The organism is Streptomyces sp. NPDC006326, assembly GCF_040612915.1.
Classification (GTDB): domain Bacteria; phylum Actinomycetota; class Actinomycetes; order Streptomycetales; family Streptomycetaceae; genus Streptomyces.
On sequence record NZ_JBEXRC010000038.1, the window covers coordinates 1 to 52,573 of the forward strand.

Sequence of the window (52,573 nt, forward strand, 5' to 3'; positions counted from 1 at the left end):
GTTGTGGCGCGCTTGCCGGACGCCACAACCGGCCCCGCAGCTCAGCGCCCTCAGCGCAGCCCCTCCGAGCCGCGCCACCGACCTGAACGCTCTCTGCGCCGACGGCCCGAGGCCAGGTGCCCGTGGCCGCCCAGCCCTCAGCGGCGGAGCCCGGCCTCACCGCCTCGCTCCTACGGCCCGCCCCCGGGCCCCTCAGAGCCGTCGGCGGCGCAGCCGCCCGCCGCAGTTCGCGCTGCGTGTCGACGGCCCGGTCGGCCAGGCGCCCGGTGCGGCCGCGGGCCGTGCGGGCCCCTGCCCTCGGCGGGAGCGCCGCCTCGCTCCTCCAGCTCGCCACCGGCCCCCTCAAAGCCGTTGGCGGCGTAGCCGCGGCCCGCGCCGCAGGCGGACCGAGGGACTATGCGTCGCGCTGCCCGGCATGGCCGCGCCGCACGCTGACGTACACCCGGCCCCCGGGAGCGACTCGCCCCACGCGCCCGGGGCGGCCCGCCCGGGCGCCTGCGGCCGGTCGGAGGCCGGGCCCTCGGGGCCGCCGGGCGCGGCATGGGGCAGGGCAGCGGACGCAGGTCGTCGGGCGATCGGTGAGGGCCGTGCCGACAATGGAGGGGTGAACGTGTCGGCGCCCGCCCTGGAGCGGTTGCGGGAGCAGCTCGGCCGGGGTCTGTTCGCCCGGGTCGCGGGACCCGCCGGGCCGAGCAACCGGGCGCGGATCCACGGGACGCCGGGGCCGCGGTGGTTCGGTCCGGAGCGGCCCGTCCGCCGGGTCCACGGGGACGCCTCGATGTTCATCGGCGGGCTGAGCGCCCTGCTGCTGCAGTCGCTGCACCCGCTGGCCATGGCCGCGGTGGCGGCGCATTCCGGGTACCGGGGCGACCCCTGGGGCCGGCTCCAGCGCACGAGCACCTTCCTGGCCGTGACCACCTTCGGTACCGCCGCGGACGCCGAGGCGGCCGTCGCCCGGGTGCGGGCCGTCCACGAGGGGGTGCGCGGGGTGACCGACGACGGGCAGGCCTACTGGGCGGCGGATCCGCACCTGCTCGGCTGGGTCCACGTGGCCGAGGTCGACTCCTTCCTGCGGGCCCACCAGCTGTACGGGGTCCGGCCGCTGGACGCGGCGGGCTGTGATGCCTACGTCGCCGACACCGCGCGGGTGGCCCGGGCCCTGGGGGTGTGCGACCCGCCGCGCGACCGGGCCGGGCTCGACCGGCGGCTGGCGGCCTACCGGCCGGAGCTGCGCGCGGGCCGTGAGGCGCGGGAGGCGGCGCGGTTCCTGCTGCTGCATCCGCCGCTGCCCCTGGCGGTACGCCCCGCGTACGCGGTGCTGGCGGCGAACGCGCTGGCCGTGCTGCCCCCGTGGGCCCGCGAGCTGCTGGGGACCCCCTGCCCACCCGTCCTGGAGCGGGCCTGCGTACGACCGGCCGGCAAGCTGCTCACCGGCGGTATCCGGTGGGCCATGCGCCAGCCCGTCGCGGCGGCTCAGCCCTCCACTCCCGTGGCGTCGTGAGGGGATCCGACCGGCTTCGACTCGGGGGAGCCGCGTTGGCGCAGGTAGACGGAGAGGATGGCCATCGAGGCCACGGCCAGGAACTCGGACTGCCAGTTCTGCAGGGTCCGCGACCAGAAGTCCGCGGAGGTGACGTACTGGCCCCAGCCGATCGGGTCCTGGAGGTCGCGCAGCTGCTGCTCGTCGTAGGCGGCCGTGCCCGCGATGGACTGGGCCGTCCAGGACAGCACGAACAGTACGGCCATCACGATGCCGAGGGACCGGGAGAACAGGCTGGTGCGCCAGCCCCTGGTCGCAGCCCAGCGCGGCGAGTCGTCCTCGGCGTTCCGGCCGATCTTCTGCTTGCGGTCCGATTCGGTGCCGGCCTGGTCGAGCGGCTTGGACTCGGGCGAACCCCGTTGCAGCAGCCACACGGTGGCGAAGATGAAGAGGAAGAACTGCAGGTACTCCGACTGCCAGTTCTCCGCGACGTCGACCGCGAAGTCCGAGGAGGTCAGGTAGGCGAGGAAGCTCACACGCTGGAGGCCGTCGGTCGCAAGACGGTTGTTGAAGTCGGCGCAGCCCGCGACGGCCTGTCCCGTCAGGGCGAGCAGGAAGGCCAACCCGAAGGCCAGGGTGAGGGAGTTGTCCCGCAGAAACCGGCGCATGTGCACTCCTTCCTCAGGCGCGGGGCTCAGCGCTGCATCAGTCCGATGGCGCTGAAGTAGACCACCCCGCCTACCACGACGAGCAGGCACAGTACGAACAGTGCGCGCATGGCTGACTCATCCGCCCTTCACCGTGCACTCGTAGGGCCGGCCTGGCTGTGGCTCACAGCCCGCGGCGACCACTTTCCAGGCGGCACCGAACTGTGACAGGAACAGCGTGTCGCCGGGCGTGACCACCTGGGCCTGGCGGCCGTAGACGTTCACCCGGTCCGGCCGTCCCGCCTGCGGCAGGTCCATTCCGGCCAGTGCGTCCGGGCACGCCTTCTCTTCCGAGCTCTCCACCTCGGCGCGGGTCTGCGGGGCCAGGGCCGCGCATGCCGCGGAGAAATCCCGGGCCTTCACGGCGGCTTCGAAGGACACGGCCGCCGACCTGGCGTCGGCGCCGCGCTCGTCCGCCGTGCCGCACGCGGTCAGGAGGCCCGCCGTGGAGAGGGCCGCCGCAGCGAGGGCAAGGGCCGGCCGGCGCGGCGCCCGCAGGACGGGGGCCCTGCGGGCTCGGTGCTTCCGGGACATGGTTCGCACGATCCGCGGCTACCCATCGAAGCGCCTCTTACACACTTCACCCTGTATTGATGATGTTTAAACCGAAATGAAGGGGATCATCTCGTTTCTGCGGCACTCGCATGGCCGCCAGGGCGTACGGGTAGCCGCACCTCGGAACATCCGCCGCGGCGGAGGGCGCCTCCCTCCGCCGCGGCCACGGAAGAAGGCGAGTGCCATGGGCTGGGCATCATGGACGACGCGGTCGGTGGTCACCGGCCGTGGAGGGGTGGACACCGTGGAGGCAGGCGTGCTCCGCGGGGAACTGGACATCCACACCAGCTGGTCTGACGGGCTGGCAGCCGTGGCGGTCCGCCCGCATGGAGGCTCCCGCTGGTTCACGGTGGCGGGCAGCCCTGCGCCGTGTGCGACCGGTTACGCCAGTCGTCGCCTGCACGACGCCGTCATCGCGGCGGCACAGGGCGACGGGCCCGCGTCGCTCGCCGGGCGCCGGCCCGGGCAGCGGCGCGAAGCGGCCGTATGAGCGGCGGCACCGGGAGCCGGACCGGCGGAACCGGGATCGGCGGGACCGGGATCCACGTCCTGAGCAGCAGGATCCTGCTGCGCCCGACGGACCCGGAGCGGTCCCGCGCCTTCTACGGCGACACCCTGGGGCTCGCCGTCTACCGGGAGTTCGGCACCGGCCCCGAGCGGGGCACGGTCTACTTCCTCGGCGGCGGGTTCCTGGAGGTGTCGGGCCGCGGCGACGAGCCGCCCGCCCCGGGGCTGCGGCTGTGGCTCCAAGTCGCCGACGTGCAGGCGGCGTACGAGGGCCTGCGGGAGCTGGGGGCACAGGTGCTGCGGCCGCCCCTGCGCGAGCCCTGGGGGCTGGTCGAGATGTGGATCGCCGACCCCGACGGCGTGCGCATCGCGGTGGTGGAGGTGCCGGCGGACCACCCGCTGCGCTACCGCCCGTGAGAGGGGCGCCCGCCGGCAGGCATGCGTGCCCGGATGACGGGTACGGGCCGGTTGTGGACCTCCGGGTCGGACAGCACCATGCGAGCACGCACGAAGGAGGTGTCCCGCCGTGATCACCCAGGCAGACCGCAGGCCGGCGGGCGGGGACCTCGTCCGCGGCGAGGAGGAGCGCGATGGAGCCGAGCAAGCGGACGGGCCCGGCCGAGCCCGAAGGACACGAGCTTGAAGGACACGAACCCGAAGGACACGAACCCGAAGGGCAGGGGTACGACGCGAGCCCCTATCTGCCGCGGCGCGGCGGCCTCGAAGCCCTGCGGCGGGCTGCCGGCGGCTGCCGGGGCTGTCCGCTGTTCCAGAACGCGACGCAGACGGTGTTCGGCGCCGGGCCGGCGCGTGCCCGGCTGGTCCTGGTCGGTGAACAGCCCGGCGACCAGGAGGACCGGCAGGGCGAGCCCTTCGTGGGCCCGGCCGGGCGGCTGCTGCACAAGGCGCTCGCGGAGGCCGGGCTGGGCGAGGAGGACGCCTACGTCACCAATGCGGTCAAGCACTTCAAGTTCACGCTGGACGCGCGCGGCAAGCGCCGGATCCACAAGGCGCCGAGCCTGCGCGAGATGACCGCCTGCCGGCCGTGGCTGGCGGCCGAACTGCGCGTGATCGCTCCGGAAGTGGTGGTCGTACTGGGCGGTACGGCGGGCAAGGCGCTGTTCGGCTCTTCGTTCCGGGTGGGCGAGCGGCGGGGGGTGCTGCTGCCGATGCCCGCGCTGGACGGCGAGGAGCCGGGCACGGGGCACGGGCAGCTGCTGGCGACGGTGCACCCCTCGGCGGTCCTGCGGGCCGACGACCGGGAGGGGGCGTACCGCGGGCTGGTCGCGGACCTGTCCGTGGCCGCGACCGCGCTGGAGTGAGGCGGTCCGACGGCGCCGCCGACGGGCCTGGAGTGAGGCGGTCGGACACCGCGGCCAAGTCCCTGCGCGGTGCGGCGAGCCGGTCACGCCGAGCTGACCAGTACGTCGACCTCCTTTTCCTGGTCACCCGCCACCGTCCCCTTCCCGACGACCGTGAAGGAGTCCGCCAGGAAGTCCAGGACGTGGTCCACCGCCCTCGGGCCGCCCTGCAGCCCGACCCGTACGGTGCCGTCCAGCGGCACCGGCCCGATCGGGCGGGGCGGTTTCGAGGCGTCGACGGTCGCGCTCCACACGGTGGCGCTCCCGGGCGGTCCGGCCTCGGTGGCGACACCCCCCGCCGGGGCGGCCGGATCCAGCGGAAAGGCGCGTTCGAGCATGTCGATGACGGCGCGGCCGGCCTCCTGGGCGCACTCGGTGGCGGTGACCACCACTTCTCCGGCCGGCTGGCCCGTTTCACCCGTCATGGGCTTACCGCCTTTCCTCTCCGGTGCCCCGGCACGACCGCCGGGGTACTCCCGATCAGTCCCCCAGGGCCTTCTTGAGCTGCTGCTTGTTCATCGTGGAACGGCCTTCGATGCCGCGCTTCTTCGCCTCCTCGTACAGCTCGTCGCGGGTGCGTTCCGAGGAGCCGCCGCCGGAGCGCTGGCCTCCGCGCTGGGAGGAGGACTTGCCCTGGGTGGAGCTGCGGCTGGAGGACGAGGCCTCGCCGGAACGTGCCCGCTCCTTGTTGACGGTGCGGCCCGCCATCTCCTTCGCCCGGTCCTCGGACATGCCGCGCTTCTCGCCGGACTCCTTGATGTGCTCGTACTGCCGTTCGCGCTTGCCGCTGGAACCTCGGGGCATCAGGGTCTCCTTGTTCGGGGGGAGGGTGCACCGCCATGCTGCGAGCAACCGCCCGCTTCCGCACGCCGGGTCGGCCACCTGGAGGTGTGCGGGCCTCCCCGCCGGGTCCGCGACCCCGCCCGCCACCCCGCCCGCTGCCCTGCGGAGCGGTCGGCACGCGCTCTTCCGTACGGGTTGGCCGTACGGGTGAAACCCCGTGCCGACCCCGTGCCCCGCCGCGGCGGCCCCCTCCCCGGTGCCACAGTGGACGGGCTCATTCCGGCCGCCATCGGCCGCCATCTCAGAGGGGCTTCACGTGCTCGAACGCAAGCGTCGCAAGAACGGCACCGAGATCACCTTCGTCCTTCCGGCGGACACGCCGCCCGGGCCGGTCAGCGTGGTCGGCGACTTCAACGGGTGGCAGCCGGGCGTCCATGTGCTGACCCCCCGCAAGGACGGCCACCGTGCCGTCACCGTCGAACTCCCCGAGCGCAAGACGCACTCCTTCCGCTATCTGGCCGCGGGTGACTACTGGTTCAACGACGAGCACGCCGACGGTCACGACGGCACGAACAGCCACCTCCACACCTGAGCGAGCCGGCCCTGCCGGTCCTGACGTCGGGTGCGGGTGATCACCCGAATGCGGCAGCCTGAATGCCGGAAGTGCGCGCACGGGGCACGCTGAGAGCGTCTCCTGCCGCACTTCCGGCTTCTGGTGCGGACGGCGCCGCTGCCCCGCTGCGGGGTGCGCCGTACGCACGCCCTCCTCCCGAGGAGATCACCATGGGCACTTCCCCGGCGCCGCGCTGGTCGCACGCCGTCGTCACGGGCGGGGCGGGCTTCGTCGGCTCGCACCTGTGCTCCGCCCTCCTGGCCGCGGGCACCGCGGTCACCTGCGTGGACGACTTCAGCACGGGTCGGCGCGCGAACATAGCCGACTTGACCGGCCGTGAGGGCTTCACCCTGTACGAGGCGGACGTCTCGCGGCCGTTCGGCATCGACCGGCCGCCCGACCTCGTCCTGCACCTGGCCTCCCCGGCGTCCCCGGCCGACTATCTGCGGTTGCCCGTCCACACCTTGGAAACCGGCAGCCTCGGCACCCGCAACGCCCTGGAGCTCGCCCACAGCACGGGAGCCCGCTTCGTCCTCGCGTCGACCTCCGAGGTCTACGGCGATCCGCACGAGCATCCGCAGAACGAGCGGTACTGGGGCAACGTCAACCCGATCGGACCGCGCAGCGTCTACGACGAGGCGAAACGCTTCGGCGAGGCGCTGACCATGGCCCACGCCTCGGCGCTGGGCACCGACGCCGCCATCGTGCGCCTGTTCAACACCTACGGTCCGCGCATGCGGGGCTACGACGGCCGGGCCGTTCCCACCTTCATCCGGCAGGCGCTGACGGGCGCGCCGCTGACCGTCACGGGTGACGGCCTGCAGACCCGCTCGCTGTGCTACGTCGACGACACCGTCGCGGGCATCCTGGCGATGGCCGCCCACGGCATGCGGGGGCCGGTGAACATCGGCAACCCCGACGAGCTGACCATGCTCGAACTGGCCCGCCGGATCATCGCGCTCACCGGATCCGCCTCGGAGATCTCCTTCATCGAGCGGCCCACGGACGATCCGGCCGTGCGCTGCCCGGACATCACCCTGGCCAAGGACAAGCTGCAGTGGGAGCCGCAGGTGGCGGCCGAGGAAGGCCTGCGCCGCACCATCGACTGGTTCCGCGCCCACGGCGACAGCTGACACCGGCGCCCTCCTGCCGAAAGGCCCATGAAGCCATGCGCATTCTCGGGATCAACGCTCTCTTCCACGATCCGGCCGCCGCGCTCGTCATCGACGGCCGCACGGTCGCCGCCGCCGAGGAGGAACGATTCTCCAGGCGCAAGCACGGCAAACGGCCGGTGCCGTTCTCCGCCTGGGAACTTCCGGAGCAGGCCGCCGCCTGGTGCCTGCACCGGGCCGGACTGCGCCCCCAGGACCTCGACCTCGTGGCGTACTCCTACGATCCGGCCCTGGCTCTGCCCGCCGAGGCCATGGGTCTGGACGACCCGTGGGACCACCTGCGCCAGACCTACGCCCGCCAGGCCCCCGGCTTCCTCGCGGCCGCCCTGCCGGGACTCGACCCCGGCCTCGTCCGCTTCGTGCCCCACCACATGGCGCACGCCGCGTCCGCGGCCTTCGCCGCCGAGGACGCCGAGCGCTGTTCCGTGCTGGTCCTCGACGGTCGCGGGGAGCGCGCCTCGCACCTGGCGGCGCGCCGCACCGGCAGTCGGCTGGAGCCGCTGCACACCCAGGAACTGCCGCACTCCCTCGGGCTGGTGTACGAGGAACTCACCGCACACCTCGGCTTCCTGAGGTCCTCCGACGAGTTCAAGGTGATGGCCCTGGCCTCGCACGGCACCCCGCGGATGCTCGCCGAACTGCGCCGCCACGTCCACCCGACCGGAGACGGCGGATTCCGCGCCACCTCCGTCCCCTGGCACGAGTACTGCCCGCCGCGCGGCCCCGAGGAGCCCTGGACGCAGGCCCACGCGGATGTCGCCGCGAGCGCGCAGGCCGTCCTGGAGGAGACGCTGCTCGACCTGGTGCGCTGGCTCCACGGCCGCACCCACGACGACGTGCTCACGCTCGCCGGCGGCGTCGCCCTCAACTGCGTGGCCAATTCCCGCATCGCCCGCGAGGGCCCCTTCTCGCGCGTCTGGGTACAGCCCGCGGCGGGTGACGCCGGCACCGCGCTCGGCGGGGCCCTGCTGCTCGCCTCGGGCGAGGGCGAGGATCCCGAGCCGATGGCCGGGGCGGATCTCGGCCGCGACTGGTCGGACGCCGAGCTCGGCGCCTGGCTGAAAACGGCCGCAGTGCCCTTCGAACGGCCCACGGACATCGCCGCGACCGTCGCCGAGGCGCTGGCCGACAACGCCATCGTCGCCTGGTTCCAAGGACGTTCGGAGTACGGGCCGCGGGCGCTCGGCCACCGCTCCCTGCTGGCGCACCCCGGGCACGCCGGCAACCTGGAGCGGCTGAACGACGTGAAGGGCCGCGAGCAGTTCCGGCCGGTGGCCCCCATGGTGCTCGCCGACCGGGCAGCCGAGATCTTCGAAGGCCCGCTGCCCAGCCCGTACATGCTCTTCGTCCACGACGTCGCGCCCGGCTGGCGCGAGCGCATCCCGGCCGTCGTCCACGTCGACGGGACGGCCCGGATCCAGACCGTCGATCCGGCGCGCGAGCCCCTCGTCGCGCGCATGCTCACCGCTTTCGAGCAGCGCACCGGACTGCCCGTGGTGGTCAACACCAGCCTCAACACGGCCGGCCGGCCCATGGTGGACGACCCGCGCGACGCGCTGGAGTGCTTCGGCTCCTCGCCGGTCGACCTGCTGGCCATCGGGCCGTACGCCATCCGGCGCGGCGGCCTCTTCCGCCCCGGGGAGGGAGGGTGAAGACGCTGATGCAGGACCCGGCGCCCCCGTACGCGGTGGTCGTCCCGACGATCGGGCGTCCGAGCCTGCGCGCCTGCCTGGAGGCCCTGGCCGCCTCCGCCGGCCCGCGGCCGCAGAAGATCGTCCTCGTCCACGACCGCCCGGGGGCCGACGGCACGCCCGGCGCCCTCGACGTCCCCGAGGCGCTGCGCCCGCTCACCACCGTGGTGGCCGGAGCGGCGGCGGGCCCCGCCGCGGCCCGCAACACCGGAGCCCGCGCCGCCGGGCAGGTGCCCTGGATCGTCTTCCTGGACGATGACGTGGTGCCCGGCCCGACCTGGGCCGAGGACCTCGCCCACGATCTGGCCTCCGCCTCCCGCGACACCGCCGCGGTCACCGCCCGCATCGAGGTACCGCTGCCGCCCGGGCGCCGCCCCACCGACTGGGAGCGCAACACCGCAGGACTGGCCACCGCGCAGTGGATCACCGCGGACATGGCCTTCCGGCGGGAGGCGCTGGAAGCCGCCGGCGGTTTCGACGAGCGCTTCCGGCGGGCCTTCCGCGAGGACGCCGACCTGGCGCTGCGCCTGCTGGACGGCGGCTGGACCCTGGCCCCGGGCACCCGCCGCACCACGCACCCGGTCCGGCCCGCCGACCGCTGGGTGTCCGTACGCCTTCAGGCGGGCAACGCCGACGACGTCCTGATGAGCCGCCTGCACGGGCCCGGCTGGTGGTCCAGGGCCGCGGCCCCGCGCGGGCGCCTGCCCCGCCACCTCGCGGTGAGCACCGCGGCCGGAGCGGCCGTGTGCTGCGCGCTGCTCGGCCGGTCCGCAGCCGCGGCGGTGTGTGCGGCCGGCTGGTTCGCCGGCACCGCCGAGTTCGCCGCCGCGCGGATCGCGCCGGGCCCCCGCACCCGGCGCGAGGTCGCCACGATGGCGGCCACCAGCCTGCTGATCCCGCCCGCGGCCACCTGGCACTGGCTGCGCGGCCATGCCCTGCACCGCCGGGCCCGGCCGCTGGGTCCGGCGCGGCCGCCCGCGGCCCGGCCCGCCGCGCCGGGGGAACCCGTACGGGAGCAGGTGGCGCCGTGAGCGGGCGGGCTCCCGGGCAGCGGCTGCCCGGCGTACGGGGCGCGGCCGGCCAGGGGCCCTGGCTGTGGGGCGGACGCGCCACCGTACGGACCCCGCGCGGCGCAGTGGCCGCAAGCACCCTCCCGGACGCCGTCCTCTTCGACCGCGACGGCACCCTCGTCGTGGACGTGCCCTACAACGGCGACCCGGAGCGGGTCCGGCCCATGCCCGGCGCCCGCGCCGCCGTCGCCCGCCTGCGCGGTCTCGGCGTGCCGGTCGGCGTGGTGAGCAACCAGTCGGGTGTGGGGCGCGGGCTGCTGACCCGTCGGCAGGTCCAGGCGGTACGGCGCCGCGTGGACGCCCTGTTCGGCCCGTTCGCCCTGTGGGCGGTGTGCCCGCACGGCCCCGACGCCGGCTGCGGCTGCCGCAAGCCCGCGCCCGGCCTCGTCCTCGCCGCCTGCGAGCGGCTCGGCGCGGCGCCGCGGCGCACCGTGGTGGTCGGCGACATCGGCGCCGACGTACAGGCCGCCCGGGCCGCCGGGGCGCGCTCCGTGCTGGTGCCGACGCCGGTGACCCGGCCCGAGGAGATCGAGGCGGCCGAGGTCTCGGCCCCGGACCTGCCGGAGGCCGTCCGGCTCATCCTGGACCCCGACGGCCTCCCCGGAACCCCCGGCGGCCGTGGGCCCACCGGCGGCGACCCCGGCCCGGGCGGTGCCCCGTGACCGCCCCGCGCAGCCTCGTCGTACGCCTGGACAGTGCGGGTGACGTCCTGCTGTCCGGACCGGCGGTACGGGCCGTGGCGGCCGGGTCCTCCCACACCACCCTGCTGTGCGGGCCGCAGGGCGCCCCCGCGGCGCGGCTGCTGCCCGGGGTGGACCAGGTGCTGGTGTACGAGGCTCCGTGGGTCGGGCTGGCACCGGGCCGGACCTCGCGCGAGGAGTGCGGGCTGCTGGTGGACGCCCTGGCGGCGGGCCGCTTCGAGCGCGCCCTCATCCTCGTCTCCCACCACCAGAGCCCCCTTCCGGCCGCCCTGCTGCTCGCCCTCGCCGGGGTCGAGCAGGTGGCGGCCGACTGCGAGGACTACCCCGGATCCCTGCTCGCGCTGCGGCACCACCGACGGCCCGGCCGGCACGAGGCCGAGGCCGCGCTCGACCTGGCACGGGACTTCGGGTTCCCGCTGCCGGAGGGCGACGACGGGGCGCTGCGCGTGTGCGCGCCCCCCGACACCAGCCGGCTGACCGGCCCCGAGCCGTACGTGGTGCTGCATCCGGGGGCGGCGGTGGCCGCCCGTTCGTGGAGTCCGGCCCGGGCCGCGGACGCCGCGGCGGCCCTGCACGGGGCCGGCCACCGGGTGGTGATCACCGGCAGCGCCGCCGAGAAGGAGCTGACCGCCGCCGTGGCGGGCCGCCACGGGCTCGACCTCGGCGGCGTCACCCGGGACCTGCACGAGCTGGCGGGCGTCCTGGCCGGGGCCGGGGCCGTGGTGGCGGGCAACACCGGTCCCGCGCACCTGTCCGCGGCGGTCGGCACGCCCGTGGTCTGCCTGTTCGCCCCCGTGGTGCCGGCCGAGCGCTGGCGCCCGTACCGCGTACCGCACGTGCTGCTCGGGGACCAGCAGGCCGCCTGCGCCGGAAGCCGGGCCCGGGAGTGCCCGGTCGCCGGACACCCCTGCCTCGACACGGTGGGTGATGCCGAGGTGCTCGCGGCGGTGGCCGCGCTCCTGGAGCGCGCTCCCGCAGGCCCCGCGGCCGGGCGTTCCGCCCGGGCCGCCGGTGTGCGCCCGACCGATCGAGGAGCGATCGCATGAACATCCTGCTCTGGCACGTGCACGGATCCTGGACCACCGCGTTCGTCCAGGGCCCGCACACCTACCTCGTGCCCGTCACCCCCGACCGGGGCCCCGACGGGCTCGGGCGCGCGCAGACCTTCAGCTGGCCGGACTCGGTCCGCGAGGTGAGCCCCGGGGAACTGGCCCGGACCCCGGTGGACCTCGTCGTCCTGCAGCGGCCGCACGAGGAGGAGCTGGCCCGGAGCTGGCTGGGGCGGCGGCCGGGACGGGACGTACCGGCGGTCTACCTGGAGCACAACGCCCCGGACGGCGACGTGCCCGCCACCCGGCACCCGTGCGCCGACCGCGACGACCTGGTGCTGGTGCACGTCACCCACTTCAACCGGCTGTTCTGGGACGGGGGACGCACCCGCACCGAGGTGATCGAGCACGGCATCGTCGACCCCGGCCACCTCTACACCGGCCGGCTCCCCCGGGCCGCCGTCGTCGTCAACGAGCCCGTACGGCGCGGCCGGTACACGGGCACGGACCTGCTGCCCGCACTGGCACAGGCCGCGCCGCTGGACGTGTTCGGCATGCGCACCGAGGGCCTGGCCGCCCACCTGGGGCTGGCCGCCGAGCGCTGCACCTCCCACGAGCTGGCGCAGCGGCAGCTGCACGCGGCGATGGCGCAGCGCCGCCTGTACCTGCACCCCGTGCGCTGGACCTCGCTGGGGCTGTCCCTGCTGGAGGCCATGCACCTGGGCATGCCTGTCGTGGCACTGGCCACCACGGAGGCCGTCGAGGCCGTACCGCCGGGCGCCGGGGTCCTGTCCACCCGTCCCGAGGTCCTGGCCCGGGCCGCCCGGCACTACCTGGAGGACCCGCGGGCCGCGGCCGAGGACGGGGCCCGTGCCCGGCAGGCGGCCCTCGAACGGTACGGCCTCAAACGCTTCCTGGACGACTGGGAGCGCCTGATGACGGAGGTACGGTCATGACTCTGCCCACCACTTCCCGGTCCGGGAACGGCACCCTGTCGGTCGCCCTGGTCTCCGAGCACGCGAGCCCCCTCGCCACCCTGGGAGGAGTCGACGCGGGCGGGCAGAACGTGCACGTGGCCTGCCTGGCCGGGGCGCTGGCCGACCGCGGCCACCAGGTCACCGTCTACACCCGCCGGGACGACCGGAACCTGGCCGTCCGACATCGGCTGCGGCCCGGCGTGGAGGTCCACCACGTCCCGGCCGGACCCCCGCACCCGCTGCCCAAGGACGAACTTCTGCCCCACATGCGGGAATTCGGCCAGCACCTGCTCGGCCTGTGGCGGACCCGCGCCCCCGACCTGGTGCACTCGCACTTCTGGATGTCCGGCCTCGCCTCGCTGCAGGCCGCACGGCACCTGCGGCTGCCGCTGCTGCACACCTACCACGCGCTCGGCACCGTCAAGAGGCGCCACCAGGGCGGCGCCGACACCAGCCCGCCGGACCGGATCGCCTGTGAGCGCGAGGTGGGACTGGGCTGCGACCGCGTCGTGGCCACCTGCCGGGACGAGATCGCCGAGCTCGCCCTGATGGGCATCCCCGCCGACAAGGCCGACCTGGTGCCCTGCGGGGTCGACACCGAGCGGTTCCGGCCCGACGGGCCGGTCGCGGAACGCACCGCCGCGTACCCGTACCGGCTGCTCCAGCTGGGCCGGATCGTCCCGCGCAAGGGGGCCGCCGTGTCCATCGCCGCGCTCGCCCTGCTGCCGGAGGCGGAGCTGCTGGTGGCGGGCGGGCCGCCGCCCGGCCGGCTCGGCGCCGACCCGGAGGTGCGCCGGCTGCGCGCCCTGGCGCAGGACGCCGGGGTCGCCGACCGGGTCCGGTTCCTGGGCGGAGTCCCGTGCGAGGAGGTGCCCGCGCTGATGCGCAGCGCCGACGTGGTGCTCTGCCCGGCCGACTACGAGCCCTTCGGCATCGTGCCGCTGGAGGCGATGGCGTGCGGGCGGCCGGTGGTGGCCAGCGCCGTCGGCGGGCAGCTGGACACGGTCGCCGACGGCGAGACCGGGCGGCTGGTGCCCCCCGGCGACCCGCGGGCGCTGGCCGACGCCGTCGCCGCCCTGCTGGCCGATGCGGCCCTGCGCCGGGCGTACGGGGCGGCCGGACGCCGCCGGGTGCTGAGCCGCTACGGCTGGGACCGGGTGGCGGCGGCGACCGAGTCGGCGTACCGCTCGGCGCTCGGTGCGCGGCTCGCCGTCGCAGGGCCCGGGTGAGGTGCGGCTGCGCCTCCCGTCCCCCGACGGCCGCAGGACCCGGGCCGTCCCCACCGACCCGCCCCACAGGACCGATGCGTGAAGGAGGTGGGGCGCGGCCGCTCCCCGGAGCAGCCGCCCCGACGCCATGAACCGATCACCCCTGCCCGACGCGGATGCCCACCAGCACTGCCGGTCCCTCCAGGACGCACTGGAGCGACTGCGCCACGACGGCCTCGACCGCCTCACCCGCTGGGGCGGCCGGCTCGCCGCCGTCCTGCCCGCCGGAGGCCGGCTCCTCGCGGCCGGCAACGGCGGCAGCGCCGCCCAGGCCCAGCACCTGACCGCGGAATTGGTCGGCCGGTACCGCCGGGAACGGCCCGCCTACTCGGCCATCGCCCTGCACGCGGAGACCTCCAGCGTGACCGCGATCGGCAACGACTACGGATTCGAGCACGTCTTCGCCCGCCAGGTGGCGGCCCACGGCCGGGACGGCGACGTGCTGGTCCTGCTGTCGACGTCCGGCCGCAGCACCAACCTGCTGGCGGCGGCGATGACGGCCCGCTCGGCCGGCATGGAGGTGTGGGCGCTCACCGGGGCGGCCCCGAACCCCCTGGCCGAGGCCGCCGACGAGGCACTGTGCATCGACGCGTCCGCCACCGCCACGGTGCAGGAAGCCCACCTCGTGGCCGTGCACCTGCTGTGCGAGTCCTTCGACACGGCCCTCGGCGGGAACGGCCCGCGCCGGGGCACCCGTACCGCCGCACGCCCCGCCACCCCGGTCAGGAGGACGTCATGACCTCACCCCAGCCGCTCGTCGTCGTCGGCGACGTCCTGCTCGACCACGACATCGCCGGAGTCGCCGGCCGGCTCACCCCCGACGGACCCGCACCGGTCGTCGACGTCACCACCGACCTCTGCCACCCCGGCGGCGCCGGGCTGGCCGCCGTCCTGGCGGCCCGGTCGGGCCGCGAGGTGGTGCTGGTCACCGCGCTCGGCGAGGACGCCGCCAGCCAGAGCGTCCGCGACGGCCTGCGCGGGCGGGTACGGCTCGTGGAGCTCCCCCTGGACGGCACCCTGCCCGTCAAGACCCGGGTGCTGGCCGGCGGCCGCCCGCTGGTGCGGATCGACCGCGGCGGCGGCGAGGTCGGGCCCGCCACCGGGGCCGTGCGGGAGGCGCTCGCCGGCGCACGCGCCGTCCTGGTCGCCGACTACGGCCGGGGCACCGCCGAGGCCGTACGCCCGATGCTCGCCGAGGCGGCGCACCGCGTGCCCCTCGTGTGGGATCCGCACCCGCGGGGCGGAGCTCCCGTGCCGGGGGCCCGGCTGGTCACCCCGAACGCCGCCGAGGCCGCCGCGCTCAGCCCGGACGAGGGCGACTCGCTGGGGGCCCACGCCCGGCGGGGCGCCGAGCTGGCCGAACGCTGGGCCGCGGCCTCGGTCGCCGTCACCCTCGGCGACCGGGGCGTGCTGCTGGCCCGGGCGCGCTCCACCGCGCCGATGCTCGTCCCGGCGCCTTACCGGGCCGCCGGCGATCCGTGCGGCGCCGGTGACTGCTTCGCCGCGCTCGCGGCGGCCGCGCTCGCCGACGGCGCCCTGCCGGAGGAGGCGGTCCAGCAGGCCGTGGCGGGAGCGGCCGCGTTCGTGGCGGCGGGCGGCGCCGGCGACCCCGCGCTGTGGGAGGGCCCGGCCGCCGGCGCCGACCCGCGCGCGGACGACGACGTCTTCGCGCTCGCCGAGGCCGTACGGGCGCGCGGCGGCACGGTCGTGGCCACCGGCGGCTGCTTCGACCTGCTGCACGCGGGGCACGTCGGCCTGCTGGACAGTGCGCGGCGGATCGGGGACTGCCTGATCGTGTGCGTGAACTCGGACGACTCCCTCAGGCGGCTCAAGGGGCCGGGGCGGCCGCTGACGCCGCTGGAGGACCGGATGCGCGTCCTGGCGGCCCTGGGCAGCGTGGACGCCGTGGTCGCCTTCGAGGAGGACACCCCGGCGGTACTGCTGCACTCCCTGCGGCCCGACGTGTGGGTCAAGGGCGGCGACTACTCGGCGGAGGACCTCCCGGAGGCCTCGGTGCTGCGGGCCTGGGGCGGCCAGGCGGTGGTCCTGCCCTACCTCGACGGCCGCTCCACGAGCCGCCTCGCCCGCCGGGCCGCGCACGCCGCGACCGTCGGCAGCGGTGAGAGCGGCTGAGGGCCGGGGCCGGCGGGGACGGGCGATGACACGGGCCGGTGAGCCGGGCCGGGCGGCCTCCGAAGGGCCGCCCCGCGGGCCCAGTGTGCTGGTGCTGCGGGCGCTGGGGCTGGGCGATCTACTCACGGCCGTGCCGGCGCTGCGCGCCCTGCGGCGGGCGCTGCCCCGCCACGAGCTCGTCCTGGCCGCCCCCGACCGGCTGGCCGAGGCGGCCCGCGCCACCGGGCTGGTGGACCGCCTGCTGCCCGCGTCCGCGCCGGGACGCGCCGTCCCGGGCGAGCTGGGCTGGTCCGGGCCGCCGCCCGACATCGGGGTCGACCTGCACGGCAACGGGCCCCCGAGCCGTCTGCTGCTCCAGCGGCTGCGGCCGCGCCGGCTGTTCGGCTTCCGGCATGCCGAGCTGCCGGAGGTCACCGGGCCGCATTGGCGTGCCGACGAGCACGAGCGGGTGCGCTGGTGCCGGCTGCTGCGCTGGTACGGCATCCCCGCCGATCCCGATGCGCTGCGGATCCCGCGGCCCGTGCGGTCCTCGCCGGCGCCGGGGGCGGTCCTGGTGCATCCGGGGGCGGATGCGGCGGCCCGGCGCTGGCCCGCGGCCCGGTTCGCGGCGGTGGCCCGCGCACTGGCCGCGCAGGGCCACCGGGTGCTGGTCACCGCGGGGCGGGGCGAGGGAGCGCTGGCGCGGGAGGTGGCCGCGCTGGCGCAGCTGCCGCCCGGGGCCGTGGTGGGAGGGGCCGAGGACGTTCCGTTCGGAGAGCTGGCCGCGCTGGTGGCGCAGGCCCGGTGCGTGGTGGTGGGCGACACGGGCCTGGCGCACCTCGCTTCGGCGCTCGGTACGCCGTCGGTGGTCCTCTTCGGACCGGTGGCGCCCCGGCTGTGGGGTCCGCCGCCGGCCGGCCCGCACCGGGTGCTGTGGCATCCCGCTCCCGGCGACGACCCGCTGCGGCCCGGCGACGCCCACGGGCCGGCCCCCGACCCCCGGCTGCTCCGGATCACGGTGGACGAGGTCCTGGCGGCCGTACGGACCCTGGCGGGGCGGGAGCCGTACCTGCGGTGACGCCCCGCCCAGGGGAGCCCGGGCGGGGCGTTTCGGACCGCCCCGGTCGGTCCGCGTACGAGAGGCGCGTCAGGCTGCGGTGCCCAGGGCGGGGCGGGTGGCGGCCGGGACGGGGTCGGTGGCGATGAGGACCGGGGTCGGGCGGGGGCGGCGGCCGCGGAGCAGGTAGCCCGAGGCGACGGCGGCCGTGACGACCAGCCCGCCGGCCACGAGCGCGGTCCGGACGCCGGCCAGTTCCATCATCAGGCCCAGCGTCGGCGGCGCCGCGAGGCCCCACACCGTACGGATGCTGGACCAGGCGCCGAGCACGCGGCCCCGCATGCGGGCGGGCGGGTCGGTCTGCAGCACCGTGGACTGGGCGGTGTCGGCGACGGACTCGGCCACCGCCATCGGCAGGACCAGGACGAGCAGCACGGCCAGGGACGGGGAGAGGCCCGCCAGGATCTGGAGCAGTCCGCCCGCGGCCGTCAGGACACCGACGAGCCGGACGCTCGGCCGGTGCAGCCGGGCCCCCAGCACCGCGCCGAGGATGCCGCCCACGGCGAGGACCGTGGAGACCTTGCTGAAGGAGGAGGCGTCGCCGGCGAGCGGCCCGGTGACCAGCACCACGAGGGTGAGGGAGTAGTTGCGGCCGAAGAGCGCGCTGATGCCGTTGAGGGCCGCCAGGGCGACCAGCCGGGGACGGCCCATGAAGAAGGCCAGCCCCTGCCGGGCGCTGAGGGCCTCGGCCTCGGCCTCGGGCTGCGGGGCGGGCACGCCCTCGGCGCGGGCCCGCTCCGGGGCCCGCTCGTGGGGCTCTGCGGGCCGGGCTGCCTTGAGGAAGGGGATGACGCACGCCACGAACAGGAAGGACAGGCCGTTGGCCGCGTAGGCGGCGGCCGTGCCCAGCACACCCACGGCCACTCCGGCGAGCGCGGCGCCCGCCAGCCGGCCGGCGCTGTGCACGAGCGAGCCGACACCGATGGCGGAGGGCACGTCCTGCGTGCGCACGAGGTCGTTGCCGAGCAGGGCGCAGGCGGGGCCGTCGACCGTGGCGATGAGGCCGGTGACCGCCGCCAGGGCCATCAGCAGGGGGAGGTTCAGCTGGTCGAAGGCGACCAGGACGGCCGTCACCAGGGCCACCGCCCCCAGCAGTGCCTGGCCGACCGCGGCGGTCAGCTTCCGCGGCCAGCGGTCGACGGCGGCGCCTCCGGCGAGGCCGAGCAGCAGGCCGGGCGCCACCTGGATGGAGACGGACAGTCCGGTGGCGGCGGCCGAGCCCGTGATCTGGAGCACGAGCAGGTTCTGCACCGTCAGCTGCATCCACGTGCCCGCGTTGGACACGAAGTTGGCCACGGCCCACCAGCGCATGCTGCGGTAGCGCAGCGAGCGCCACGGAGAGCGGTCGGGCGTGGCGGAGGGCGGGGTCTGGACGGCGGCGTGCGAGGGCGTGGTGGAGGAGGAAGACACAGGGATACCCGGGACGGAGCGCGGAGCTCGGCTGGCGAGGAAGGAGTGGGGAACGCGCGCTCCGGGGCCGCCTTCGCGAAGGGTGGGCGGCGGGCAGGGGCAGGGAACGGTCCCGGCGGACCATGGTGGCAGAAGCTGCCGGGCCCGTGCCGGTGCCGTGGGCCACATCCGGCGCCGTCGGGGCGGACACCCCTTGGGGTGGCTGGGCCGGTTCTCCGTCCGTGGGTTTGCTCACAGGGCCCCGGCGCTCACCCCCGGCCGGCCCTCCGTGCCGCCCTGCGGCCTAATCCGGGGTGCCGGCCGGGGCGCCGCTGGCGACAGTGGGGAGCGAAGCGCCGTCCGGCGCGCGGTGGATGTGTCCGGGCGGACGGGACTCCGACGGAAGGCAGCGGATGAGCAGCGCGGCGTACGTGGATCTGCACGGAAAACAGGCACTGGTGACCGGCGGGGCCCGCGGGCTGGGCGCCGCGATCTGCCGGCGGCTGGCCGCGGCGGGAGCCTCGGTCCTCGTGGCCGACGTACGCCGGGACCTGGCGAAGGAGCTGTGCGAGGACCTGATGGCCCAGGGGCTCCAGGCCCGGTACGTCGAGCTGGACGTCTGCGATCCGGGTGCCGTCGCCGACGTGTTCCGGGACCTGGACGAGGCCGGCCGGGCGGTGGACGTCCTGGTCAACAACGCGGCGGTGGACGTGTCGAAGTCGGCCGAGCACCTGAGCGCGCAGGAGGTGACCCGGGTGGTCACCACCAATCTCCTCGGGCCGATGTACCTGTGCCTGGAGGGCTACCGCCGGATGGTGGCCCGCGGCGGCGGTCACATCGTCAACATCCTGTCCACGGCGTCGAACCGCACCTGGACCGAGGCCGGGCCGTATTCCGCCAGCAAGTCGGGGCTGCGGGCGTTCACGCACACGCTCTTCAAGGAGGCCCAGCGCGACTGTCTGGGCATCGGCGTGACCGGGATCATCGCGGGCGGGATGGAGACCGCGTTCATCCTGGAGCGGTTCCCGGACGCGGACGTGTCGATGCTGCAGAGCCCGGACGTGGTCGCCGACACGGTGCTGTACGCCCTGTCGGCGCCGTCGGGCAGTGTGGTGGGGGAGCTGGTCGTCGTACCGCGCAGGGAGCCTTCCTGGCCCTGATCCGGTCCCCCGGCCGGTGCCGGGACGGGCGTCGGGGCAGGGGGCGACCGGGGCGTCGGGTCAGAGGGCGACCACGATGCCGTAGATGAGGAAGAACAAGGCGCACAGGATGGCCAGCAGCACGATCACGGTGAGCGGACCGCCGGCCCACCCGCGCTTGGGCGGCCGGTGGGGTCCCGCGCCGGTGGCGGTACTGGCCTCGCCGGGTGGGGTCTCACCGGGCGGCACGCCGCCGCCCGGTTCGAGTCCCGGGGTCACGCGGGGGTCTGGGTCCGGGTTGCTTTCCGGGAATTCTTTGCTCATACAGGGCGGCTCCCCGTCCTGGGCGGCGTCATGCATGCCGCTTGGCCCGGGTCGCGGGGCTCTCGGGGAGCCCGTCAGCCCCGTCGGTGCTGCTCGGGCGGGTGCTGGGGGTCCACGCCGGTGAAGGCGTCGGCGTCCTTGCCCCCGCTGGGGCGCTGGGAGCGTCCCCGGGTGCCCAGGTCGTGGTGGCCCTTGTCGCCGCCGGACTTCTTGGAGACCTTCTCACCGCTGCGGCTGTCGCTCTTGACCGGGGTGCCCTCGTCGGCCTTCCGGTCCCGGGACGAGCGCGAGCGGGGCGCGGTGTCGGGGGTGTGCTCCTCGGTGTGGAACGAACGCCGGGCGCTGGGGTTCTCCTCCTGGTGCGTGGCGTCCACGTCGGGCGACCAGCCGTGCTGCTCGGTCCCCTGGTGCCTGCTGGGCCCCTCGCCGTGCGAGGGGTGTGACGTCGGCTGCTTGGACATGACCGGTCCGCCCTTCTCGAAGAAGCCTTGCGGCGGGCTTCTGCCCGCTCCTCCCGCGCCGAACCGGAATATCACCCTCCGGCAGTGGCGGGGCGCCCCGGCCGCAGGCATGGGCACCGTGAGCGAGGGCAGGCGCCCGCTGTCATCAGCCGTCGGACAGAGGAGGCCCGGTGGACGGCAACGCAGTGGCAGGCAGTGCGGCGGGGGGCGGCGCAGCGGAGGGCAGGGGCGGGGCGCCCGATCCGACCACCATGTACCCGCGCCCCGACTTCCCCCGCCAGGAGCAGGAGCCGCCGGGGCACACGGCGCCGATGGAACCGGTTCCCGACCACGGCGAGGGTTCGTACCGCGGCAGCGAGCTGCTCCTGGACCGCAAGGCGGTGATCACCGGCGGCGATTCCGGCATCGGCCGGGCCGTGGCCCTGGCCTTCGCCCGCGAAGGCGCCGACGTCCTCTTCTCGTACCTCCCCGAGGAGGAAGCGGACGCGGAGCAGACCACCCGCCTGGTGGAGGAGGCGGGCCGCAAGGCGGTTCCCGTGGCCTGCGACATCCGCGAGGAGCAGCAGTGTGCGGCGCTGGTGGAGCGGGCGGTGGCGGAGTTCGGCCGGATCGACGTCCTGGTCAACAACGCGGCGTACCAGATGGCGCAGTCCGACGGCATCAAGGCCATCACCACCGAGCAGTTCGACCGCGTCGTGCGCACCAACCTGTACGGCATGTTCTGGCTGTCGAAACTGGCCCTGGCCCACATGCCGGCCGGGGGCAGCATCATCAACACCACGTCCGTGCAGGCCTACAAGCCGAGCCCCGCCCTCCTGGACTACGCCATGACCAAGGGCGCCATCGTCACCTTCACCCAGGGCCTCGCCCAGATGGTGGCCGCGGACGGCATCCGGGTCAACGCCGTGGCTCCGGGCCCCGTGTGGACGCCGCTGATCCCCTCGACCATGCCGGACACCGCGGAGTTCGGAAAGCAGAGCCCGCTGGGCCGCCCCGCGCAGCCCGCGGAAATGGCCCCGGCGTACGTGTTCCTCGCCTCCTCCCGGGCGAGCTACGTGACGGCCGAGATCCTCAACGCGACCGGGGGGACCCCTCTCCCCTGACGCTTCTCCCCTGACGCTCGACCGAGGAGGTCGACATGTCGGATCAGGTGCATCGGGTGCCGGACCGGGACGACGCCGTCGCGACGGTCCAGCTGCGTCCGCTGGGCACGCCGCTCCCCCTCGGGTTCATCGGCCTGGCGGCAGGCGCGTTCGTCGTCTCCGGTCTCCAGCTGGACTGGATCGCCTTCTGGGAGGCGAGGGTGGTGGCGCTGGTGCTTCTCGCCTTCACCTTCCCCACGCAGCTGTTCGCCGCGGTACTCGGCTTCCGGTGCCGTGACAGCGTGGTGGGGACCGCCCTGGCCGTGCTCGCCGCCACCTGGCTGGCCACCGGCGCGATCCTGGGGGCGGGACCCCCGGGCGGCGTCAGCAAGGCCCTGGGCCTGCTGCTCCTGGTCTCGGGCGTGGCGCTGCTGGTCCCGGTGGGCGCCGGCGGCCGCTCCCGGGTCCTGGTGTCCGGCGTGCTCGGGCTCGCCGCGCTGCGCTTCCTGCTGACCGGCGTGTACGAGCTGTCCGGGGTGAACGGCTGGGAGGTGGCGGCCGGCGTCACCGGGCTCGTGTCGGCGGCCCTGGCGCTGTACGCGGCCCTCGCCTTCGCGGTGGAGGACACCCATGACCGGGCGGTGCTCCCCGTCGGCCGGGCGGGCGGCCGGCCGCCGGTGGGACCGCGCGGACCGGGGGGCGTCGCCGCCGAGCCGGGCGTGCGCCCGCAGCTGTGAGCGGCTCCCCCGGTCGGCGAGCGGCCGGACGCGAGCGGCAAGACGGCGAGCCGCAACGGGCCGGCGTAGCGGCAACCCGGCGGGGGTAGGCGCCGCGCATGAACACCGCGCGTCCACTGGCGGTCGTCACCGGCGCCTCCTCCGGGATCGGCTTCGAGCTGGCCCGGGAGTTCGCCCTGCACGGCCACGACCTCCTCGTCAACGCCGAAGACGCGGCGCTGGACGCGGCGGCGGAGCGGCTGGCGGTCCATACGGAGCAGGTCCGGGCCGTACGGGCGGACCTGGCCACCTTCGACGGCGCCGAGACGCTCGTCCAGGAGGTCCGGGCCGGGAAGCGGCGGATCGGCGCCGTGGTCCTCAACGCCGGGATCGGGCGGGGCGGCGCCTTCCTGGACACCGATCTCGCCGATCTGGCCCGCGTGATCGACGTCAACATCGTCTCCACGGTCCATCTGGCGCGGCGGCTGCTGGAGGACATGCGGGACCAGGGCGAGGGGCGCCTGCTGATCACCTCGTCCGTCGCGGCCGGGATGCCGGGCCCCTTCCACGCGGTCTACAACGCCTCCAAGGCGTTCCTGCACTCGCTCGGACTCGCGCTGCGCACCGAGCTGGAGGGCACCGGGGTCACGGTGACGGTGCTCCTGCCGGGCCCCACGGACACGCACTTCTTCGTACGGGCGGGCCTGCTCAACACGCGGATCGGCCGGTCCCGCAAGGACGACCCGGGCGTGGTGGCCCGGCAGGCGTACGAGGCGCTGATGGCGGGGCGGGCCCAGGTGGTGGCGGGCTCCCTGCGCACCCGCGGCCAGGAGCTGGCCGCGCACGCCCTGCCCGTCCGAGCGAAGGCGGCCCTGCACCGGCGGATGGCCGAGCCGGGCCGCAGCAGCAGCCACCTGTAGGCCTTGCGGGCCGAGCCACCTGCAGGCCCGGTGGGCGGGCGGACGCCTAGGCTCCCGGCTCCTCGGCGGGCGGACGCCCCGGCGGCTCAGCTCCGCGGGCGCGACTCGTGGAAGCGGAGCAGCCGGGCCTCGACGTGTCCGTCCACGATCCGCGTCTCGAAGGCGGGCTGGGGGGCGGTGGCGGGCCCTTCGACGTTCCAGCCGTCGGAGAGGCGGAAGCGGCTGCCGTGCCAGGGGCAGCGGACACAGCCGTCGGCGATCTCCCCCTCGGACAGCGGTCCGCCCATGTGGGCGCAGCGTTCGGCCAGCACGCGGATCCCGCCCCCCGCCTCGCGCACGGCGAGCACGTCCACTCCGTCGACGGAGGTGCGCACCGCCCGCCCCACCGCGAAGTCCGGGACGGGTCCGAGGCGGTGCCAGCCCTCATCCACCAGGTGGGCCACCTCCTCGGCGTGGTTCGCCCCCGCGGCCTGCCGGTAGGCGAGGTGCCCGCCGAGTGCCCCGCCCACCCCGACCGCGGCGAGTCCCGCCATGGCCAGCGCCTTGCCCCGCCAGACGCGCCCGCGGGTCCGGGCCACGAAGGAGCTCGCGTAGAGGAGGACCCCGGCGGAGTTGGCGAGTGCGTGCACCAGGCCGACCCGGGCCTGTTCGGGCGGCAGCTCGGCCCAGTCGGTCCAGCCGGCGACCGCGGCGGGAGCCGCGGCGGCCAGCCCGGCACCGACGAGGGCGTGGGCCGCGCGCCGCTGGCCGGGGAGCAGGTCGAGGACCGCCGCCGAGAGCCAGGTGCCGATCGGCACTTGGACGAGGAGGGGGTGGGCCGGGTGGCCGAGGGGACGGCCGTGCAGTACGTCGCGCGCCTCCCCCAGGGGCAGGGCCCGTACCGCCCGGCGGATCGCGCCGATCAACGCGTCGGCCTGCGGCGCCTGTTCCAGCCGTTCCACGGCGGCCAGGACCGGGCCGGGTCCCGTCGCGCTGGTGCGGGCCGGGGCGCCGAGTGTGGAAACCATCCGTCGTGTGTTCATGTCCGGCGCCTACCCCGGACGGCCACGGGTATGGATGCGCGCCCGGGGGACCGGAGGTTTCCGTGTCCCGGCCGGGCGCGCGGCGGATCTCGGTGCGCTGCCTGGCGTTCAGGTCTTGAGCAGGCGCGTGAAGAAGGAGCGGTAGCGCTGCAGTGCGAGCCGCAGCTCCTCGGTGGCGACCTCCTCGCCGCGGGTCCACTGGCCTTCCAGGTCCTGCTTGTGCGAGTTGAACGTCTGGGCGAGGGTCTGCATCACCTCGGCGACGAGGGTGTCCGCGGCCCTCACCGCTTCCTGGGGTTCGTCGACGAACCGCCCCTGGATCTCGCTCCATTCGGTCTGGAACCGCTCGGCCTCGTCCCGGGCCAGCAGCGGTTCGTCCTGCTCCGCGCCGGTGTCCCGTGCGGTGGTTGCGCCGGCGCCCGTCTCGTCGGCCGCTTCGGCCTCCCCGGTCTGCGCGCCGGTGTCCCCTTCTTCTTCGCCGGCGTCGGCACCCGTGGCCTCGCCCGTGCCCCAGCCTGCCGTCGCCTCGCCGGGGTAGACGGCCGTGTCCCGCTCCTTGTCGGGGTGGGCCAGGTTCTCGGTGGTCAGACCGCCCTCACCGGGCCGGTCGGCCGCGTCGTCGTTCACGTGCATGTCATCGCCCTCCTTCCTCGCTGAGGAGTTCCTGGAAGAGGGCGCGGTAGTGCACCATGGCGCCGCGCAGCTCCTCCGTCGTCGCCTGTCCCCCGCTGCTGCGTACGTTCACCTCGTGGGCGGCGCGGTAGTGCTCCAGGGTCCGGCCGTGGTCGACGGACAGGTCCCGCAGCTGGTGCTGGTAGCCGTCGGTCGGGTATCCCCGCTCGCGCATGAGCCGGGTCACCAGCTCGTCGGCCTCGCCCACGGAGTCGGCCGGGCGGTCCACGAACCGTTCCTGCACTTCCCGCCAGTCGTTGGCGTACTGCTCGCGGCGTGCCGGGGGCAGTTCCTTGATCTCCAGCTTCTCGTGGCGCTGCTCCCGCGCCCGCAGTTCGCGCTCGGCGGCCATCCGGCCGCCCTCGGCCTCGACCGTGCGGTCGTACTCCGGTCCGAACTGCTCCCGCAGGTGCCGTCGGCGCGACATCAGCCACAGGCCCACCGCGAGGGCGATCAGTACCACCACGACGGGAACGATGATCGCAATGAGCGTGCTCGTCGCCATCAGGACCTCCAGTCCCTGCCCTCACCCGTGCATTCGCCCGGCGCCTGCCCCCGGCCCCACTGCGCAAACCAGGCCTGCGACGGCCGCCAGGACGGCCCGCGCACCCACCGTCACGCCGTGCGGGCGCCCTGCCGGGCCGAACATGCCCGCGCCGATGGCGTGTTCGTCCGGGGGGGGCGGGTGCGGTGCTGCCTGCCGGCCGGGACCGGTTGCGCAAGGGGATACGACGGGGGCCCAGATCCCCGGCCGGGACCGGGCCCGGAAGGGGGCGGTCGGGGCATCGGGCGCCGGCCCGGACCGGCCCCGTGAGGGGGGTGGCCGGGGCGTTGGGCGCCGGCCCGGACCGGCCCCGAGAGGGAGGTGCGGTCGGCCGGTGGTGGGGACCTGCGAGAAGAGGGGGCGTCCGGCCCGGTGACGGTACGGGGCGGGCCCGTGCCCGTCACCAGCCACCGCCGGGTCCCCCGCTCCCGCAGGCCCTCATCCCGCCCCCGTCTCCGCCTTCAGGGACCGCTACGGACCAGCCCGGCGGCCCCCCTCTTCTCGCAGGTTCCGACCACCGCCCACCAAGTCCTCCCTCCCGGGACCGATCCCGACAGCATCCACCCCCGTCACCGACCCCCGGACCCCTCCGCACCCCCGACCCGCCACGTCGACTTGGGTGGTCGTCGGCCCCTGGGTCGGGGAGCCGTGGCGTGGGGGCATGCTCGACGGGGCGCCCGCCGCCTTCGGCGTCCGGATCGTGAGCCCGCTCGCCCAGATCGGAATCGAGCGGATGATGCCGGTCTGGGTGCCGGGCCGGCCGCGCCGCCCCGAGGACGCCGCAGGCGGGCGGTACGGAGCCTGCGCCCTGACCCCGCTCAGGCCGGGTTCACCGCACCACGCGTGGCAGGCGCAGGCTCAGCAGCACCGTCGCGCCGACCATCGCCAGCTGGACCAGCAGGGTCACGGTGAACGCGTCGCGCATGCCGTGGGCCGGGGTCAGGGAGAGGAAGAGGGTGCCCAGCGTCGCCACGCCCAGGGCGAGCGCCGACTGCTGACCGGTGATCATGATTCCGCTGCCGACCCCGGCCCGGGAGGCCGGCACGTCGGAGAGCATCAGCCGCATCAGCACCGGCAGCTGCAGACCCTGCCCCAGGCCGGCGACGGCGACTCCGGGCGCCAGCTCGCCCAGGCCCAGGCCCGTCCAGTCGCCGCGGAGCGCGAGCAGCAGCAGGGCGATGCCGACGGCCTGGATCACCCCGCCCGCGGTGACCACGCGGCTTCCGAACCGGCCGACCAGCCGGGGCCCGGCGAGCGAGGCGGCGAAGAAGGCGAGCGCCATCGGCACGAGCGCGAGCCCCGCCGGGACCGGACCCTTACGCAGGCCCTGCTGGAGGACCACGGCGACCACGAACATGAAGCCGCTGAAGCCGATCGAGAAGGGCACCAGCATCACCAGTCCCCGGCGCAGCGACTGCAGGCGCAGCAGGCTCGGCGGGACCAGCGGAGTGCGGCCCAGCCGGTCGGCGCGGCGCTCGGTCAGGTAGAAGGCGGCGGCCGCGAACGGGACCAGGGCCAGCGAGACCCACGTCCACAGGGGCCATCCGGCGGCCCGTCCCTCGGTCAGCGGCAGCAGCAGGCAGACGAGCGACAGGGCGAGCAGCAGCGTGCCGGGCACGTCGACCGACGCCGGCCGGTCCGAACGCGTCTCCGGGACGGCCCGGACGGCGAGCACCAGGCCCAGCACGGCCACCGGAACGTTGACGAGGAACACCGAGCGCCAGCCGGAGCCGGCCACGTCGGCGGCGACCAGGACGCCGCCCAGGATCTGACCGACGACCATGGACAGCCCGGCGGTCGCCCCGTACAGGCTCATCGCCCGGGCCCGGCGCGGTCCCCGGGTGGTGGCCTGGATGGTGGCGAGCACCTGCGGCAGCATCAGCGCCGCCGCGGCCCCCTGGGCGACCCGTGCCGCCACCAGAGTCCAGGCGGTCGGCGCGAGGCCGCAGGCCAGCGAGGTGGCCCCGAACGCGGCCATGCCGATCAGGAACAGCCTCCGGCGCCCGGCCGTGTCGCCGAGGCGGCCACCGAGGACGAGGAGCACGGCGTAGGCCACCCCGTAGCCCGCGACGACCAGCTCCAGGAGCGCGGGACCCGCCGCGAGGTCGGCGTCGACGGCGGGGAGCGCCACGTTGACGATGAAGAAGTCGATCAGGGGGAGCGCCGCGCCCAGGAGCACGGTGAACAGCCCGAGCGGGCCGATGACCGCTGCCTCCGGGGCAGCGGCGGTGGACGGGTGGGACGCGCGGGACGTGCGTACGGTCGTTTCGGTCACGACCCCGACGATGCCCCGGCGCCCAGCCTGGTACCAGAGTCTCCTCATCCTGGTACCAGGACTACCTGGCAACGGGATCAGGGGTGCGGCACCCTGGAGCCCATGACCACTGTCGCACCGGCCACCGACGTCCGCCGGCACGAGCTGGCCGAGTTCCTGCGCAGCCGCCGCGAGCGGATCACCCCGGAGCAGGTCGGGCTGCCGCGCGGCCCCAGGCGCCGCACCCCGGGGCTGCGCCGCGAGGAGGTCGCGCAGCTCTCCGCCGTCGGCGTCACCTGGTACACGTGGCTGGAGCAGGCCCGCGAGATCCAGGTGTCCCCGCAGGTCCTGGACGCCCTCGCCCGCGCGCTGCTGCTGGACTCCAGCGAGCGGTCCCACCTGTTCGCCCTGGCCGGCAGCACCGACCCGACGCCGTACGCGCCCTGCCCGAGCGTCACCCCGGCCCTGCGGGCGATGCTCGACCAGTTGTCGCCCGTCCCGGCCTGCATCCAGAACAGCCGGTACGACATCCTCGCGTACAACACGACGTACGGGCGGCTGCTGTGCGACCTGGACGCGGTGCCGCCCGAGGACCGCAACTGCCTGTGGCTGATGTTCACCCACGCGGACTGGCGTGCGGCCCTCGTCGACGAGGCCGAGGTGGGCCGGACGATGGCGGCCAAGTTCCGGGCCTCGATGGCCGAGCACCTGGCCGAGCCCGCGTGGAAGGCCCTGCTGAAGCGGCTGGAGGCGGCCTCGGCGGAGTTCCGGGAGGTGTGGGCGCGCCACGAGGTGGTCACCCAGGCCGGGAAGGCGAAGCACATCCGCAACGCGCAGGTCGGGATGCTGCACCTGGAGCACACCAATCTGTGGCTGGGCCCGGCGGCGGGGCCGCGTCTGGTGACCTACGTACCGCTGGACGAGGAGAGCCGGCGGCGGCTGGAGATCCTCGAAGGCCTGCATGCAAGCCACGGCCTGTCCGCCCCGGCGCCCGCCGCCGTCTGAGCCGGGGCCGGCCGGCCCCCCGGCCTCTAGACCGCGAGCCCCTCGGGCAGGCTGCCCGTGTGCACCACCCCGAGGGTCTGGGTCGCCCGGGTCAGGGCCACGTAGAGGTCGCTCGGCTGGTGGTCCGCGGGTTCCACGACGATCACCGAGTCGAACTCCAGGCCCTTGGCCTGGCGCGGCTCCAGCAGGACCACCGCACGGGTGAGGTCCGGCTCCTCCCCCGCCCGTACGTCCGGGAGCGCCTGTGCGAGCGCCGTGTGCAGGGGGCGGGGTGCGATGACAGCGAGCCTGCCCTCGGCCGGGGTGCCCTCGCGGACCGCCTCGGCCACCGCGGTGGCGAGTTCTCCGGTGGAGGCGGTGGCCCGGAGCCAGGGGCGCCGGCCCGTTGACCGTACGGAGCGCGGCGGTTCGAAGCCGGGGTGGCGGGCGCGCAGCACGGCGGCGGCGAGATCCATGATCTCCGCGGGGGTGCGGTAGTTGACGCCGAGCCGCACCAGCTCCCAGCGGTTGCCGACGTACGGTTCCAGGATCCGCTGCCACGAGCCGCAGCCGGCCTCGTCGCCGGTCTGGGCGGGGTCTCCCACGAGGGTCATGGAGCGTGTCGGGCAGCGGCGCATCAGCAGCCGCCAGGCCATCGCGGACAGTTCCTGCGCCTCGTCGACGATGACGTGCCCGAAGGCCCAGGTGCGGTCGGCGGCGGCCCGCTCGGCCGTGCTGCGGTGGTCGGCCTCCTCGTGCCGCTCCGCCATCCGCTCCGCGTCGATGATGTCGTGCGCGGCGAGGTACTCGTTCTCCGTGTCCTCGAACTCGTACGACTCCGAGCCCTGCGAGAGGTCCAGGACGCCCTGCGCGTAGGCGATGCGTTCCAGCCGCTCGCGTTCCTCGGCGGCGCGCTGGGCGCTGTCGTCGATGCCGAGCAGTTCGGCGGCCTCGTCGAGCAGCGGGACGTCGGCGGGCGTCCAGTCGTCGGCGCCGCCGGGGTCGCGGCGGATCAGCTCGGCGTCGTGCGGGGCGAGATGGGTGGGCTCGGCGAGGAAGTCCGAGACCAGCTGACGGGGGGTCAGGGGCGGCCAGAGGCTGTCGATCGCGGCGTGCACCTCGGCACTGGTCGCGATCTCCTTGCCGAGCTGGGCGAGGTCGTCGGGGCCCAGCAGGTTGGGGCCGCCGTAGGGGTCCGCGCCGAGCCGGTCGGCGAGCTGCTCGGTGAGGGCGTCGATGACGCGGAAGGCGAAGTAGGGGCGGGCCAGGTTGTGCGGCAGCCCCGTCGCGCGGGCCCGGTCGCGGGCCTCGTAGGCCATGGTGCGGTCCAGCAGCAGGGTCCCGTAGTCGTCATGGTCGATCTCCAGGGCCGGTTCGGGCACCGTCGCACTGTCCTCGCCGCTGCCCGCGGGGACGGTCTCCGGCAGCGCCTGCCGGTCGCGCACCACCTGGGCGAGGACCTCGGCCATCTCGGCACGGCCCTTGACCGCGGCGGCGCCGGGCCGGTCGGTGGCGGTCGCCCGGATGCCGGGGAACAGCTCGCCGACGGTGGCCAGCAGCACCCCGGTCTCGCCGAGCGCGGGGAGCACCTCGCCGATGTAGCCCAGGAAGGCGGGGTTCGGTCCGACGATCAGCACACCGCGCTTGGCGAGCAGTTCGCGGTGCGCGTAGAGGAGGTAGGCGGCCCGGTGCAGGGCGACCGCGGTCTTCCCCGTTCCGGGTCCGCCCTCGACGACCAGCACGCCGCGGTGCGTCGAGCGGATGATGTGGTCCTGCTCCGCCTGGATGGTCTGCACGATGTCGTGCATGCGGCCGGTGCGGGCGGAGTCGAGCGCGGCGAGCAGGACGGCGTCCGCCGCAGCCCCCTCGAAACCGGTGCGTTCGGTGTCGGTGAGGTCCAGGATCTCGTCGTGCAGGGCGGTGACCTGCCGCTCGCGGGTGGTGATGTGCCGGCGTCGGCGCAGTCCCATGGGGAAATGTCCGGTGGCGAGGTAGAACGGGCGCGCGACGTCGGCGCGCCAGTCGAGTACGAGCGGGGTGCGCTCGGCGTCGTCCTGCCTGATTCCGATGCGGCCGATGTGGTGGTCCTGGCCGTCGGAGAACTCCAGCCGGCCGAAACAGAGACCGGTCTCCCCCGAGTTCAGCGCGGAAAGCAGACCCGACTGCTCGGCGACCAGCACATCCCGCTCCAACCGCGCCTGGAGGCCGGTCCCCTGCTCCCCCAGGGCTCCTCGTACAGCGCGTTCGGCCTGGTCGCGCAGGTCGTCGAGACGTGCGTAGAGCTCGTCGATGAATTTCTGCTCGCCACGGAATTCCTCGTTTGACAATTCCACTCCCGACCCGATACAGTGTCCCCGTAATGCTTTTTCATGCCGCGCTCCAACGTGGCTTGAAACATCAAATATACCCAGAGAAATACCCCGGGCGTCAATTGCACCGGGGCTTTTTTGTGTCCGGGGACGGGGGGGCTCGGCGGTGGGCGGGATCACCCGCGTGGACCACCCGCCGGGCCGGGTCGGGCGGGCGCTGGTTTCGTGGGAGGAAGTGCTGTCCACCCCCACGGAGACTCACATGTACGAAATGCACGTCGGTGAGGCTGTCACGGGAAGTGGCCTGGTGTGGCACGTCGTCGCCCGCGACCACTCCGCCACGCTGTGCGGCCAGCCTCTCCGGCCCGGCGGCAACGCCGAGACGGACCGCCACTGCCTGCCCTGCATGGCGGCGTTCCAGGAGTCCATGCAGCGGGCCGCGACCGACTCGTGACCGTGCCCACGGCGCTCGGGCCGCGGGCACGGACGGGGGGGCGGGCCGGGTCAGCCGGCCCGGACGTGTCCGAAGAGGAGCTCATAGCCGGGCGGCAGCTGGAGCAGCAGCCGCCGGGTGAGGTCCTCGCCGGCGGCCTCGGCCGCCACACTGAGCACCGCACCCACGTCCCATTTGGCGGTTTCCTCGGTGGCGCCGTCGATCCAGGCCGCCGTGGCGCGGACGAACCGCTCGGGGGAGAGCGGTTCCGCTGCCTGCAGGGGGTTCAGCAGGATCAGGGCATAGGTTTCCGGCAGGCAGGCCGCCAGTTCGGTGCGGTCCGTGCCCACCAGGTGGGCACCGAGCAGCGCGAGGACCACTCGGGCCGCTCGGTCGGCTTCGTAAGCGGTGTCGTATGCGCCGCGTTCCTGTACGCGGTCGAGGAACGCATCGCGGTGCATGGCCATGGTGCCGCCCTCGGTGGGGTTCGAGCGCAGGGCGGGGTTGCCGGAGGGAGGTGGCCCCTCGCCCTGCGCCGTCCGGTGGGCCGGCCGGCGCGGTCCGGGTGGCCCGGCCGGGCCGGCTGCGACGGTCGGCTGGGGATCGGCGGCGGCAGGTCAGCCGCGGATCTCCTTGCGTCCGCCGGTGTTGCCGATTTCGATCTTCCGCGGCTTGGCCCGCTCGGCGATCGGGATGCGCAGGGTCAGGACACCCGCGTCGTAGTCGGCCTGGATGTGCTCCGTGTCGAGGGTGTCCGCCAGCATGAGCTGGCGCGAGAAGACACCCAGCGGCCGCTCGGAGAGCTCCATCTGGACGTCCCCGGCCTTCGCCGTCGGCCGGCGCTCGGCCTTGACGGTCAGCATGTTCCGCTCGACGTCGATGTCGATGGCGTCGGTCGACACGCCGGGCAGGTCGAATGCGATCACATACACATCGCCCTCGCGGTACGCGTCCATCGGCATGATCGACGGCTTCGACCAGGTGCCGGTCGACCCCGTCAACTGCTGGGTGAGCCGGTCGAGCTCGCGGAACGGATCGGTGCGCATCAGCATCGTCAAACACCTCCGGTCGGTTCAGGCAGTACTGCCCATGCGCTTCCAGATGCCTCCGTTGTAGCACGTCATCGAAACGATGACAATCCCTGCGTCATCCATTCGGTGACCAAGGCCCCGTTCGGCGGCGTGCGTTTGTGGCGCTTGTTACGGGTTAGCCGCGCTACAGGAAACCCACCTGGTCGGGCGGGTCGGACGGTTGCGAAGGGAGTCCCCATGAAGGTGTCGGACCATCTGCTGGGCCGGCTGCGCGAATGGGGGGTGGAGCACGTCTTCGGCTACCCGGGCGACGGCATCAGCGGCCTGCTCGCGGCCTGGGGGCGGGCGGAGGACCACCCGCGGTTCATCCAGGCCCGGCACGAGGAGATGGCCGCCCTCCAGGCGGTGGGGTACGCGAAGTACTCCGGGCGCACCGGCGTGTGCGTGGCCACCTCCGGTCCCGGCGCCATCCACCTCCTCAACGGCCTCTACGACGCCAAGCTCGACCACGTGCCCGTCGTCGCCATCGTCGGGCAGACCGACCGGACCGCACTGGGCGGCGCCTACCAGCAGGAGGTGGACCTCCTCGCCCTGTTCAAGGACGTGGCCTCGGACTTCTGCGAGATGGTGACCGTCCCCCAGCAGCTGCCCAACGTGCTGGACCGCGCCCTGCGCATCGCGACGGCCCGGCGGACCGTCACCGCCGTCATCGTGCCCGCCGACGTGCAGGACCTGCCCTACGAGGCGCCCACCCACGCGTTCAAGATGGTGCCCTCCAGCCAGGGCGTGGGCCGCTTCGCGCCCGTCCCGGCCGACGAGGACCTCGCCCGCGCCGCGCAGGTCCTCAACGCGGGCGAGAAGGTCGCCATGCTGATCGGCCAGGGCGCCCGCCACGCCCGGGCCGAGGTCGAACAGGTCGCGGAACTGCTGGGCGCGGGCGTGGCCAAGGCCCTGCTCGGCAAGGACGTCCTGCCCGACACGCTGCCCTTCGTCACCGGGTCGATCGGCCTGCTCGGCACCCGGCCCTCGTACGAGATGATGCGCGACTGCGACACCCTGCTGGTGGTGGGATCGAGCTTCCCGTACAGCCAGTTCCTCCCCGAGTTCGGCCAGGCGCGCGCGGTGCAGATCGACATCGAGCCGTCGATGGTGGGCCTGCGCTACCCCTTCGAGACGAACGTGGTCGGCGACGCCGCCGAGACGCTCAAACGGCTGGTCCCGCTGCTGGAGCCGAAGGCCGACCGGTCCTGGCGGGACGGGATCGAGCAGGCCACCGCCCGCTGGTGGGAGGTGATGGAGCGCAGGGCCGAGGTCCCCGCGGACCCGGTGAACCCGGAGCACGTGGTGCACGCGCTGGACGCGCTCCTCCCGGACGACGCCATCCTGGCCGCGGACTCCGGTTCGGCCGCCAACTGGTACGCCCGGCACCTGCGGATCCGCGGGAGCATGCGCGGCTCCCTGTCGGGGACCCTGGCGACGATGGGACCCGGTGTCCCGTACGTCATCGGCGCGAAGTTCGCCTTCCCGCAGCGGCCCGCGATCGCGATCGTCGGTGACGGCGCCATGCAGATGAACGGCATGGCGGAGCTGATCACCGTGGCCAAGTACCACCACCGGTGGTCCGACCCCCGGCTGATCGTCGCCGTCCTCAACAACCGGGACCTCAACCAGGTGACCTGGGAGATGCGCTCCCTGGAGGGCATGCCGCAGTTCGAGGAGTCGCAGCAGCTGCCCGACGTGCGCTACGCCGATTTCGCGGCCCAACTGGGCCTGGGGGGCGCCAGGATCGAGCGCCCCGAGGACGTGGAGCCGGCCTGGCGCCGGGCACTGGCCGCGGACCGGCCCTTCGTGCTCGACTTCCGCACCGACCCGGCGGTGCCGCCGATCCCGCCGCACGCCACCTTCGACCAGGTCAAGGCGACCGCCGGAGCGGTGCTCCATGGCGACAGCGACCGGGGCGCCATGGTCCGGCAGGGCGTCAAGGCGAAACTCCAGGACTTCCTGCCCGGTGGGAGCAAGGGGTGAGCGTGCGCATGACGACCGTACTCGACCGCCACAGCCGGTTCCGGGACCTCGCCCGCCTCTGGCGGCTGCCCGGTGTCTACGCACCCCAGGAGGACACGTACCTGCTGGCCCGGGCCCTGGACGCGGAACTCGCCCCCGGCATGGACGTCCTGGACATCGGTACGGGGAGCGGGGCGCTCGCACTCCGGGCGGCGCGCGGCGGTGCCCGGGTGACCGCGGTGGACGTCTCCTGGCGGGCCGCGCTGACCGCCCGGCTCAACGCGGCGCGGGCCGGGCAGCCGATCACCGTGCGGCGCGGCGGGATCGAACGGGCCCGGCCGGAAGGGCCGTTCGACCTGGTGGTCAGCAACCCGCCGTACGTGCCCGCCCCCGACCACCGGCTGCCCCGGCGCGGGCCGGCCCGCTCCTGGGACGGCGGCCGCGACGGGCGGCGCATCGTGGACGGGATCTGCGCGGCCGCGCCCTCGCTGCTGAAACCGCGGGGCGTCCTGCTGATCGTGCAGTCGGCGCTGTGCGGCACCGACGCCACCCTGGAGGCCCTCGGCCGGGCCGGTCTGGACGCCGAGGTGGTGGACCGCGATCACATCCCCTTCGGCCCGGTGCTCCGCTCGCGGCTGCCCTGGCTCAGGAGCCAGGGGCTGGTCGAGCCGCGCCAGGAGACGGAGGAGCTGGTGGTCATCCGCGCCGAACGCCCCCGCCCGGGCCCCGGGCGCCGCGGGCCCCGTACCTCGCGCACCCCGGAGGAGACCCGATGAGTCCGGCCGAGCCGCCCCGCCTGCCACAGCCCCGCGGCCCGCTGTCCCGGGCCGTCGTGGCCTCCCTGGAGGACCGCCCCGCCACGGCGGGCGCGGCCGGGCGCACGGCGGACTCCGACCCGTACGGGGACGACCTCCAGCTGGCCCTGTACGTGCTCTACGAACTGCACTACCGCGGCTTCGCGGGAGTGGACGAGACCCGGGAATGGGATCCGGAGCTGCTGCGCCTGCGCCGGACGCTTGAGGAGCGCTTCCTGGAGGCGTTGCGCGCGGACACGCCCCGGGGCGGCGGGGTCGAGGAGGTCTTCGACGCGTTGCTGGTCGAGCCGGTGGACCACACGGACAGCGTCTCGGGCTTCCTCCAGCGCGACGGCGAGCTGTGGCAGATGCGCGAGTACGCGGCGCTGCGGTCGCTGTACCACCTGAAGGAAGCCGACCCCCACGCCTGGGTGATCCCCCGGCTCACCGGGCGGGCGAAGGCGGCGATGGTCGCCGTCGAGTACGACGAGTTCGGGGCCGGCCGGGCCGAGCGGGTGCACGCGCGGCTGTTCGCCGAGCTGATGGCTGACCTGCGGCTGGACACCGCGTACGGCCACTACCTCGACGCGGCACCTGCCGAGGCGCTGGCGACGACGAACGTGATGTCCCTGTTCGGGCTGCACCGTGCGCTGCGCGGGGCACTGGTGGGCCACTTCGCCTGCGTGGAGGTGACCTCTTCACCCGGATCGCGCCGGCTGGCCGCGGCCATGCGGCGCCTGGGGGCCGGGGCCGCCGCCGAGCACTTCTACGCCGAGCACGTGGAGGCGGACGCCGTGCACGAGCAGCTCGTACGCCGCGAGGTCATCGCCGGTCTCCTGGAGGACGAGCCGCACCTCGCGGCCGATGTCGCCTTCGGCGCGCAGGCGACGACGCTGCTGGAGGACCGCCTCGGCGGCGCCCTCCTCGGCGCCTGGCGGCGCGGGGACTCCGCCCTGCGGCTGCCCCTCGCGGTGGCCGCCTGAGCGCGAGCGCCCGACGGCCCCGCCCCGCCCCGGTCCGTCCGGGGGCGGGGCTGGGCCGTCGGCGGCGGGGCGGGGCCGTCAGCCGGCGGGGCCGAGGACGAAACCGCTGCGCGGGCGGGTGGGCATCCGGTTCAGCGGGATGGTGAGGTCCTGCCCCGGCACCGGGCTGCGGTCGAGGCGGCCGAGTGCGGCGCTCAGGGCCGTCAGCACGGCGACGGCGACGTCCTCGCCGGGGCACCGGTGCCCGGTGCGGGGGTCACCGCCGCCCTGGGCGATCAGCCCGGCGGATCCGGGCTCACGCCCGAGGAAGCGCTCCGGCTCGAAGCGGTAGGGCCGCTCGAAGAGGACGGGGTCGTGGTGGTGTCCGTAGACATCGAGCAGGACGAGGGTGCCCTCTGGGATCGGCTGTCCGGAAAAGTCCAGGTCACCGGCGGCAAGGCCGGCCAGGAAGGGCACGAAGGGGTAGAAGCGGCGCACCTCGTGGGCGAAGGCCCGGGCGTACGCGCCGTCGTCCGCGCGCAGCCGCTCGCGCAGGGCGGGATTGCGGTGCAGGGCGTGCGCGGCGAAGGCGGCGAACCAGGCGACCGCCACCGTGGGCCGGATGATGTTGAGCAGTTCCACGGCGGCGGTCCGCGGGCCGGGCATGCCCCCGTCCGCCTCGCGGTGGTCGGCCACCGCCTCCAGCACGGTGCGGTGCGGGCCGGGCAGCGTGAAGGCGCCGTCACGGCCGCCGAGGTGCGGTACCCCCGCCCGTACGTCGGCGATCGTCCGTGCCAGCGCCTGCTCCTGGCGCTCACGGGCGCGCCGGGCCTTCCAGTGGCGCGGGCCGGCGGTCGCGAAGCCGTCGACCATGGCCACGCAGTCCTCGGCGATCTCGCGGGCCGCGTCCTCGGGGACGGGCAGGCCGACCCAGTCGCACACCGCCTCGGCGAGCACCGTGGCCGCCTCGTCGAACAGCACCGCCTCGCGGCCCCGGCTGTCCTCCACGGCGCTGCGCCAGCGGCTCTCCACCCGCTCCACCAGGGCGGCGACGCCCTCGGCGGACATCAGCAGGGAGACGAACATCGCCTTGCGGGCCCGGTGGGCCGCGCCGTCGAGGGTGTGCACGGCGCCGCGGCCGAAGAGCGTGTCCAGCACGGGCCCCGGCAGTGCTCCCTCACGCCGCACGTGCTGCTCGTCGTAGAAGAACTCCACGGCCTGCGGGCCGTGCAGGACGACGGCGCGCCGGCCCATCAGGCGGGCGCGGACCGGGCCGCCGGTGCGGCTGCGCCGCCGCAGGTCGGGCAGCCAGGCGTAGCCGTGGGCGAGCAGGGAGAGAGTGCTGTCGATCATGGGGTAGGACATGCCGGGCGCCTACCCGTCGGGAAGATCCGCACTCCCGCCGGCTTTCGGGGGGTCTTGGGGGCCGCCAGGTTTCGGGGGCGCCTGAGTGGTAAGGCGTGCCGCATGACGCAGAAGGCAGCGCTTCCGGCCGATCGGGACCTTCCGGTCGACGACACGCGTCGGCTGCCCAAGGACCACACCCAGGCGATCCTGGAGACGACCAAGCGGGTGGCCGCCCTGTTGAAGGCGTCCGGGCAGCCGTTCGCCCTCGCCGGCAGTGTCGCCGCCTTCGCCCACGGGCTGCCCGCCGGCTTCCAGCACGACACGGACTTCTGCGTCCGGCCCGAGGACGCGGACACGGCCGTCAAGGCGCTGGAGGACGGCGGCATCGCGATGCGCCAGGCGCCGGAGGACTGGCTGGTCAAGGGGCGCTCCGGCGGCGAGGAGATCGACCTGATCTTCGAGCTCGCCCGGCGGCCCGTGAACACGGAGCTGCTGGAGCGGGCCGTACTGCGGCCGGTGGACTCGGTGTGGATGCCCGTCCTCGCGCCCACCGACCTCATGGACAGCCGTCTCGCCGCGCTGTGCGAGCACTACTGCGACTTCGGGGACCTGCTGCCGATGGCCCGGATGCTGCGCGAACAGATCGACTGGGACCGGCTGAGCCGGGTCCACCGCTCGGCCCCGCTGGCCGACGCGTTCTTCTACCTTCTGGAGCGGCTCGGGGTCATCGATCGCCCGGAGGCGACGCCATGACGGCGGACGACATCATCGAGTACCGCATCGCCCATCTCCTGGAGCGCCTCGCCCGCGAGGACGTCGCCGAGCTCGGGCTGCGGATCGAGGCCAGGGGCACGCACACGCTGATCTCGGGCTGCGTCAGCAGCGCCGACACCCGGGCGGAGATCCTGCGGATAGCCCGGGAGGAGCTGGCCGGGCTGGCGTGGCACGAGGATCTGACCGTCAACCGGGCCGATCCGCCCGGCCGGGCCGAGGAGTTGTCATGATCAGGGTCGCGGCCGTCGGCGACATCCACCTGGGCCCGGGCAGCGAGGGCCGGCTGCGCCCGGCTTTCGCCACCCTCGGGGAGTGCGCCGACCTGCTCCTGCTGGCCGGCGACCTGACCCGGCACGGCACGGCGCAGGAGGCCCGCGTGGTGGCCGGGGAGGTGGCCGGGCTGCCGGTGCCCGTGGTCGCGGTGCTCGGCAACCACGACTACCAGAGCGACCAGGACAAGGAGGTCGTCCGGGAGCTGGCGGCGGCGGGGGTCCATGTGCTCGAAGGCGACGGGGTCATGCTGGACATCGGGGGCACCAGGGTGGGGGTCGCGGGCACGAAGGGCTTCGGCGGGGGCTTCGCCGGACGCAGTGGCAGCGAGTTCGGCGAGCCGGAGATGAAGTCCTTCATCCGCTACACCCGGCGCTGTGCCGAGGGGCTGAGCCGGTCGCTGCGCGATCTGCACGCCGCGGGCAGCAGCGTGCGCATCGCGCTGACCCACTTCGCCCCGGTGCCGGACACGCTGGCGGGCGAGCCGCTGGAGATCTACCCCTTCCTGGGCAGCTACCTCCTGGCTGAGGCGATGGACGAAGCGGGTGCGGACCTCGCCGTGCACGGCCACGCCCACCGCGGCACCGAGCACGGCATGACGGCGGGCGGGATCCGCGTCCGCAACGTCGCCATGCCGGTCATCGACCGGGCCTTCGCGGTGTACCACCTCCCCACCGACGGGGCGGGCGCCACGGCGGCGGGCGGGCCCGACGGCGACGGTACGTGGCCCGGCCGCTGAGGGACGGGATGTCGCACCGGCATGGCCGCACCGCCGAAGCGGTGCGCGGCCCCGACGGGCCGTGCGCCCGGCTGCTGCCGGCGGCCCGGCGGACGGCCCGGTCAGCCGAGCAGGTCCAGGACGGCCGCCTCCACCTCGCCGTGGGTGGCCGGATGGCCGTACGCCACGTGCAGGCCGAGCCGGTCCAGCACCGGCCTGATCGTCACGCCGCTCGCGTAGAGCTCGAAGAGCCGGGGGTTGATGTACGAGGCCCTGCACACCGCCGGCGTGTTCCCGAGGTAGGTGCTCACCTCGCGCACGGCCCTGGCCTGAGCGCTCGCGCGCCGGGCCCGCGAGTCCCGGGCGACGCCCTCGGACACGGCGAGGGCCACCGCGGCCAGGACCGTCGCGTGCCAGGTACGGAAGTCCTTGGCCGTGATGTCGGTACCGGCCCGGCTGCGCAGGTAGCCGTTCACGTCGGCGGCTGCGACGTCCTGCCAGCCGCGCCCCTGCCGGTAGACGAACAGCTGGGGCCGGTCGTCGCGGCGGCGCAGCAGGGACCGCACGACCGCGTAGGCGCCGGGGTCCACCAGGGCGCGCGTCTGCTGCTGTCCGGCCTTGCCCGGGTAGCGGAAGCAGACTTCCCCGCGGCTGCACGAGGCGTGTTCGCGCAGCAGGGTCGTCAGGCCGTAGGCCTCGTGGTCGCGCCGGTACGCCACTCCGCCGACGCGGAAGAAGCCGAGGTCGAGCAGGCGGGCCGAGCAGGCCAGCACCCGCTCCCGGCCGAGGCCGCGGCCGCCGAGGTCCGTCTCGATCCCCCGGCGCAGCCGCGGCAGCCTCGTCGCCACGTCCAGCACGTGCTCGTGCTTGGCCGCTTCCTGCTGCTCCCGGAACCGCTGGTGGTACAGGTACTGGCGGCGCCCCGCCGCGTCGGTGCCCATGGCCTGGATGTGGCCGCCCGGCCACGGGCAGATCCACACGTCGGTCCAGGCGGGCGGGATCACCAGGGCGCGCAGCCGGGCCAGTTCCGCCCGGTCGGTGACCGGCTCGCCCGCCTGGTCCAGGTAGCGGAAACCCCGCCCGTGGCGGACGCGGCCGTATCCGGGACGCTCGGGGTGACTTGTGCGCAGCCGCATGGCTCTCCTCGCGGTCACCGGACATCTGCCCTGTCCGGCCGCGTATAGTCGCGGGCCCGTCCGGGCAGGCGCGGAGCAGTCCGTCCCTCTGGAGGCGATAGCGATGCGCGCGTTGACGTGGCAGGGCACACGGAAGGTGAGCGTGGAGAGCGTTCCGGATCCGCGGCTGGAGGAGCCGGACGACATCGTCGTGAAGGTGACCTCGACCGGGATCTGCGGCTCCGACCTGCACCTGTACAACCTGATGGGGCCCTATCTGGAGCCCGGTGACGTCCTGGGGCACGAGGCCATGGGCACGGTCGAGGAGGTCGGCCCCGAGGTCACCACGCTGCACCACGGCGACCGGGTGGTCGTACCGTTCAACATCTCCTGCGGCCGCTGCTTCATGTGCGACCAGGGCCTGCACTCGCAGTGCGAGACCACGCAGGTGAAGGAGTACGGCAAGGGCGCGGCGCTCTTCGGCTACACCAAGCTGTACGGGCAGGTGCCGGGCGGACAGGCGCAGTACCTGCGCGTGCCGTTCGGGGACACCCTGCCGGTGAAGGTGCCTCAGGGGCCGCCGGACGAGCGGTTCGTGTACCTGTCGGACGTGCTTCCGACGGCGTGGCAGGCCGTCGAGTACGCCTCCGTCCCGCCGGGCGGATCGCTCACGGTGCTCGGCCTCGGGCCGATCGGGCAGATGGCGGCGAGGATCGCACTCCACCGGGGTGCGCGGCTGGTGGTGGGCGTCGACCTGGTCCCGGCCCGGCTGGAGCGGGCCGCCTCGTTCGGGGTCCACGCGATGGACCTGCGGCAGTACGGGGCCGGCCTGGCCGAGGCCGTCCGCGACCTCACCGACGGGCGGGGCACCGACTCGGTGATCGACGCGGTGGGGATGGAGGCGCACGGCGCTCCGCTGGCCTCGGCGGCGCAGCGGATCACCACCCTGCTGCCGGACGCCCTGGCCCGGCCGCTGATGGAACGGGCCGGGATCGACCGGATGGAAGCGCTGCACACCGCGATCGACGTGGTGCGGCGCGGTGGCACCGTGTCGGTGTCGGGCGTCTACGGCGGGGCGGCGGACCCGATGCCGCTGCTGACGATGTTCGACAAGCAGATCCAGCTGAGGATGGGCCAGGCCAACGTACGGGCGTGGGTGCCCGACATCCTCCCGCTGCTCGGCGGCGATTCCGACCCGCTGGGCGTGCAGGGTTTCGCCACGCACACCATGCCGCTGGAAGACGCCCCCAAGGCCTACGCGATGTTCCAGCAGAAGGAGGACGGCATGATCAAGACACTGCTCACTCCGTGACCCGGGCCTGCTGCTCCCGCTGCCGGTTCGCGGGCCCGCGGGCGCGGTGACTGGTGTCGCACCACGGGTAGATCCGGCTGCGGCCGCACATGCACAGCGCGACGACGCAGCGGTCTGAGCGGGCCGTGGAACCGTCGTCGAGCACCACCTCGACGGGCCCCTCGACGAGTACGGGACCGGGATCGGCGCCCCGGTCCATCCTCACGCGGCGCGGGAGGCGCACGCAGGCCCCGCCCGCCTCGTCCACCGCGCCGGCCTCGTCCACCGCGTCCGTCATCGCGCCTCCTCGGGGTCGCTCCCACCGCTGGGGCGGCTACCCGCTCCGCCCGGCCCTACGCGGCGGAACGTACGAATTCGGGTCCGCGGGCGTTTACCTCGGCGCTGACGGGTCAGACGCTGCAACGTCCGAAGTCCCCCATCTGCGGAGTGATCATGTCTGGAGACCAGAAGGCCAAGGCCAAGGCAGAGCAGGCCAAGGGCAAGCTCAAGGAAGCCGCCGGCCGCACCATGAAGGACGAGGAAATGACCGCCGAGGGACGAGCGGACCAGGCCAAGGGAGACGCCCGCCAGGCCAAGGAGAAGATCAAGGACACGCTCAAGGACTAGCGTCGTCGATCGCTCCAGTTCTTCTCGCGCACACGCGCATGCGCGCACACTGCCGTCCGGGGCGGCCCGCAGGGGCCGCCCCGGACGCAGCAGCATCGCCTCTTCTTCGATCCACGGCGGAAGGGAGCCGTCATGCCGGGCAGGGCCGAGTTCCGGACGGACGACGGCAGGCACGAATCCCCTGAGCAGCGCGCGGACCGGCAGTGGCAGGAGCTGGTCCAGGAGATCCGGGTGGCCCAGACCGGCGTACAGATCCTCTTCGGCTTCCTGTTGACCGTGGCCTTCACCACGCAGTTCCAGAGCCTCGCGGAGACCGACAAGACGATCTATCTGATCACCGTGGTCCTCGGGTCGCTGGCCACCGGGGCGCTGATCGGGCCGGTCGCCTTCCACCGCATGGTCTCGGGGCGCCGTATCAAGCCCCAGGCGGTCGTATGGGCCTCCCGGCTCACCTTCGCCGGGATCATCCTGCTGCTGGCCACCCTGGTCGCCGCCCTGTTCCTCATCCTCCGGGTGACCACGCACGACGCCCTGGTGCCGTGGCTGGTGGGCGGGGTGCTGATCTGGTACCTGCTGTGCTGGTTCGCCCTCCCGATGTGGGTCCGCAGCCGCCACACCTCCGAGGACTGATCTGCGCCGGCACCGGCCGCGTCAGTCCGGGGGCTCCGGCACCGTTCCCGGCTCGGGCTCGGGGGACGCGGGCGCCGGTTCGGCCGGGCGGCGGGCGGGGTCGGCCGGCTGCGGGTCCCGGGGAACCGGATCGGGTGACTCGGGGGTGGGTCCGGGGCCCTCCGGTTCCGGCTCTGCGGCCCGCTCCCGCACGGTGGTGCGTTCCATACGGCTCACCTCGACTCCTCGCTCGTCCGTACGCCCCGCATCTGCCCGGGCCCACCCGGCTCAACCGGCCGGGGTTCGACGCCGTCGGCCGGGGTAGCCGCCCTGACGTGACGGAACAGGATCTGGATGGCTTCACCGATGTGCTCGACGGTCCGATGTACGTGGTCACGGCCGCGGCGGGCGGTGAGCGGTCGGGCTGCCTGGTGGGTTTCGCCTCGCAGTGCTCGATCCGACCGCCGCGCTTCATGGTGTGGCTCTCCACGGCCAACCACACCTTCGGCGTCGCGCGCCGGGCCTCGTACCTCACCGTGCACCTGCTGCGCAGCGACCAGCTGGCGCTGGCTGAGCTGTTCGGCGGGGAGACCGGCGACCGCGTGGACAAGTTCGACCGGGTCGCCTGGCGGCCCGGAGCGGAGGGCAGCCCGGTGCTGACCGACGCCTGTGCCTGGTTCACCGGCCGGGTCGAGTCCTGCCTGGAAGGCGGCGACCACGTGGGCTTCCTGCTCTCCCCCACCGAGGAGTCCGCGCCCCTCCCGGAGCGCCCCGAGTTGCTCCGGTTCCGCGACGTCAGGCATCTGGAGCCCGGTCACCCCGCCTGAGCCCGGTCACCCCTTCGGGGCCTGACGGGGCGCGAAGGCCTCGCGCGCGGGCCGGATCTCCGCGTCCATGTTGACTTCCATCATCCGCAGGGCGGCCTGCGCGAGTTCGGCGTGGATGTGCGCGACCGCGTCCTCCACGACCGTCACGTCCAGGTGGCGGATGTGGGCGTCCAGGGCCGAGTACAGCACGCACTGCTCGGTCACCTGGCCGCACAGCACCAGGTGACCGACCTCCAACTGGTTGAGGAGGTAGCCGAGCGGGGTCTCGAAGAAGATCGAATGCCGGGCCTTGACGACGAAGAGGGAGTTCTCGTCGGGCTCGACCGGCTTGACCAGGTCGCCGTGGGGCCCCGAGAGGGCGGCTGCGAGGATCTCCCCGTGGTGGGAGCGCCATTGCCCGAAGTTGTCGTTCACGAAGATGACGGGGATCTCGCGCTCGCGGGCCGTCTCCAGGAGCGTCACGACGCCGGGGAGCGCCTCGCGGACGGACGGCAGGAGCAGCTCGGCGTCCTTGTGCTCATAGGTGTTGACCATGTCGATGACGATGAGCGCGCTGCCGGCCACGTCCGTCCCGCCTTCCGTCCGCCGGTCCCCCGCCCGGCTCCCCCGCTCCCTGCTCCCCTGCTCCGCCGCTCCGCGGCTACTCCTCGGCGCTCGGCACCTGCAGCGGGTCCTGCGGCGCCGTCTTCTTGGCCTCCTCCATCTGCTCGCCCAGCTCCTTGAGCCGGTTGCGGCCCATGGCCTTGCGGACCTTGGGGAACCAGTCCTGTTCCTCTTCCTCCACGTGGTGGCGGACGTTCTCCATGAGGACCGACATCTTCGCCTCGTGGCGCTCGTCCGACGGGTCCATGCCCTTCAGCTCGGAGAGCATCCACATCACCACGTGGTGCTCCTCGACGCTCTCCAGAACGTGGTCCTTGGTCTCCGGAACCGCCTCCCGCGCTGCCGGGTAGAAGATGCGTTCCTCGATCCAGGCGTGCGTGGTGAGTTCGCCGATGACCTCCTCGGCGATCTCCTTCCGCTCCTCCAGCGCGTCTTCGTCGGTCTTCTCGAAGCGCTTGAACAGCTTCTCCACCGTCTTGTGGTCCTCTTTCAGCAGCACTATGCCGTCCATGCGCTCTTTCTCCCTCGGCAGCTCGGCGGTGAGTCCGCTTCCCGGCGGGCGCCTACCCAGCGGCGCGCACTGCACGCCGCCACACCAAGTCAAAGCGATCCTTATGGATCTTCACTCTGTTAAAGTATCGACTTATCAACGGTCGTCTCTGAGACGGGTGATTACGCCATGAAGACCATCGGACTGCTCGGCGGGATGAGCTGGGAATCGACCTCCGCCTACTACCGCCTGCTGAACGAGCTCACCCGCGACCGGCTCGGCGGCCTGCACTCGGCGCGCTGCGTGGTCTATTCCGTCGACTTCGCCGAGATCGAGCGACTCCAGGCCGAGGGCCGGTGGGCGGAGGCCGGCGACCTCCTGGCGGCGGCCGGCCGGCGACTGGAGGCAGCGGGGGCGGAGCTGGTCCTGCTGTGCACCAACACCATGCACAAGGTCGCCGACCGCATCCAGGAGGGCATCGCGGTGCCGCTGCTGCACCTGGCCGACGCCACCGCGGACGCCGTGCGGGCGGCGGGCCTGCGCCGGGTGGGCCTGCTCGGCACCGCCTTCACCATGGAGCAGGAGTTCTACCGCGGGCGGCTCGCGGCGAACGGACTCGACGTACGCGTCCCGGAGGCGCCCGGGCGCGCGCTCGTCCACCGCGTGATCTACGAGGAGTTGTGCCGGGGCATCGTGCGCGAGGCGTCCCGCACCGCCTACCGGGAGGTGATCGGGCAGCTCGTGGCCGAAGGGGCGCAGGGCGTCATCCTCGGCTGCACCGAGATCGAGCTGCTCATCGGCGCGGACGACAGCCCGGTCCCCGTCTTCCCCACGGCCCGCATCCATGCGGAGGCCGCCGTGGCGGCCGCCCTGCCGCCCTTGGCCTGAAACAGCCGGTAGCCGGAAACAAGCCGTCCCCCGCATGCCATCATTCGGCGCATTCACATGGGCACAGGGGGTAACCATGGTCATCGAGAACTGGCAGCAGGCCGCAGTGGCCGGGATCATCGTCCTGGCGGCGGCCTTCGTCCTGTGGGCCCTGCGCCACCGGATCAAGAAGATCCGGGTGCGGCTGTGGAGCGTGGCCGTGGAAGCGGCGGACGAGCCGGACCCGAACGAACAGGTCGTGCACTCCAAGCGCTCCAGCATCCGGAAGTCGCTGATCAGCACCGTCAAGGACGGCAAGATCGGCCTGGTGGACTCGAAGGTCAAGAAGAGCGCGATCGTCGTCCGCAAGGACGACGACCCCGAGCCCGGCGCCGGCTGAGCGGCCGTCAGCAGCACGCAGGGGACGCCGACCTCCGGGGGGAAGAGCACGTGCACGTGGACCGGGCCGAGCAGCTGGCCCATGCGAACCGTCTGATCGGCGCCGACGCATCCCACCGCGCGCTCTTCTTCGAGGGCGCGGAGGGTATCGGCAAGACCGCCCTGCTCATCGAGGTGCACCGCCGCCACGGCGACAGCACGGTCTGCTACGTCGACCTCGGCACCACCTGGACCCTGCTGGACGTGCTCAACTCCATCGCCCGGCAGGCGGACGAGCAGGGCATACCCATGGACGCCTTCAGGGCGCTCAAACAGCGCTACGGTGACCTGCCGCCCGTGAACCTCCAGGGCCTGTCGATGAACCGGTCGCACCTCGACCTCGCCCTCAGCGTGAACGCGGACCGGGAGACCCAGACCTCCGCACTGAGCGACGAGATCGTCGCCCGCCTGGCCGAATCGGCATCCGCCGACGGCTCCGGCCCGGTCGTGGTGCTCGACGCCTTCGACCGGTGTGAACCCCCGATGCAGGGCTGGCTCAGCGGCGGTTTCGTGCCGGACCTGCTGGCCACCCGCCGCATCACCGTGCTCCTCGCCGGGCGGACCGTCCCCGGCCTCTCCCACCCGTACTCCGGTGTCGTGCAGAACCTGATCCTGCCCCCGTTCGACACCGCGACGGTCCGCGAGTGGATCGAGCTGGCCGGTATCGACGAGCTCAAGGACGCGGCCGAGGAGCTGCACGCCCACTCGGGCGGACTGCCTTCCGCCATCGCGGAGTTCCTGTCGCACTTCAAGCGGGAGAACTGACCCATGGACCCGGACCTCGTCCTGCGCCGCATCCGTGAGACCCACGCCGCCCTTCCGTCCTCCCGGCGCACGCTGCTCGAACACCTCTGCGTGTACGACTGGTTCGATCCGGCCATCGTGGCGTACACGGCGGATGCGCTGGGCCTGGCGGCCGACACCGCGGGGCTGCTCGGGCTGCCGATGGTCGAAGCCCGGCCGCTCGCGGCGACCGAGGAGTTCCGGGTACGCCCCCTGCTGCGCAAGGACCTGGTCGAACGGCTCGGCGAGGAGGGGGTCCCGACGCTCGGACGCGCGCACCGGCTGGCCGCCGCGTACTACCACCAGCCCCTCGACCCGTTCCGCACCGACAGGGTCGGCTGGTACGTGGCCCAGATCCGGCACATGGCCTGGGCCGGCCCGGGCAGCGCCCTGAACCGGCTGGCCGCCTTCTCGCACACGGCCCTCCTCGCGGGACACCCCGAGGCCGCGAGCCGGGCGGCGGCCGAAGCCCTCAAGGCCGGACCGCAAGGCGGCGGGGCGGACGCGGGACGGCGCGAACTGTCCTCCCTGGCGCAGGTCGTACGGGCCGTCGCGCTGATCCTGGCCGCCTCGGAGGTGGAGGACCGCACGATCGTCGACCTGGACGGGCTGCTGGCCGGAGCCCGGCCTCCCCGGGACCTGGCCGCCGCGCGGATCCACCGGCTCGCCCGCGACCTGGTCACGTACTACAGCGAGCGCCTGGCGCCCGCCCCCACGCTGAGCGCGGCGCTGGTCCCCGGCGCCGTGCGGGGGGTCGAGCGGCGGGGCGCGCCCGAGATCTCCGCCAGCCTGTCCATCGCGGAGGAGTTCGCCCACTTCCCGCACACCGTCATGCGCCGCGACCACGTGGTGGAGCTGGTCGGCCGGCACAAGGCGCGCCACGCGATCACCTCGACCCTCTACATGCAGGCCACCGGCGAGCCGACCACCCACGCCGTGGTCGACATCTTCCCCTGGGACGCGGGGGACGACCTCGACCGGCTCGACGTACGGGACGCCAACGGCGGGGTGGTGCCCTCGCTCAAGCGGATCGAGGTCCAGGCGTACATCGCCAACGCCGTCTCCTACTGGCTCTCGGACGACAGCGCGAGCACGGAGATCTCGCGTTCCCTCAGTGCGGCGCTGCGCAGCCGCCAGCACGAGACCGTCGAGGCGCTGCTGCGGACGGCGACCGAGGCCACCGAGGGCGACCTGGGCCACCGGATCCGGGCGGCCACCCGCTACCTGCCGCTGGTCGCGCAGCTGGACACCGGCTACGGCACCTCCCAGCGGCTGCGGTACGGATACGACGGGGGCAGCACCCTCCAGCGCCACGGGCTGATCGGCGTCTCGGCCGAGCTGGACCTCGTCCTGCCGACGCAAGCCCCCAACCACCTGACCGTGCCGGCCCCCGAGGGCGTCGAACTCGCCGGTATCGGCTTCGGCGACCGGAACTGGGTGCTGGAGCCGGTCTCCGCCCGCTCCGATCGGCACGAGGAGGCTCAGGAGGGGCTGCCGGACCAGTTCCTCGTCCGCTTCCGCGACTCCGGGGACGACGACAGCTCCTCGGCGCCGCCCTCGCACCGGCTCGCCCGGACGACGATGCAGCTGCTCTACGTGCCCCGCCGCAAGGACATCCGCCGGGTCGTCCGGGTGAACCTGCTCTGCCTGGGCATCTGCCTGCTCGCCGTGGGCCTGCCGTTCCTCGTCGACCACGACGTGTGGTCCAGCCTGATCCCCGGGCTGGCCACCGCCTTCGTCCTGGTGGAGCCCTTGATCCAGAGCCGTCGCCCGCACGCCTCGGGCCAGCACGAGGAGATCCACGCGTATGCGAACCGCCGGCTCAACGTGATCTACGCGGTGAACGTGCTCGCGGCCCTGCTCGCGACCTCCGCCGCCCCGGCCAACCAGGTCGAGGTGTTCCTGTCCCTGTCGCTGTCCGCGCTCGCCGCCTGCCTCGCCTCCACCGTCGTCCTGCTGTCCTGCATGGCCCGGCGCCGGGCCCTCCTGGAGGCCGCGGCCGCCGGCCTGGAGGGCCGGGGCAGGTTCCTCGCGTCCTCGCGGCGGAGCTGAGGCCGGGCGCCGGGGCCCCGCCCGCGGCCCGGAGGCGGGGCTTCGGGCCCCGTGGTGTCATACGTATGTCATTCGCAGCAGTCGCCGCGGGGCGCGGGGTCGTGGGTCGCGGCGGTACGGACCGGGCGGGACGCATGGGCACACCTCAGGCGGGGCCGGGCGCGCAGGCCCGGGAACCGGTGCGGCAGGAGAGCCGCCACGCCGACTGGCTCGAACTCTTCCTCGACCTCGTCTTCGTCGCCCTCGCCGCCCAGCTCTCCCACCGGCTGCACGGCGACCCGGATCTGCGGGACTTCGCCGTGTTCCTGGGGCTCTACTTCCCGCCCTGGTGGATGTGGATCAACCTCACGGTGTCGGCGAACCTCTTCGTCGACCACCGCCCCCGGCGCCGACTGCTGATGCTGTTCGCCATGCTCTGCCTGGCCGCCATGGCCGCCGCGGTGCCCGGCGCCGACGCGGACCGGGGCTCCGTCTACGCCCTCGGCTACGCGGGAACCAGACTCGTCCTCCTCGGGCTGTGGTGGCCGTCCACCCGGTTCGCCGAGCCGCTGCGCGTCCCGCGCTGGCGGCCGCTGTCGTACTGCCTGGCCTCGGGCCTGCTGTGGGCTGCGTCCGCGGCGGTGCCCACCCCCTGGCAGTACGTCGTCTGGGCGGTGCTGATCGCCGCCGAGATGGCGCTGATGCTGAGCGCGCGCGGCCGCGGCGTCCCGGGGCGTCTGGACACGGGGCACTTCGTCGAGCGGGTCGGGCTGTTCGTGATCATCGTGCTCGGGGAGTCCGTGATCGCACTGGTGACCTCCGCCGACCTCGCCTGGACCCTGCGGGCGGGGGTCGTCGGCGTCCTCGGCTTCCTCCTGCTCGCCGCGCTCTGGTGGTCGTACTTCGACTTCGGCGCGGCCTCGGCCGAGCTGATGTTCGCCCCCCTGCGGGGGCGCGAGGCGTACCTCCTCGCCCGGGACGTGGGCGGCTTCCTGCACTTCTTCGTGACCGCGGCCGTACTGAGCATGGCCGCGGGGCTGGCCAGCGCCGTCGAGGACGCCGGCCACGCCCACCTGCCCCCCGGGGCCGTGTGGGCGCTGGCGGGCGGGCTGGCCCTCTACCACGCGGCGCACGCCTGCATCGCCCTGCGCTACCGCCGCAGCCCGGCCTCGGTGGCCGTCTGGGCGGTGCCGGGCATCGGCGTCCCCCTGCTCGTGGTGCTGTTCTCCCGGTACCTCGCGCCGTGGCTGGTCGTCCTGCTCCTGGCCGCCGAGGCCGTCGTCCACCTGCTCTACGCCCGCAAGGTCCTGCGCCGCCGCACCGCGGCGGTGGCCGGGGCCGGCGGATCCCCCGGGGGCGGACCTACGGCGTGAGGCGCTCGGCAGGCGGCCGCACGGGGAGCAGGTGGGGGCGTTTGGCCGTGCGCCGGTCACCCGAGGAGCGGCCGCGCAGGCGCCGGCCCAGCCACGGGCCGAGGAAGGCGGCGGCCCAGCGCAGTTCGGCGGCGGCGGTGTGCAGGCCGGCAAGGCGCTGCGCGGGGAGGGGCGGCAGGGGGCGGGTCCAGGAGTCGTCACTGCCGGGCAGGCCGAGGGCTTCGGCGACGGCCTCGGCGATCCGCTGGTGGCCGATCGGGCCGGCGTGCAGCCGGTCCGGACTCCACAGGCGCGGGTCGGTGACCACCGGATGGTGTGCCGTCTCGGCGACGAGGACGCCGTGGCGGCCGGCCGCCCGGCGGATGCCCTCGTTGAGGGCGGTGACGCGGGGGGCCAGCGGACGGGCGAGCGGGGTGATCCGCGAGAGGTCGGGAAAGGTGAGGGTGGCGACGCGGGCTCCCTGGGCGGTGAGGGCGGCGAACACCGCCTCCAGGTGGCCGGCCACCTCGTCGGCGTCGAAGCGGGGACGCAGCAAGTCGTTGACCCCGGCGACCACGGTGGCGAGGTCCGGGCGCAGGGCGAGGGCCGCGGCGAGCTGTCCGGCTCGGACCTGGCCGGCCAGCCGCCCCCGTACGGCCAGGTTGGCGTACGTGGTCCCGGGGTGGTGCCGGGCGAGGTGCTCGGCGAGCCGGTCGGCCCAGCCGCGCAGGCCTCCGGCGTCGTCCTCGTCGCCGAGCCCCTCGGTCTGGCTGTCCCCCAGGGCGACGTAGCGCAGGTCACGACCGGTCACGGGTCTCTCCCCTCTCCCGCAGGACGGCGACGACGCGTTCGCACCAGTCCTCGTTGCCCTGCTCGAAGGCGAGGCCGCGCAGGCAGGTGAGATAGGGGCCGATCCGCCCGCCCTCGCGCAGGAACTCCTCTTCGGTGCGCTCGCCCCGCATGGCGCGCAACAGCTTGCGGAACAGCTCGGCTTTGGCCCGGGCGAAGGCCGCGCGCTGCGTGAGCTGCGCGATCAGTGCCGTCGTGTCGACGTGGTCGGCCGCCTGGACCATGACGGCCAGGTCGTCGCGGAGCGAGGAGGGCCTGGCTTCGGCGGCCGTGAACCGGTCCAGTTCGGCCAGACCGGAGTCGGTCACGGTGAACAGGCGCTTGTTGGGGCGGGTGTCCTGGACGACTTCCCGGCCGGTGATCAGTCCGTCCGTCTCCAGACGGGCCAGTTCGGCGTAGACCTGCTGGGGCAGGGCGTGCCAGAAGTTGGCCACACCCAGGTCGAACGCCTTGGCCAGCTGATAGCCGCTCAACTCCTCGCCCAGCAGCGCCGCCAGTACGGCGTGGCGCAAAGCCATGGCCGACTCCTTCCCGCCCCTTGTCCCGGGGCCGCGCCGACAGCATACTCATGAATCTGACTAGTCACATCGATGAGTATGCAGCGGGGCAGCAGGCCGCGGGCCGCAGCCCACCCCATGAAGGAGCATCCGTGACCACCGCAGACCGATTCCGCGCCGCCGTCGATGCGCGCGACCTCACGGGCCTGGCAGCCCTGTTCACCGAGGACGTCCGCCTCTACAGCCCGGTGAAGTTCACCCCGTTCGAGGGCAGGGACCAGGTGCTGGGACTCTTCGGGGTGCTGCTGCGCACCTTCGAGGACTTCCGCTACGTCGGCCGGTACTCCGGCACGGCCGAGACGAGCACCGACGGCTCCGAGGCGCCCTCGGAGGTCCTGCTGTTCCGGGCGACCGTGGAGGGCAGGCAGATCCACGGCATCGACCTGCTGCACTTCGACGAGAAGGGGCTCATCAAGGAGTTCACGGTCATGGTCCGGCCGCAGTCGGCCGTGCAGGCCCTGGGCGCGGCGGTCCTCGCCGGGCTGGTCGCCGACGGCCTGGTCCCGTCGGCGGCGCCCGGCCGCCCGGCCTGACCGGGCCCCCGACCCGATACGGGTGGCGCTCGCCACCTCCGCCGCGGGGCTGTCCTGGAGGAGGCAGTGCTGCCCGCGGGCGGCCAGTTCGTCGTCAAGCCGACCGTCTCCGCCGGGGCGCGCGAGAGCGCACGGTACGCGGAGCACCACCACGACCTGGCGCTACGGCACGTCTCCGCGCTGCACGCCGCCGGTGCCACGGCCATGGTGCAGTCGTACCTGACCCGGATCGACGAGGGCGAGCGGGTGCTCGTCTTCCTCGGCGGGGAGTCCAGCCACGCGGTGCGCA

At 74.3% G+C, this 52,573-nt stretch carries 60 protein-coding genes (1 of these 60 cut by a window edge); 38 read left to right on the top strand and 22 right to left on the bottom strand.

What is annotated here, in order from left to right; genetic code table 11:
* Positions 1–604: 604 nt before the first annotated feature.
* Entirely contained in the window at positions 605–1,501 is an 897-nt protein-coding gene (locus ABZ128_RS25685) for an oxygenase MpaB family protein (protein WP_356851177.1), read from the top strand.
* Here ABZ128_RS25685 and ABZ128_RS25690 read toward each other — a convergent pair.
* Both ABZ128_RS25690 and ABZ128_RS25695 read right to left on the bottom strand, forming a co-directional pair.
* Entirely contained in the window at positions 1,474–2,148 is a 675-nt protein-coding gene (locus ABZ128_RS25690; protein ID WP_356851178.1) for a DUF6766 family protein, read from the bottom strand. The genes ABZ128_RS25685 and ABZ128_RS25690 overlap by 28 nt on opposite strands.
* 117 nt (positions 2,149–2,265) lie before the next feature.
* A complete protein-coding gene (locus ABZ128_RS25695; RefSeq protein ID WP_356851179.1) occupies positions 2,266–2,721 on the bottom strand; it encodes a hypothetical protein in 456 nt (151 codons plus the stop codon).
* Between the two features lie 205 nt (positions 2,722–2,926).
* Between ABZ128_RS25695 and ABZ128_RS25700 the strand changes: the two genes are divergently transcribed.
* From ABZ128_RS25700 to ABZ128_RS25710, 3 genes are all read left to right on the top strand, one after another.
* Positions 2,927–3,232 (top strand): hypothetical protein, encoded by a 306-nt coding sequence (locus tag ABZ128_RS25700; RefSeq protein WP_356851180.1) that lies wholly within the window; start codon positions 2,927–2,929, stop codon positions 3,230–3,232.
* Positions 3,229–3,666: a VOC family protein gene (locus ABZ128_RS25705; protein WP_356851181.1), complete on the top strand. Its 438-nt coding sequence runs from the start codon at positions 3,229–3,231 to the stop codon at positions 3,664–3,666. Before ABZ128_RS25700 ends, ABZ128_RS25705 begins: the two co-directional genes overlap by 4 nt.
* Positions 3,667–3,839: 173 nt before the next feature.
* Positions 3,840–4,571: a UdgX family uracil-DNA binding protein gene (locus ABZ128_RS25710; RefSeq protein WP_356851182.1), complete on the top strand. Its 732-nt coding sequence runs from the start codon at positions 3,840–3,842 to the stop codon at positions 4,569–4,571.
* A gap of 83 nt (positions 4,572–4,654) precedes the next feature.
* On the opposite strand, the gene ABZ128_RS25715 is transcribed toward ABZ128_RS25710, so the two are convergent.
* Together ABZ128_RS25715 and ABZ128_RS25720 are read right to left on the bottom strand one after the other, a co-directional pair.
* Positions 4,655–5,035, bottom strand: a complete 381-nt coding sequence (locus ABZ128_RS25715; RefSeq protein WP_356851183.1) for a hypothetical protein — start codon at positions 5,033–5,035, stop codon at positions 4,655–4,657.
* 55 nt (positions 5,036–5,090) lie between these two features.
* Positions 5,091–5,414, bottom strand: coding sequence for a plasmid stabilization protein (locus ABZ128_RS25720; protein ID WP_356851184.1), 324 nt, complete (start codon positions 5,412–5,414; stop codon positions 5,091–5,093).
* A 295-nt stretch (positions 5,415–5,709) separates the two neighbouring features.
* Between ABZ128_RS25720 and ABZ128_RS25725 the strand changes: the two genes are divergently transcribed.
* From ABZ128_RS25725 to ABZ128_RS25775, 11 genes are all read left to right on the top strand, one after another.
* Positions 5,710–5,985, top strand: a complete 276-nt coding sequence (locus ABZ128_RS25725) for an isoamylase early set domain-containing protein (RefSeq protein WP_356851185.1) — start codon at positions 5,710–5,712, stop codon at positions 5,983–5,985.
* A 191-nt stretch (positions 5,986–6,176) separates the two neighbouring features.
* Positions 6,177–7,139 carry a UDP-glucuronic acid decarboxylase family protein gene (locus tag ABZ128_RS25730; RefSeq protein ID WP_356851186.1) on the top strand — a complete coding sequence of 321 codons (963 nt, stop codon included), beginning with the start codon at positions 6,177–6,179 and terminating at the stop codon, positions 7,137–7,139.
* 35 nt (positions 7,140–7,174) lie between these two features.
* Positions 7,175–8,830 carry a carbamoyltransferase C-terminal domain-containing protein gene (locus ABZ128_RS25735; protein ID WP_356851187.1) on the top strand — a complete coding sequence of 552 codons (1,656 nt, stop codon included), beginning with the start codon at positions 7,175–7,177 and terminating at the stop codon, positions 8,828–8,830.
* An 8-nt stretch (positions 8,831–8,838) separates the two neighbouring features.
* Positions 8,839–9,900, top strand: coding sequence for a glycosyltransferase (locus ABZ128_RS25740; protein WP_356851250.1), 1,062 nt, complete (start codon positions 8,839–8,841; stop codon positions 9,898–9,900).
* Between the two features lie 104 nt (positions 9,901–10,004).
* A complete protein-coding gene (locus ABZ128_RS25745; protein ID WP_356851251.1) occupies positions 10,005–10,601 on the top strand; it encodes an HAD-IIIA family hydrolase in 597 nt (198 codons plus the stop codon).
* The gene (locus tag ABZ128_RS25750) at positions 10,598–11,686 is read left to right on the top strand and encodes a glycosyltransferase family 9 protein (RefSeq protein WP_356851188.1); all 1,089 of its coding nucleotides are present in this window, start codon (positions 10,598–10,600) and stop codon (positions 11,684–11,686) included. The genes ABZ128_RS25745 and ABZ128_RS25750 overlap by 4 nt, the downstream gene beginning before the upstream one ends.
* Complete coding sequence (locus ABZ128_RS25755; RefSeq protein WP_356851189.1) at positions 11,683–12,645, top strand: glycosyltransferase; 963 nt, start codon at positions 11,683–11,685, stop codon at positions 12,643–12,645. Before ABZ128_RS25750 ends, ABZ128_RS25755 begins: the two co-directional genes overlap by 4 nt.
* Complete coding sequence (locus tag ABZ128_RS25760) at positions 12,642–13,895, top strand: glycosyltransferase (protein ID WP_356851190.1); 1,254 nt, start codon at positions 12,642–12,644, stop codon at positions 13,893–13,895. The genes ABZ128_RS25755 and ABZ128_RS25760 overlap by 4 nt, the downstream gene beginning before the upstream one ends.
* Positions 13,896–14,022: 127 nt before the next feature.
* Positions 14,023–14,673, top strand: a complete 651-nt coding sequence (locus tag ABZ128_RS25765; RefSeq protein WP_356851191.1) for an SIS domain-containing protein — start codon at positions 14,023–14,025, stop codon at positions 14,671–14,673.
* Positions 14,670–16,067: a D-glycero-beta-D-manno-heptose 1-phosphate adenylyltransferase gene (gene rfaE2, locus ABZ128_RS25770; protein WP_356851192.1), complete on the top strand. Its 1,398-nt coding sequence runs from the start codon at positions 14,670–14,672 to the stop codon at positions 16,065–16,067. Before ABZ128_RS25765 ends, rfaE2 begins: the two co-directional genes overlap by 4 nt.
* Before the next feature lie 25 nt (positions 16,068–16,092).
* Positions 16,093–17,124: a glycosyltransferase family 9 protein gene (locus tag ABZ128_RS25775; protein WP_356851193.1), complete on the top strand. Its 1,032-nt coding sequence runs from the start codon at positions 16,093–16,095 to the stop codon at positions 17,122–17,124.
* Between the two features lie 69 nt (positions 17,125–17,193).
* On the opposite strand, the gene ABZ128_RS25780 is transcribed toward ABZ128_RS25775, so the two are convergent.
* The gene (locus tag ABZ128_RS25780; RefSeq protein WP_356851252.1) at positions 17,194–18,474 is read right to left on the bottom strand and encodes an MFS transporter; all 1,281 of its coding nucleotides are present in this window, start codon (positions 18,472–18,474) and stop codon (positions 17,194–17,196) included.
* Between the two features lie 491 nt (positions 18,475–18,965).
* On the opposite strand from ABZ128_RS25780, the gene ABZ128_RS25785 reads away from it, so the two are divergent.
* Positions 18,966–19,712: an SDR family oxidoreductase gene (locus ABZ128_RS25785; protein WP_356851194.1), complete on the top strand. Its 747-nt coding sequence runs from the start codon at positions 18,966–18,968 to the stop codon at positions 19,710–19,712.
* A 60-nt stretch (positions 19,713–19,772) separates the two neighbouring features.
* Here the strand turns inward: ABZ128_RS25785 and ABZ128_RS25790 are convergent, their stop codons facing one another.
* Both ABZ128_RS25790 and ABZ128_RS25795 read right to left on the bottom strand, forming a co-directional pair.
* Positions 19,773–20,015, bottom strand: a complete 243-nt coding sequence (locus ABZ128_RS25790) for a DUF6480 family protein (RefSeq protein ID WP_356851195.1) — start codon at positions 20,013–20,015, stop codon at positions 19,773–19,775.
* 74 nt (positions 20,016–20,089) lie between these two features.
* Positions 20,090–20,476, bottom strand: a complete 387-nt coding sequence (locus tag ABZ128_RS25795; RefSeq protein WP_356851196.1) for a hypothetical protein — start codon at positions 20,474–20,476, stop codon at positions 20,090–20,092.
* 251 nt (positions 20,477–20,727) lie between these two features.
* On the opposite strand from ABZ128_RS25795, the gene ABZ128_RS25800 reads away from it, so the two are divergent.
* The 3 genes from ABZ128_RS25800 (at position 20,728) to ABZ128_RS25810 (ending at position 23,194) form a co-directional block, all read left to right on the top strand.
* Complete coding sequence (locus ABZ128_RS25800) at positions 20,728–21,579, top strand: SDR family oxidoreductase (protein WP_356851253.1); 852 nt, start codon at positions 20,728–20,730, stop codon at positions 21,577–21,579.
* A 35-nt stretch (positions 21,580–21,614) separates the two neighbouring features.
* Positions 21,615–22,295 (top strand): GPR1/FUN34/YaaH family transporter, encoded by a 681-nt coding sequence (locus tag ABZ128_RS25805; RefSeq protein WP_356851197.1) that lies wholly within the window; start codon positions 21,615–21,617, stop codon positions 22,293–22,295.
* A 98-nt stretch (positions 22,296–22,393) separates the two neighbouring features.
* The gene (locus ABZ128_RS25810) at positions 22,394–23,194 is read left to right on the top strand and encodes an SDR family NAD(P)-dependent oxidoreductase (RefSeq protein ID WP_356851198.1); all 801 of its coding nucleotides are present in this window, start codon (positions 22,394–22,396) and stop codon (positions 23,192–23,194) included.
* A gap of 86 nt (positions 23,195–23,280) precedes the next feature.
* Here ABZ128_RS25810 and ABZ128_RS25815 read toward each other — a convergent pair whose 3' ends face one another.
* The 4 genes from ABZ128_RS25815 to ABZ128_RS25830 all read right to left on the bottom strand — a co-directional run bounded on the left by ABZ128_RS25815 (position 23,281) and on the right by ABZ128_RS25830 (position 27,755).
* Positions 23,281–24,201 (bottom strand): Rieske (2Fe-2S) protein, encoded by a 921-nt coding sequence (locus ABZ128_RS25815; protein WP_356851199.1) that lies wholly within the window; start codon positions 24,199–24,201, stop codon positions 23,281–23,283.
* Between the two features lie 123 nt (positions 24,202–24,324).
* Complete coding sequence (locus tag ABZ128_RS25820; protein ID WP_356851200.1) at positions 24,325–24,849, bottom strand: hypothetical protein; 525 nt, start codon at positions 24,847–24,849, stop codon at positions 24,325–24,327.
* Between the two features lies 1 nt (position 24,850).
* The gene (locus ABZ128_RS25825; RefSeq protein ID WP_356851201.1) at positions 24,851–25,393 is read right to left on the bottom strand and encodes a hypothetical protein; all 543 of its coding nucleotides are present in this window, start codon (positions 25,391–25,393) and stop codon (positions 24,851–24,853) included.
* Positions 25,394–26,261: 868 nt separating this feature from the next.
* On the bottom strand, positions 26,262–27,755 hold the full coding sequence (locus tag ABZ128_RS25830) for an MFS transporter (protein ID WP_356851202.1): 1,494 nt from the start codon (positions 27,753–27,755) through the stop codon (positions 26,262–26,264).
* A gap of 54 nt (positions 27,756–27,809) precedes the next feature.
* Here ABZ128_RS25830 and ABZ128_RS25835 point away from each other — a divergent pair, with 54 nt between their 5' ends.
* Complete coding sequence (locus tag ABZ128_RS25835; protein ID WP_356851203.1) at positions 27,810–28,691, top strand: helix-turn-helix transcriptional regulator; 882 nt, start codon at positions 27,810–27,812, stop codon at positions 28,689–28,691.
* Positions 28,692–28,717: 26 nt separating this feature from the next.
* Here the strand turns inward: ABZ128_RS25835 and ABZ128_RS25840 are convergent, their stop codons facing one another.
* Positions 28,718–30,997 carry an ATP-binding domain-containing protein gene (locus ABZ128_RS25840; protein WP_356851204.1) on the bottom strand — a complete coding sequence of 760 codons (2,280 nt, stop codon included), beginning with the start codon at positions 30,995–30,997 and terminating at the stop codon, positions 28,718–28,720.
* Positions 30,998–31,241: 244 nt separating this feature from the next.
* On the opposite strand from ABZ128_RS25840, the gene ABZ128_RS25845 reads away from it, so the two are divergent.
* Positions 31,242–31,433 carry a hypothetical protein gene (locus ABZ128_RS25845; RefSeq protein ID WP_356851205.1) on the top strand — a complete coding sequence of 64 codons (192 nt, stop codon included), beginning with the start codon at positions 31,242–31,244 and terminating at the stop codon, positions 31,431–31,433.
* Between the two features lie 50 nt (positions 31,434–31,483).
* Here ABZ128_RS25845 and ABZ128_RS25850 read toward each other — a convergent pair whose 3' ends face one another.
* Both ABZ128_RS25850 and ABZ128_RS25855 read right to left on the bottom strand, forming a co-directional pair.
* Positions 31,484–31,879 carry a DUF2267 domain-containing protein gene (locus ABZ128_RS25850; protein ID WP_356851206.1) on the bottom strand — a complete coding sequence of 132 codons (396 nt, stop codon included), beginning with the start codon at positions 31,877–31,879 and terminating at the stop codon, positions 31,484–31,486.
* A gap of 150 nt (positions 31,880–32,029) precedes the next feature.
* Positions 32,030–32,464 (bottom strand): Hsp20/alpha crystallin family protein, encoded by a 435-nt coding sequence (locus ABZ128_RS25855; RefSeq protein WP_356851207.1) that lies wholly within the window; start codon positions 32,462–32,464, stop codon positions 32,030–32,032.
* A 216-nt stretch (positions 32,465–32,680) separates the two neighbouring features.
* Here ABZ128_RS25855 and ABZ128_RS25860 point away from each other — a divergent pair, with 216 nt between their 5' ends.
* From ABZ128_RS25860 to ABZ128_RS25870, 3 genes are read left to right on the top strand one after another with little or no spacing between them, the layout of a single operon-like run.
* Positions 32,681–34,468, top strand: a complete 1,788-nt coding sequence (locus ABZ128_RS25860) for a thiamine pyrophosphate-requiring protein (protein WP_356851208.1) — start codon at positions 32,681–32,683, stop codon at positions 34,466–34,468.
* A gap of 8 nt (positions 34,469–34,476) precedes the next feature.
* Positions 34,477–35,223: a HemK2/MTQ2 family protein methyltransferase gene (locus ABZ128_RS25865; RefSeq protein ID WP_356851209.1), complete on the top strand. Its 747-nt coding sequence runs from the start codon at positions 34,477–34,479 to the stop codon at positions 35,221–35,223.
* Positions 35,220–36,224 (top strand): iron-containing redox enzyme family protein, encoded by a 1,005-nt coding sequence (locus tag ABZ128_RS25870; RefSeq protein ID WP_356851210.1) that lies wholly within the window; start codon positions 35,220–35,222, stop codon positions 36,222–36,224. The genes ABZ128_RS25865 and ABZ128_RS25870 overlap by 4 nt, the downstream gene beginning before the upstream one ends.
* A 78-nt stretch (positions 36,225–36,302) precedes the next feature.
* On the opposite strand, the gene ABZ128_RS25875 is transcribed toward ABZ128_RS25870, so the two are convergent.
* Positions 36,303–37,568: a cytochrome P450 gene (locus ABZ128_RS25875; protein WP_356851211.1), complete on the bottom strand. Its 1,266-nt coding sequence runs from the start codon at positions 37,566–37,568 to the stop codon at positions 36,303–36,305.
* Between the two features lie 102 nt (positions 37,569–37,670).
* Between ABZ128_RS25875 and ABZ128_RS25880 the strand changes: the two genes are divergently transcribed.
* Genes ABZ128_RS25880 through ABZ128_RS25890 form a run of 3 tightly spaced genes read left to right on the top strand, consistent with a single transcriptional unit; the run spans position 37,671 to position 39,333 of the window.
* On the top strand, positions 37,671–38,303 hold the full coding sequence (locus ABZ128_RS25880; RefSeq protein WP_356851212.1) for a nucleotidyltransferase family protein: 633 nt from the start codon (positions 37,671–37,673) through the stop codon (positions 38,301–38,303).
* A complete protein-coding gene (locus ABZ128_RS25885; protein WP_356851213.1) occupies positions 38,300–38,554 on the top strand; it encodes a hypothetical protein in 255 nt (84 codons plus the stop codon). The genes ABZ128_RS25880 and ABZ128_RS25885 overlap by 4 nt, the downstream gene beginning before the upstream one ends.
* Positions 38,551–39,333, top strand: coding sequence for a metallophosphoesterase (locus ABZ128_RS25890; RefSeq protein ID WP_356851214.1), 783 nt, complete (start codon positions 38,551–38,553; stop codon positions 39,331–39,333). The genes ABZ128_RS25885 and ABZ128_RS25890 overlap by 4 nt, the downstream gene beginning before the upstream one ends.
* 101 nt (positions 39,334–39,434) lie before the next feature.
* Here the strand turns inward: ABZ128_RS25890 and ABZ128_RS25895 are convergent, their stop codons facing one another.
* Positions 39,435–40,448: a DNA topoisomerase IB gene (locus ABZ128_RS25895; protein ID WP_356851215.1), complete on the bottom strand. Its 1,014-nt coding sequence runs from the start codon at positions 40,446–40,448 to the stop codon at positions 39,435–39,437.
* Positions 40,449–40,551: 103 nt separating this feature from the next.
* On the opposite strand from ABZ128_RS25895, the gene ABZ128_RS25900 reads away from it, so the two are divergent.
* Complete coding sequence (locus tag ABZ128_RS25900; RefSeq protein ID WP_356851216.1) at positions 40,552–41,739, top strand: zinc-dependent alcohol dehydrogenase; 1,188 nt, start codon at positions 40,552–40,554, stop codon at positions 41,737–41,739.
* Here ABZ128_RS25900 and ABZ128_RS25905 read toward each other — a convergent pair.
* Complete coding sequence (locus tag ABZ128_RS25905) at positions 41,729–41,938, bottom strand: CDGSH iron-sulfur domain-containing protein (RefSeq protein WP_356851254.1); 210 nt, start codon at positions 41,936–41,938, stop codon at positions 41,729–41,731. The two genes, ABZ128_RS25900 and ABZ128_RS25905, sit on opposite strands and share 11 nt — an antisense overlap.
* A 233-nt stretch (positions 41,939–42,171) precedes the next feature.
* Here ABZ128_RS25905 and ABZ128_RS25910 point away from each other — a divergent pair, with 233 nt between their 5' ends.
* Together ABZ128_RS25910 and ABZ128_RS25915 are read left to right on the top strand one after the other, a co-directional pair.
* A complete protein-coding gene (locus ABZ128_RS25910) occupies positions 42,172–42,345 on the top strand; it encodes a CsbD family protein (RefSeq protein ID WP_356851217.1) in 174 nt (57 codons plus the stop codon).
* A gap of 132 nt (positions 42,346–42,477) precedes the next feature.
* Positions 42,478–42,975 (top strand): DUF6328 family protein, encoded by a 498-nt coding sequence (locus tag ABZ128_RS25915; protein WP_356851218.1) that lies wholly within the window; start codon positions 42,478–42,480, stop codon positions 42,973–42,975.
* Between the two features lie 21 nt (positions 42,976–42,996).
* On the opposite strand, the gene ABZ128_RS25920 is transcribed toward ABZ128_RS25915, so the two are convergent.
* Positions 42,997–43,182 carry a hypothetical protein gene (locus ABZ128_RS25920; protein ID WP_356851219.1) on the bottom strand — a complete coding sequence of 62 codons (186 nt, stop codon included), beginning with the start codon at positions 43,180–43,182 and terminating at the stop codon, positions 42,997–42,999.
* 155 nt (positions 43,183–43,337) lie between these two features.
* On the opposite strand from ABZ128_RS25920, the gene ABZ128_RS25925 reads away from it, so the two are divergent.
* Complete coding sequence (locus tag ABZ128_RS25925) at positions 43,338–43,781, top strand: flavin reductase family protein (RefSeq protein WP_356851255.1); 444 nt, start codon at positions 43,338–43,340, stop codon at positions 43,779–43,781.
* Between the two features lie 6 nt (positions 43,782–43,787).
* Here ABZ128_RS25925 and ABZ128_RS25930 read toward each other — a convergent pair whose 3' ends face one another.
* Both ABZ128_RS25930 and ABZ128_RS25935 read right to left on the bottom strand, forming a co-directional pair.
* Entirely contained in the window at positions 43,788–44,345 is a 558-nt protein-coding gene (locus ABZ128_RS25930; protein WP_356851220.1) for an isochorismatase family cysteine hydrolase, read from the bottom strand.
* Positions 44,346–44,421: 76 nt separating this feature from the next.
* Complete coding sequence (locus ABZ128_RS25935; protein WP_356851221.1) at positions 44,422–44,895, bottom strand: hemerythrin domain-containing protein; 474 nt, start codon at positions 44,893–44,895, stop codon at positions 44,422–44,424.
* 168 nt (positions 44,896–45,063) lie between these two features.
* Between ABZ128_RS25935 and ABZ128_RS25940 the strand changes: the two genes are divergently transcribed.
* The 5 genes from ABZ128_RS25940 to ABZ128_RS25960 all read left to right on the top strand — a co-directional run bounded on the left by ABZ128_RS25940 (position 45,064) and on the right by ABZ128_RS25960 (position 50,366).
* Complete coding sequence (locus ABZ128_RS25940) at positions 45,064–45,762, top strand: aspartate/glutamate racemase family protein (RefSeq protein ID WP_356851222.1); 699 nt, start codon at positions 45,064–45,066, stop codon at positions 45,760–45,762.
* 76 nt (positions 45,763–45,838) lie between these two features.
* Positions 45,839–46,141, top strand: a complete 303-nt coding sequence (locus ABZ128_RS25945) for a hypothetical protein (protein ID WP_356851223.1) — start codon at positions 45,839–45,841, stop codon at positions 46,139–46,141.
* Positions 46,142–46,191: 50 nt separating this feature from the next.
* Positions 46,192–46,944, top strand: a complete 753-nt coding sequence (locus ABZ128_RS25950; RefSeq protein ID WP_356851224.1) for a hypothetical protein — start codon at positions 46,192–46,194, stop codon at positions 46,942–46,944.
* Between the two features lie 3 nt (positions 46,945–46,947).
* Entirely contained in the window at positions 46,948–49,014 is a 2,067-nt protein-coding gene (locus ABZ128_RS25955) for a hypothetical protein (RefSeq protein ID WP_356851225.1), read from the top strand.
* Between the two features lie 65 nt (positions 49,015–49,079).
* The gene (locus ABZ128_RS25960; protein ID WP_356851226.1) at positions 49,080–50,366 is read left to right on the top strand and encodes a low temperature requirement protein A; all 1,287 of its coding nucleotides are present in this window, start codon (positions 49,080–49,082) and stop codon (positions 50,364–50,366) included.
* Here the strand turns inward: ABZ128_RS25960 and ABZ128_RS25965 are convergent.
* Positions 50,356–51,156: an SGNH/GDSL hydrolase family protein gene (locus ABZ128_RS25965; protein WP_356851227.1), complete on the bottom strand. Its 801-nt coding sequence runs from the start codon at positions 51,154–51,156 to the stop codon at positions 50,356–50,358. The two genes, ABZ128_RS25960 and ABZ128_RS25965, sit on opposite strands and share 11 nt — an antisense overlap.
* Complete coding sequence (locus ABZ128_RS25970; RefSeq protein ID WP_356851228.1) at positions 51,143–51,712, bottom strand: PadR family transcriptional regulator; 570 nt, start codon at positions 51,710–51,712, stop codon at positions 51,143–51,145. The genes ABZ128_RS25965 and ABZ128_RS25970 overlap by 14 nt, the downstream gene beginning before the upstream one ends.
* 131 nt (positions 51,713–51,843) lie before the next feature.
* Here ABZ128_RS25970 and ABZ128_RS25975 point away from each other — a divergent pair, with 131 nt between their 5' ends.
* Positions 51,844–52,284, top strand: a complete 441-nt coding sequence (locus ABZ128_RS25975; protein ID WP_356851229.1) for a nuclear transport factor 2 family protein — start codon at positions 51,844–51,846, stop codon at positions 52,282–52,284.
* 66 nt (positions 52,285–52,350) lie between these two features.
* Positions 52,351–52,573, top strand: the 5' portion of a protein-coding gene (locus tag ABZ128_RS25980; protein WP_356851230.1) for a hypothetical protein. Its footprint extends 122 nt past the window's final position; the window shows 223 of its 345 coding nt (coding positions 1–223); the start codon lies at positions 52,351–52,353; its stop codon lies beyond the right edge, outside the window.

What these genes read in the sequence shown, in the direction of transcription:
- ABZ128_RS25690 (WP_356851178.1), bottom strand. Translation starts at nt 2,148, where the DNA reads ATGCGCCGGTTTCTGCGGGACAACTCCCTCACCCTGGCCTTCGGGTTG.
- ABZ128_RS25695 (WP_356851179.1), bottom strand. Translation starts at nt 2,721, where the DNA reads ATGTCCCGGAAGCACCGAGCCCGCAGGGCCCCCGTCCTGCGGGCGCCG.
- ABZ128_RS25700 (WP_356851180.1), top strand. Translation starts at nt 2,927, where the DNA reads ATGGGCTGGGCATCATGGACGACGCGGTCGGTGGTCACCGGCCGTGGA.
- ABZ128_RS25705 (WP_356851181.1), top strand. Translation starts at nt 3,229, where the DNA reads ATGAGCGGCGGCACCGGGAGCCGGACCGGCGGAACCGGGATCGGCGGG.
- ABZ128_RS25710 (WP_356851182.1), top strand. Translation starts at nt 3,840, where the DNA reads ATGGAGCCGAGCAAGCGGACGGGCCCGGCCGAGCCCGAAGGACACGAG.
- ABZ128_RS25715 (WP_356851183.1), bottom strand. Translation starts at nt 5,035, where the DNA reads ATGACGGGTGAAACGGGCCAGCCGGCCGGAGAAGTGGTGGTCACCGCC.
- ABZ128_RS25720 (WP_356851184.1), bottom strand. Translation starts at nt 5,414, where the DNA reads ATGCCCCGAGGTTCCAGCGGCAAGCGCGAACGGCAGTACGAGCACATC.
- ABZ128_RS25730 (WP_356851186.1), top strand. Translation starts at nt 6,177, where the DNA reads ATGGGCACTTCCCCGGCGCCGCGCTGGTCGCACGCCGTCGTCACGGGC.
- ABZ128_RS25735 (WP_356851187.1), top strand. Translation starts at nt 7,175, where the DNA reads ATGCGCATTCTCGGGATCAACGCTCTCTTCCACGATCCGGCCGCCGCG.
- ABZ128_RS25740 (WP_356851250.1), top strand. Translation starts at nt 8,839, where the DNA reads ATGCAGGACCCGGCGCCCCCGTACGCGGTGGTCGTCCCGACGATCGGG.
- ABZ128_RS25755 (WP_356851189.1), top strand. Translation starts at nt 11,683, where the DNA reads ATGAACATCCTGCTCTGGCACGTGCACGGATCCTGGACCACCGCGTTC.
- ABZ128_RS25760 (WP_356851190.1), top strand. Translation starts at nt 12,642, where the DNA reads ATGACTCTGCCCACCACTTCCCGGTCCGGGAACGGCACCCTGTCGGTC.
- ABZ128_RS25765 (WP_356851191.1), top strand. Translation starts at nt 14,023, where the DNA reads ATGAACCGATCACCCCTGCCCGACGCGGATGCCCACCAGCACTGCCGG.
- rfaE2 (WP_356851192.1), top strand. Translation starts at nt 14,670, where the DNA reads ATGACCTCACCCCAGCCGCTCGTCGTCGTCGGCGACGTCCTGCTCGAC.
- ABZ128_RS25775 (WP_356851193.1), top strand. Translation starts at nt 16,093, where the DNA reads ATGACACGGGCCGGTGAGCCGGGCCGGGCGGCCTCCGAAGGGCCGCCC.
- ABZ128_RS25780 (WP_356851252.1), bottom strand. Translation starts at nt 18,474, where the DNA reads ATGCGCTGGTGGGCCGTGGCCAACTTCGTGTCCAACGCGGGCACGTGG.
- ABZ128_RS25785 (WP_356851194.1), top strand. Translation starts at nt 18,966, where the DNA reads ATGAGCAGCGCGGCGTACGTGGATCTGCACGGAAAACAGGCACTGGTG.
- ABZ128_RS25790 (WP_356851195.1), bottom strand. Translation starts at nt 20,015, where the DNA reads ATGAGCAAAGAATTCCCGGAAAGCAACCCGGACCCAGACCCCCGCGTG.
- ABZ128_RS25795 (WP_356851196.1), bottom strand. Translation starts at nt 20,476, where the DNA reads ATGTCCAAGCAGCCGACGTCACACCCCTCGCACGGCGAGGGGCCCAGC.
- ABZ128_RS25800 (WP_356851253.1), top strand. Translation starts at nt 20,728, where the DNA reads ATGTACCCGCGCCCCGACTTCCCCCGCCAGGAGCAGGAGCCGCCGGGG.
- ABZ128_RS25805 (WP_356851197.1), top strand. Translation starts at nt 21,615, where the DNA reads ATGTCGGATCAGGTGCATCGGGTGCCGGACCGGGACGACGCCGTCGCG.
- ABZ128_RS25810 (WP_356851198.1), top strand. Translation starts at nt 22,394, where the DNA reads ATGAACACCGCGCGTCCACTGGCGGTCGTCACCGGCGCCTCCTCCGGG.
- ABZ128_RS25815 (WP_356851199.1), bottom strand. Translation starts at nt 24,201, where the DNA reads ATGGTTTCCACACTCGGCGCCCCGGCCCGCACCAGCGCGACGGGACCC.
- ABZ128_RS25820 (WP_356851200.1), bottom strand. Translation starts at nt 24,849, where the DNA reads ATGCACGTGAACGACGACGCGGCCGACCGGCCCGGTGAGGGCGGTCTG.
- ABZ128_RS25825 (WP_356851201.1), bottom strand. Translation starts at nt 25,393, where the DNA reads ATGGCGACGAGCACGCTCATTGCGATCATCGTTCCCGTCGTGGTGGTA.
- ABZ128_RS25830 (WP_356851202.1), bottom strand. Translation starts at nt 27,755, where the DNA reads ATGAGGAGACTCTGGTACCAGGCTGGGCGCCGGGGCATCGTCGGGGTC.
- ABZ128_RS25835 (WP_356851203.1), top strand. Translation starts at nt 27,810, where the DNA reads ATGACCACTGTCGCACCGGCCACCGACGTCCGCCGGCACGAGCTGGCC.
- ABZ128_RS25845 (WP_356851205.1), top strand. Translation starts at nt 31,242, where the DNA reads ATGTACGAAATGCACGTCGGTGAGGCTGTCACGGGAAGTGGCCTGGTG.
- ABZ128_RS25850 (WP_356851206.1), bottom strand. Translation starts at nt 31,879, where the DNA reads ATGGCCATGCACCGCGATGCGTTCCTCGACCGCGTACAGGAACGCGGC.
- ABZ128_RS25855 (WP_356851207.1), bottom strand. Translation starts at nt 32,464, where the DNA reads ATGCTGATGCGCACCGATCCGTTCCGCGAGCTCGACCGGCTCACCCAG.
- ABZ128_RS25860 (WP_356851208.1), top strand. Translation starts at nt 32,681, where the DNA reads ATGAAGGTGTCGGACCATCTGCTGGGCCGGCTGCGCGAATGGGGGGTG.
- ABZ128_RS25865 (WP_356851209.1), top strand. Translation starts at nt 34,477, where the DNA reads ATGACGACCGTACTCGACCGCCACAGCCGGTTCCGGGACCTCGCCCGC.
- ABZ128_RS25870 (WP_356851210.1), top strand. Translation starts at nt 35,220, where the DNA reads ATGAGTCCGGCCGAGCCGCCCCGCCTGCCACAGCCCCGCGGCCCGCTG.
- ABZ128_RS25875 (WP_356851211.1), bottom strand. Translation starts at nt 37,568, where the DNA reads ATGTCCTACCCCATGATCGACAGCACTCTCTCCCTGCTCGCCCACGGC.
- ABZ128_RS25880 (WP_356851212.1), top strand. Translation starts at nt 37,671, where the DNA reads ATGACGCAGAAGGCAGCGCTTCCGGCCGATCGGGACCTTCCGGTCGAC.
- ABZ128_RS25885 (WP_356851213.1), top strand. Translation starts at nt 38,300, where the DNA reads ATGACGGCGGACGACATCATCGAGTACCGCATCGCCCATCTCCTGGAG.
- ABZ128_RS25890 (WP_356851214.1), top strand. Translation starts at nt 38,551, where the DNA reads ATGATCAGGGTCGCGGCCGTCGGCGACATCCACCTGGGCCCGGGCAGC.
- ABZ128_RS25895 (WP_356851215.1), bottom strand. Translation starts at nt 40,448, where the DNA reads ATGCGGCTGCGCACAAGTCACCCCGAGCGTCCCGGATACGGCCGCGTC.
- ABZ128_RS25900 (WP_356851216.1), top strand. Translation starts at nt 40,552, where the DNA reads ATGCGCGCGTTGACGTGGCAGGGCACACGGAAGGTGAGCGTGGAGAGC.
- ABZ128_RS25905 (WP_356851254.1), bottom strand. Translation starts at nt 41,938, where the DNA reads ATGGACCGGGGCGCCGATCCCGGTCCCGTACTCGTCGAGGGGCCCGTC.
- ABZ128_RS25910 (WP_356851217.1), top strand. Translation starts at nt 42,172, where the DNA reads ATGTCTGGAGACCAGAAGGCCAAGGCCAAGGCAGAGCAGGCCAAGGGC.
- ABZ128_RS25915 (WP_356851218.1), top strand. Translation starts at nt 42,478, where the DNA reads ATGCCGGGCAGGGCCGAGTTCCGGACGGACGACGGCAGGCACGAATCC.
- ABZ128_RS25920 (WP_356851219.1), bottom strand. Translation starts at nt 43,182, where the DNA reads ATGGAACGCACCACCGTGCGGGAGCGGGCCGCAGAGCCGGAACCGGAG.
- ABZ128_RS25925 (WP_356851255.1), top strand. Translation starts at nt 43,338, where the DNA reads ATGTACGTGGTCACGGCCGCGGCGGGCGGTGAGCGGTCGGGCTGCCTG.
- ABZ128_RS25935 (WP_356851221.1), bottom strand. Translation starts at nt 44,895, where the DNA reads ATGGACGGCATAGTGCTGCTGAAAGAGGACCACAAGACGGTGGAGAAG.
- ABZ128_RS25940 (WP_356851222.1), top strand. Translation starts at nt 45,064, where the DNA reads ATGAAGACCATCGGACTGCTCGGCGGGATGAGCTGGGAATCGACCTCC.
- ABZ128_RS25945 (WP_356851223.1), top strand. Translation starts at nt 45,839, where the DNA reads ATGGTCATCGAGAACTGGCAGCAGGCCGCAGTGGCCGGGATCATCGTC.
- ABZ128_RS25955 (WP_356851225.1), top strand. Translation starts at nt 46,948, where the DNA reads ATGGACCCGGACCTCGTCCTGCGCCGCATCCGTGAGACCCACGCCGCC.
- ABZ128_RS25960 (WP_356851226.1), top strand. Translation starts at nt 49,080, where the DNA reads ATGTCATTCGCAGCAGTCGCCGCGGGGCGCGGGGTCGTGGGTCGCGGC.
- ABZ128_RS25970 (WP_356851228.1), bottom strand. Translation starts at nt 51,712, where the DNA reads ATGGCTTTGCGCCACGCCGTACTGGCGGCGCTGCTGGGCGAGGAGTTG.